This window comes from Cupriavidus sp. BIC8F (genome assembly GCF_032465815.1).
Classification (GTDB): domain Bacteria; phylum Pseudomonadota; class Gammaproteobacteria; order Burkholderiales; family Burkholderiaceae; genus Cupriavidus; species Cupriavidus necator.
The window spans coordinates 3070240-3127753 of the sequence record NZ_CP136095.1; the positions used below are offsets into that span (position 1 = coordinate 3070240).

Here is a 57514-nt window from a genome sequence, read left to right on the forward strand (position 1 = left end):
TCGGTGGCACCGGTGTTCGGGATCATGCCGCCCTGCGCAATCTGGCCTTGTGATTGTGCCCAGACGATCGAATTGACTTTCGCCTTGATGATCTCGCCCGGATTCGTCGGCAGATAGATCTCGGCGAGATCGCCCTCCTTGACGTTGTAAAGCTCGTTCTGGTTGTAGAAGGCAACAACCTCCTGAGAATCCTCGACAAAACTGAACGCCGGCGAGAACGGGAACGGCACGAGCATGGTGCCCACGCGCACCTGCAGGTTCACGACCTTGCCATCGGAGGGCGCCCGGTAGACGGTCTGCTCAAGCTCCCATCTGGCGTTCTCGAGCATGACTTCGGTCTCCGCCCGCTTCGCGCGTGCCGTTGCAATGGCGGCAAACTCCCCCTGGCTTCTGGCCGACAGCTTCTGCCGGGCCTCATCCTCGGTGGCCTGCGCGCTGACCAGCTCGCCTTCCAGTTCACGCTGGCGGGTCAATGCATCTTCCCGGTCGAACTTTGACCCGGCCCCCGCCGCAAGCAGTGCGTCATGCTCCTTGGCCCGCTGGCGGGCAAGCGACAGCCTGGCCTGCACAGTGCTGACCCGTCCGGCCGCGCCGCGCACCGATTCGCTGAGCTGGCGCGCCGATGCCTCGGCTTCAGCCAGCGCGGCATCGTCGGCCATCAGCCTGCCTTCGAGCTGCCTGACCGAGGCCTGATAGGGGGTCGGATCGATCCGCAGCAGCACATCGCCCTTCTTGTAGCGCCGGTTGCCTTCGGCCGGCAGTTCGACGATGCGGCCGCGGACCTGTGGCACCACCTGCAGGACCTTGCCCACCACCCGCACGTCATGGGAAGACGGGGCCACCACGTTGAGCGTAAGGACCAGCATCGTCATCGCAACCACGGGAATCGTGAACACGATGACCATGGACGTCGTGTTCCAAGGCAGCCATCTGAACTTGAAGAAAATCAGCCAGACGGCGAGCGCGTAGACACCAAGCAGCAGCGCATCCATTCAGATCCGCTCCTTTCCGGCGAGCATGCCGCTGGCGATGTCCATCGTCGTGGATGCCCGCAGGGTGACGATGCTCCTCGGCCCGTAAGAGACTCCATGTCCCGCTACCTGCGTCGACGGCACCTTGTCATGGCCTGGCGCGTCATCGTCTTCCGGTGCCTTGTCGGTGCCGTACGCGGCCCGGTAGAACACGGGCTTCGTGTGCGCCCAGAGCCAGGCCAGCGGCCACAGCAAGCCCCCAAAGAAGAGCGATAACAGGCATAGCGAATGGATGGCCTCCTTTTGCGGATGGCGCTTGCGATGTGCGATTTTCTCGGGCCAGATATGCAGCATCCAGAACAGGTAGACCCCTGCCACCGGCACGAAGAACAGAACCACCCAGGAGATGGCATTGGCCGCGGTCTCCAGGGCCTTGCCACTGAGTGCGGATGCGAAAGCAGGTTCGCTCGATGCCAGCAGGCCGATGGCCGCCAACAGATAGGGGCGCAGTTTCATCGAATTGTTTTGAGATGGAGCGTTGGCGCTCGATTGCACAATGCACCGGCCGGTCAGGCGCCGGTTGCCTCGTTGCGCGGGCCGCCCCGGTAGGCGTCATCGCGCGCGTGTCCCGCGTGCCGGTGGGATGGTGATTCGTCCTCGCCTTCGTCCGCTGGCGCAGCGTCGGCGTACAGAAGGTTGTACTTGCTGCTGGCGGGCTCGCTGGCAGCGCGGCAGACCGCGGGCTTCGAGGCAAGTCCGGCTTGCGCGCACGCATCGGGCCGATCTCGCAGACCTTTTGACTCCAGTCCGCGCGGGAGCTGCCCATACGCTTGCCCGGCGCCCGCGATCAGCAGCGCAATGCCAAAGGCCCGGACGGCCGAGCGGCAGTTGTTGATCATGTCTGCAGGTTCCTTCGATTGGATTCGGATGCCGACGACGTGCACCGGCGCCGCCGGTCACGTCTCGATGAGGCCCACACCTTATGGCAGCGGGCCGGTCGCGGCTATCAAAGAACTTCGAAAGTGCGGGCGCGCGGCATTGATCCGCTCTCGGTACGGCGGCGCTTTTCGAATTCCTTTGATAGCCCCCACAGCGTGACCGACCTACCCTGTTCCCCGTCGTACATCGTTCGGGTGTAGTCCAGGCTCGCCCGACCCGCAGAGCCCAATGAATGCTGTTTCCCCTATCGTTGCGGGCCTCGTCGCCGTCGCAGCCGCCAGCGCCCTGTCCGGGTGCGCAATCCCAACCGCCGAAACCTTGAGCCCGTTCCAGGAGCCGTGGCCATGGACGAAGCTCGTCGCCGTCAATCGCACCGATCACGATGTGCTGGCGGTGCGCGCCGGCCATTGCGAGACCGGGCCCGCGTTGCGGCAATCGCAATCCACGCCTTCGTTCTGCTTCCTCGGCAAGAAGCCCGAGCGACCCATTGCAATCACCTGGAACGATGCCGGCGCCGGTGCGCAACACACCTCCACGGTGCCGCTTCCGCCCCTGTGGCCGAAGGATCCCCGCCCCGACGACTTGACGGGCGGCTACCTGTGCGTGCTGTTGCGCGAGGATGCGCGAGTGAGCGTGACCGTCACCGCCACCGCGCAAGCCTGTGCTGTTCTGTAGTGGATCGCGATTGCAGGATTGCAGGGCTCCACAGGCTGGCGCATTGAGCCACCGTGGACCGGCCATCTCAGCACGGTCCGCCTGACAACAGCGCTTACTGCACCGAGTAGCCGCGGCCCGTCATGCAGGCCCGCCAGGCTTGCCAGTACGACGTCATGGCCCAGTCATTGCTGGCTTGCACCTGAGCACTGGCGGCAACGGCCTGGCGGCGTTGCTGGCGATGCGCCACGCCACCCGCGATGGTTCCGACTGCCGCGCCCGCCGCGGCGCCCTTGCCCGCGTCGCCGCCGATCGCGCCCGCCACGGCGCCAGCGGCAGCCCCGCCCGCCGCGCCGCGTACACGCTCACCACCGGGCACGATGACCGGAACCGGCGTGCTTGCCACCCGGTACGGATCGATGCCGGTCTGCTGTCTGGCCCAGCCGTAGCAGGCGCCATCGTCATTGGTCTGCTGATACGCCGATTGCCCTCGCGCCGGATAGGCGTAGGGCTTCTGCAGCATGGTCTGAGCCCGCGCCGTTGCGGCCGTGCCGGGTACCGCGCCCGACACCAGAACGAATGCCGTACACGCGGCAAGCGCAAAGTCTGGACGATTGCTCATGAACTCTCCTGATGAGGTGCCAGGTCCGGGGCGCCCACGGGCGTCGGTCCGTCATGCCCCGGTGATACCGGCGCACGCCCAGGCGTGACGACATCCGGCGGTGGCAGCCGACGCTGCGCCGCTTGTCCCTGGCCAAGGAAGAAATGCCCGCCGGGGAGGCGGGCAAACTGCGAGGTCTTGCCTGGGGAAATACCCAAGACGGGTGCCTGCAAGACGGCCAGTACCCGTCCCCTCAATGCTGATTGCGCAGCGGCGCGTTCGCAATCATAGGAATTAGAAAGAACCAGGCCGGCGTGCCGGCAATGCTGCTAGTCCACTGAATCATTGAAATGGGAGGTGAAGGACATGTCGTGCGGGATACAGCGCTAGGCGCAAAGCGCAGCAATAGCACGGCTATTGCGAGCATTTGCAACGACGCGATGTGCCCGCATGACATGGCAGGCACCGACCGATTTCAGTGATTCAGTGGACTAGGCAGCGGACAGGCATTGGCACAACTGCCTGAGGCTTTGTGCGATATACGCGGACTGAAGCTCGATCTCGTCGTCCCAGCCGTCCGCATCGGCGGCGTAGTCGCGCAGGTCTTCGCACAGCGCGGCCAGTTCTGACGGCCCGACGACCGCCAGGCCGCCCGCGATGCGGTGCAGCAGTTGCGCCAGCCCAGTCACGTCCCGCCCAGCCCGAATCGCGTCGTACTTGTCGAGATCCGCTCCGGTCTGGGCGAGGAATGCTTCGACATATCCGGCAGGAATCCGTGGCAACTCGGGGAGATCATCGTCACCGGGCGATGCGGCTGTCTGCTCCACGTCCTCATGGCCCACGCCATCGTCACCGTGTGCAAGAACCGACGCCAGCGCGGCGAGAGACACCGGCTTGGTCAGATAGCCAGTGAATCCCCTCGCCCGCCCTTCGGCGACATCCTCGGGCCGCGCGCTTGCGCTCACGGCGTAGACGGGGATGTCGATGCCGGCGTGCCTCATTTCCCGAAGCAGGTCGAAGCCGTTCATGACGGGCATGTCGATATCGGTCAGGACCGCGTTCATGCGGTTCTCCCTCAGTGCCGCCATGGCCTCGATGCCATTGCCCGCGACGATTACGCTCGCGCCCAGTGCACGAAGCTGGTCGCGCAGCAGATTCCGGTTCAGCAAGTTGTCTTCCGCGATCAGCACGGAGTGGCCCGCAAGCGGCGATGTGAGGCGCCCGACAACGCCTTCCTCGCTCCGCTTCGGTGGCTGTGCTCCGGTGATGACGGCCAGCACTGCTGCATGGATGCCTGCGAGGCTATAGCTGGAGACCTCGCGGCCGCCATCCGGCCGTGTCGTCGCAACCAGCGGCCCCAACTGCTTCAGCCAGACGACCGAGGCCGGCTTCGGCCACCAGGCCATGACGTGCCCAGGATCAAATGCCTCGGTCACCAGCAGGCAGTCATAACTGTCTGCATCCACGGGCTCATCCAGGTTTGCGCGCGCCGACGGCTGGCGCGCGCCCCAGTCGAAATGGTTCAGCAATCCCTCGATGCACTCGGGTTCGCGGCACAGCACCAGCGTCCGGTTCGGCGGCAAGCCTGGGCGCACCGGGGGCGGCACCGCGTCGGACACGCCCAGCGGCAGACGGACCGTGACGCGCGTTCCCACGCCCAGGGTGCTGTCCAGCTTGATGCGGCCACCCATCCGTTCCACCAGCCGCATGCAGATCGACAGGCCCAGCCCGGTTCCCCGCGCCTGGGCGATCCGATTGTCGGCGACCTGGGAGAACGGCTGGAAGAGCCGGTCCTGGTACTCATCCGGTATGCCGATGCCGGTATCGGCGATGACGATCTCCAGATTCCCTTCCAGCCATTGCGCGCGCAGGACGATCTTGCCCGCCTGGGTGAACTTGAACGCGTTGCCAAGCAGGTTGTTGACGATCTGGGTCAGGCGCACGGGATCGAGATCGAGCTGCGAGGGAATGCGGCTGCTGTACACCGCCAGGAAGCTCAGTCCGCGCTGCGCGGCAAGCGGGGCATGGGCGATCGCGATGCGGCCGAGCAGCTCCGTGACGGATACGGGCTGTACCTCGATGCTCAATGCGCCCACGTCGATCTTCGAGAAATCGAGCACGTCGTTGACGATCTGCAGCAGCCCCTCGGCCGACACCTGCATCGCGCCCACCCTCATCCTCTGCTCCGGCTCCAGAGCCCCCATCGCGACGAGCTCCATGTTCCCCAGCAGCGAGGCAAGCGGCGTGCGAATCTCGTGGCTCATCGACGCGAAGAATGCCACCCTGGCCCCGGCGGCCGCTTCGGTCGCGAGCCGGGCTTCATGCAGGAGCCGCTGCGCACGCGCCGCTTCCGCATAAGTGCCGGTCAGGAAGCGATAGTTCCAGTAGCGGTAGATCGCGAACAGCAATGCAACCAGCACGGCTGTGATTGCGCCGATGACAATCAGTTCCTCCGCCATCTCCCGAATCTGATGCCCGATCGGGAGCGCGAAGATCAGGTGCCCGAAATCCGCCACGAGCGGCGGGCGGCGCACTGCCCAGCCATAGTCCGGGACCCAGTGGAATATTCCGTCCGGCCGCGCTTCCAGCCTGGCATCCAGGTGCTGCGCGTTGGCCCGTGCGCCGGCCGCGACCAGCGGCGTGCCAAGACTGTCGAACACGATCGGTTCGGGGATCGACAGGTTGGGTCCGGCAGGCCGCAGTAGCTCGTGCAGCGGGATGCGTGTCAGCACGACCGCGTAGAGCGTGTCGCCCTTCGCGACCAGCGATGCGCCAACCATCTCCGGATCGGTGCCTGCCGCACTGGCCGGGACGCCCAGCCATTCGACGCGTTTTTCCCTCGCGGCCTGCAGAACATCGATATCGCGGCTCCGGAAGCGATCGAGGATCGTCCTGGTGATGAGTGCCGGCGGCATCGGCGGCGGTGTCGGCCGCGCTGCCGATCCCGGTGCATCGGGCAATTCATAACGATACGTCGCACCGCTGGCGATCGAGATCATTTCGATCGACGGCCTCCGGCTGGCGGCAATCAGCGTGCCGACCGACTGGTCGCAGCTCTGCTGCAGCACGTCGTCTGCCGGCGCGGACGGAAAAACCTGCGTGCAGAGGCCGCCCTGACTGCCTGGTGAGAGCGCAAGCGTGCCGTTGGCACGCAGCTCCAGGATCAGGTTGCTCGCGGCCAGTGTGCTCCGGCGTTCGAGGACGGCATCGACGACACCCTGCTCATACAGGCGGGCCACCTGCTCCTGGGCGCGCAGCGAGCCATTGAGCCGAACGAACACGCCCGTGGCGGCGATTGCGACGGCCAGCAGCCCCAGCAGCACAATCACCAGCGAGAAGACCCGCCGTTCCGCTGCAGATTCCGCTCAACCGCGCGGAGGTCGGGCGACGGCTCGAACGTGCCCTGCATCAAGTCAGACCGTTGTCGCGCGCGTACGCGACGAGGTCCGCGTTGCTGGTGATGTTCAGCTTGCGCATGGCCGAGCGCTTCTGTGTCGCCACGGTTGCCAGCGTGCGGTGGAGGTATCCGGCGATTGCGGTGACGGTGCTTCCCGCGGCGAACATCCGCACGACTTCGATCTCCTTCGGAGACAGCGCGCTGGCGCTTGCCCCTGCCAGCGCGCCGGCGCTCGACATCCTGGCCGATACCCCCGGCGACAAGCGCAGGCCCTTACCGGAGATCGCATCAATGCAGATCTGCCGCAGGATGCCTGGGTCCTCGTTCTTCCCCACGATGCCGGCGATACCGGTCTCCTGGATGCGCGTGAGCAGACCGCCGTTGGTCAGCATCGTGAAGACGACAATCGGCGTATCGGGGCTGGACTGCCTGAGTCGCTGGATCAGGCGAAGTCCGTCATCGCTCTCTTCGGAACGTCCCATTGTGAAATCCGTAACAATGAGATCGGGCCGGTGCGCCTCCAGGGCAGCGAACAGCTCCCTGCCGGAAGCGCACATCGCGGAAACCTGGACATTCGGGATCTCGCTCAGGGTGGTCTTGACGGCGAGTTGAATCACCGGGTGATCGTCCGCGATCACGGCGGAGATGGTACGTGGTGGCATGCGCGTTAATTCTCCACACCCCGGATCGGCTCCGGGAGGGTATCTGCTACTACAGCCTGCAATGGATGGTCCGGCCTTGAGGCGAGGCACAATGAATGAATCGGGGTGGCGCGACCAGCCGGGGGACCAGCCTGCATAGGGCTCGCGATTGTATCAACTGGCCCACACGCCCATTTGACGAATCGGGTCAGTTGCTTGACTGATCGTCCCACGGGGGCGCATAGGCCACAAACCACTGACGGTGCCGTCGGCGTCTTGGGTGACGCCCCGGTCCAGGTAAGCCGTGCCACAGCGGCCTGCAGGATTGATGGACAGCGGGGACCTGGCACGCCATGTGCCGCCAGGTTCCGTCGCCGGAGGCGTGCTAGTCATAGCAACGCAGTAGTGGGCCGCCCTTGGAGTTCAAGGCGGCAACATCGGCGGCAGTTTCGCGGCCGCGGGGGGCATCCGGCAAACAACGCAGGTTTCATGCGCCGACACGTGGCGTGGGCTGAACCGCTAGCCGGCGCTCGTCTATCATTGACCAGCCGCTGCGGTGGAGCCTCGCCCTGCATTTACCATCGACCGCAAGCTGTGTGGCGGTTCGCCAGCAATCACGAGATAGCCATGTCCCGATATGTTGCCTTTCTTCGCGGCGTCAGCCCGATGAACGCCCGGATGTCCGAACTCAAGCGCTGCTTCGAGGCGGCGGGCTTCTCCGAAGTGAGAACCCTGCTCTCCAGCGGCAATGTCGTGTTCGACGCGCGATCGTCGTCACTGGCCAGCCTGGAGCGGCGTGCCGAGAAGGCGATGCAGTCTGAACTGGGCCGCAGCTTCGACACCTTCGTCCGGCCGGCCCGCTATCTCCAGGACCTCATCGACTCGGACCCCTTCGCCGAGCTCAGCCTTGCGCCGTCGGCCAAGCGGGTTGTCACCTTTCTCCGCAGCCCGGTGCCGCCAGACGTGAAGCTGCCCATCGAGCGCGACGGCGCAAGCATCGTCAAGGCCAGTGCCACGGAGGTCTTCAGCGCCTACGTGCCCGACCCGAAGAAGGGCCCGGTGTTCATGAGCCTGCTCGAACGCTCGTTCGGGAAGGACATCACCACTCGTACGCTCGATACGGTCATCAAGTGTGCCAGGGCATAGGCCTCATGCGTAAGGCGGTCGCCCGAACACTCGCACCGACTGGTTGAATCCGCAGTCGAAAAACCTCATTCATCCACCCGCTGCCCGGGAGTTGTTTCGAGGCTACTCCAGCGGCGGCTCGTTCCGTACCACCAACTCCATGAATCCTGAACTCTGGTCGTACTCGCGGGCGAAACGATGTTCGGGAAGCAGCGCCAGCAATATCTCCGCGGTTGTACGGACCGTGCAACCGCGTGCCACATGACCACCGAACACCCGACCGCGCGAGTCCGCAACCGACATGTGCAGGTGCGCTCCATCCGGCGACAGGGATCCGGCGAGCGTCAGGATTTCCAGGTTGCCACGCAGTTCGGTAGGGTCTTCGGCCCCGGCAAATCGCAATTGGGCAACGCTGAGGCTCCCGATGCCCTGGATGACAAAGGCCGCATGCAGCTTGAGCTGACTCAGCACGTCTTCAAGTGCGGCACGCAGATCGTTGCCGGGAGAGAGGCGTAAGGGATGTGCTTGCATCACGCGGCTCCAGGTTGGGGCTACGTGACAGGTTAAGGCGAATTGAGACCAATCGCAATTGAGCACCAGCTTTCGCTCATTGGCGTCGTGCTCTGCGCGGCACGAGGGTTTCGACAGCCGCCAGCTTCCGGCCGGGGTCGGTCACGTAACACGTTACGTTACACGTAACACCTCCCCGCGGCTGCCAGTCGTCCGCAAAGGCCGGCAGGTCTGCGTCGACCTCCCGGAAACCCGCAGCGGGCCTGGCTCCCGCGCTTGCGCGCGATGGCATGAGGCTGCCTTGCCAGAGTTGGCATTGCCCTTGCTGGTTCTGGTGCAGGGCGCTGGCCACGAAGCCAACGCCGGGAAACCGGAGGAGACAAGGATGCGCTGGACGAACCGTGGAGCGGCCGCCTGGGAGCAAGTCCTGGGACGCAGCCGCGAGGCACATGCCGTGGTGATCGACGACATGCCGGTGTACCGGCACGGAGTCATGCGCCTGCTCGGAGAAATGCCGGGCATTGGCCGGGTGGAAACCGTGGAAACGAACGCCCTGGCGGCACGCAATGCGCGCCTGCCGGCTCCGGCATTGCTTGTGTTCGGCATGCCGCCGGATCTTGCCGACGGCTGGCACCTGCTGCGCCTGGCCAGCCTGGTGCTGAAGCCAAGGCGCCTGCTGCTGGTCTCGGACAATATGTGGCTGCGTCTGCCGCCAGGCCTCGACGGCCGGTTTGCCCGCTCCCTGTCCAGGTCCGCTTCGCTCGCAACGGTCGAACGGGACGTGCGCGTGCTGCTGCAGCTTCCGTCCTCTGCCGAAGCCCCGCCCGGGCAAGACGCGGGGCCCGTAATCTCCCAACGTCCGTTCCACGTGCTCGCCTAAGCCGTTCACACGGCGACGGGCTGCCGGCAACGACGGCACACTTATAGCGGGATCCGCGGCGCGATTTGGTCCAGCGGGCACCCGCAGGAGCACTTGTTGCCTGCCAAGACCACATCAGCGACCTGGACGTGGCTCGGAGCGAGTTCTACCAGGACTTCCAGCTCCCGACTTCCGGACACCGTTATCTGATGGGAACACGGCTTACGCGGCCCGGAGGAAGCGAAACCCTCCTGGGGCTACTTCGCAACAAAGGAAGAAAACCCTATACCGACGCGGAGAGAAACACGGCAGCCAGTCTGATCCCGCATCTCCATCGCGCCATCAACCTTTGGCAGGACGCCAGGGTTCTGCACCAGGACGCCGCGCTGGGGACCGAAGTGATGGAGCAACTTGGCCTTGCGGTCTTCGCTCTGGACAAGGAGGGACGAGTCGTCTTTTCCAATACGGCCGCAACCGCCTCATCCCTGGCGCTGAGGCGCAGCGACTCTTTCGAGAAGTGGATCGGTTCTATCAGGGTATGGAACAGATCGAGCAGGTCGCACAGGACCTCAAGTCCGTACGCATTGGCACACTGCGCATCGTTTCCATAAGGACGCTGGGGTCGAGCTTCCTCAGCGAAAGCATTCGGCGGTTCTCACTGGCTCGTCCTGGCGTGATCGTCTCGCTAGACGTCCATTCCTCACTTGATGTCCTTCAGCTAGCAGCCGCTAATCAGATGGATATCGGTTTCGCCGGGTATATGGATACCGAGTATCTCGACTTGCTTCTGAACGATCGAGGGAGGGCCACGGCGCCAGAAGCAATAGCGAGGCTGGCTCAGGGTTGGCGTGATCAGACAGGCACTGGCCACACTCGCCTGAGGAAGCGCTCGCCTGCAACCAGTTCGGGCGCGCAAGCGATGTGGAAGGCGTCGACCGCCGCGCCGGTGTGCTTGGATTCACGTGCCGTCACGCTGAAGTCGAATATGCGAGCGTCAGCCACGCCACAGGGCTGCTGGCATCCCCGGAGATTGCACATTAGCAATGGCCGGTATCGATGTTCGCATCGATCTAATTGGCAATATCTTAGGCACCCTGCTCTCGGACACCGATGATGGCCATTGGGCGCCGCTGATGCCGATATGCGAACCCAGCCGACATAAAATGGAAAAAAGCGGCGACGTTGTTCGTCGCCGCCCTCTTCTCACGTACGTAGCTAGACAGGGTATGTCGGGATACGTGCTTACCAGGCTTTGGAGAAGAAGAAGCTTTGGACTATCGAAGGCCCCTGACGCTAGTTTGGATTGCTCGCAGCAAAATTCACTTGGCTCTCCAGTGTCTGCTTCGCGACCTCGTAGAAGTACTCGGCACCGGTTATCAAGACATCGTCGTTGAAATCATAGGCACTGTTGTGCAGCGGAACTGAGCCCGATTCACCGGATGCGCCATTGCCGATAAACACGAACGCTCCAGGGACCCTGGTGAGGAAGGCCCCAAAGTCCTCCGAGATCATCATGGGCTCAATGTCGTCTGTAACGCGCGTGGCACCGACCACACTTTTTGCCGCAGAAACAGCCACGGGCACGCATGCCGCCCAATTCACGGTGGGCGCGAATTCATGCGTGTATTCGAACTCGCATCCGGCACCATACGCGCTGCAGATTCCTTCACAGATGGCTCGCATCCGCTCTTCCAGCAGTCGCTGCACTTCCGGGCGGTAACTGCGTGTGTCTCCCTTGATCACGACATTAGACGGAATCGCGTTGCGAATACCGTCGGTAATGAACTCCGTGCACGACACCACAGCCGACTGGCTCGGATCAACATTGCGCGAGACGACCGTTTGCAGGGCAAGCACGATTTCGGCACCGATGACTAGAGGATCAACCCCCATGTGCGGCCTGGCCGCATGTGCACCACGCCCTGTGATCTTGATAACGAAGTTGTCCTCGCTCGCCATAATTCCACCGACACGCGTGGCGATGGAACCTGCAGGAATACCAGGCATGTTGTGGGCGCCAAAAATCGCATCGACAGGGAACCGCTCGAAGAGGCCATCGGCCATCATTGCCTTGGCACCGCGCCCGTGTTCCTCGGCCGGCTGGAACACGAAGCGGACCGTCCCATTGAAGTCCCGCCGTTCGGACAGCAGCCGCGCTGCGCCAAGCACCATCGCCATGTGGCCGTCGTGCCCGCATGCGTGCATCTTTCCCGGAATGCTGGAAGCATGTGCCCGGGAGCTCGCGCTCTCCGTTATGTTTAACGCGTCCATGTCAGCACGAATGGCGACTATACGATTTCCATTGCCGACCGTAAGGTTGGCAATGAGCCCCGTCCCGCCGATCCCGCGATGCACGTCAAGACCCAAGTCTTGGAGGACATTCGCCACGTAGTCAGAGGTCAGCCTCTCCTCGAAACCCGTCTCCGGGTGTTTGTGCAGATGATGGCGCCATTGGGCCATCTGGGACTGCAGTTCGGAATGGTTGCTCATAGCGTTATCGCCTGTGTTGATGCATGCCCCTTTGGCTTGCAGTGCCATAGCTACCGCCAAACGGCGTTCGCCATTTATCTCACGACATCTAGGTCTTTCCAAGCACCACCATCAAACTGCCGAACTGTGATCGCCCCATTCATCATGTCGCCCTTGTCGTCGAATTGAATAGGCCCGGTCACCCCCGTCATCCGAAGCTTGCGCAGGCTGGTGAGGTAGATTTTTGGATCGACGGAGTTTGCTTCCCGCATGGCCTGCACCATCGCCATCGCAGCATCGTAGGCATAGGGTGCATAGAGCTGGACAGGGGTTCCAAACCGAGCCTCGAAGCGTTTGAAGAACGCCGGACCTTGTGGCATGCGGGATGGGGGAACGCCGGCGAGCGTGCAGTACATCTGCCCAGTCATGGCGGCTCCGACAAGCTTGATGAACTGGGGCGTACATGCCTCGTCCCCGACAATGAACTTCGCTTTAAGTCCAAGCCGCTGAGCTTGTTGCGCGAGGGCGGCTCCTTGTGTATCGCCACCAGCAAACACCATTCCATCCGGGTTCTGGCCACGAACGCTGGTCAATACAGCCATCCAGTTCGTGGTCTTGTCTGTTCCATATTCACGCCGCACAACTTTCCCGCCGGCGGCCAGCACGGCCTTCTCCACCTCGTCTGCAAGACCTTGGCCGTAGGCCGTTCGGTCGTCAACTATGGCCACGCTTGACGCCTTGAGATTTTTGACGAGGAATGTGCCAATCACCGTGCCCTGGCGAACATCATTCGCGACCATGCGGAAGACGTTGTTGAATCCCTGCGCCGTCAGCTTGGGGTTCGTCGCCGACTCCGTAACCATGGGAATGCCGGCATCGGCGTACACCTTGGAGGCGGGAATCGAAGTGCCCGAGTTTGCGTGGCCCACTACGCCAGCCACTCGCTCGTCCACCAGCTTTTGCGCCACTAACACTGCGGTCTTCGGGTCTGCCCCGTCGTCCTGTGAAGCAAGCGCGAACGTTACCTTTTGACCGCCGATCGATAGCTTCTGCGCGTTCAAATCCTCGATCGCCAGCCGTACGCCATTCTCGTCGTCCTTGCCGATATGGGAGAGCTCACCCGAGAGGGGAGACACTTGCCCGATTTTGACCATGACGTCAGCAAATGCGGTGGGCGGCGTAGTGGTAAGAATCACACCGGCAATCAGGCCAGCAGGCAGGGTTGCGTGGTTCCCCATGATAGTGTCTCCTCCAAGTTCGAACGCTCTTGATACGGCGGAACTGTGTGGTTTGCTGTTGTGTTCCGCATCCAATGCATTGATAAGAGTCTATTCAGGTGCCACGCATGTCTGTCTCAATTTGAGGTCTCTTTTTGCAAGAGTGACGCGTTTTGCGTTTTGCTTTGGCCTCTTTGTTCACTTTGACTGGTTGCAGGGTCTGGTTGCACTCCGGAGGGGCGAGATGTTGCGCCTGGAGGGTCGCCAACATGTTAGGCAGCGGCGTGTCGTTCTTGCATTTCAGGATCGAAAATCGCGCAGAAATACACAGACCGGCGCAATAGGATTGGATGAAGTTGGCGTTGCTGCAACGTGCGGCCGTCAGCCGCCTCACACATTCTCGGAGATTCAGATGCTAATTGCGAACCAGCGCGCTTCTCGCTCGATCTATCCCGCACAACTCAAGGCAGTCATGTGTGTGGAGAAAGCAGAGGACAGCCGGAAGCGGCTGTCGAGGCGGGAAGGTATCAACCGCGGCGCCGCCCCTCTTCCTCATCTGCCGGACCTTGCGGAGAGATTTGGCGTTGCTCAAGTTCTTATCAAGGATGAGGCTATTCGCTCCGCTTGGTAGCTTTAAGGCGCTCGACGCTCCCATCGCGCTTGTGCGACTGATCTTGCGACTCTGGCCGGAAGAAAAGATGGACACTGTTGCGCTCTTTGCCGGAGCCTACAAGCATGTGTTCCCGCGAGGTGGCGCCAGTGGCATGGCTGCCGGTATCGCCAGCTACCTTTGGGAAATCTATGGAGAGCAGCGGCCGACTGCTTGTCACAGGCGATAGACCGTTACAGATCTATCCCTGTTCGACGGAACATCTCACCACGGGAGCAATCCGTTTGCGTTTGAAAACGTGCCCGTCGGCTCATTCGCATCAAGAAGCGCCAACCGGACCGGCTCTCGTGCCGCGTCTTCAACCGATCCAGCGCCAGGCGCATAGTTGCTCAGATCAGTGGCAGTGAAGCCCGGACAGGCCGCGTTGACCTTGATTTTTGTTCCCTCCAACTCGATGGCCAACGCTTGCGTAATCGCATTGAGTGCGGTTTTTGAAGTCTGATAAACCCCGACGTACTGCCGCGAGTAATCCGCAGGGTTGTCCTTCAGCGCGAGTGAACCACCTGCGCTCGAAATATTGACGATGCGTCCAGCCGGTGCTTTGCGCAGGAGCGGCAGCATCGCCTGCGTGACCGCTACAACCCCGAACACATTTGTCTCAAACACGGCGCGCATATCGTCGACTGGTACGCGGCTCACCTTATCCCCGTCCCTCATTTCTTCGATAGAGGTGCCCGGCTTGATCGGTCGCGAGATCCCCGCGTTGTTGACGAGCACATCCAGGCGCCCCAGCGTTTCCTCGATCTGCCTGGCCGCTTTTGCAATTGACGTCTGATTCGTTACATCGAGGTGGATGGCCTGAGCCCCTTCTCCGACGCTTCTTGCCGCTGCCAGGCCCAAATCCAGGTTGCGTGCTCCAATCAATACTTTGAAGCCTTTCCACGCCAGCTCCTTGGCGATCTGAAGGCCAATTCCTTTGTTTGCACCGGTAACCAGTGCGACAGGTGTGCCATGCATGTTTGCTCCGTTCGGAATGAGGTAGTACCGACGCTCATACAGTAGAATTAACCGGAACGCCGATCCGGTTACAAACTATATGGAACATTGTTCCGATTAGCAAGGGGGGGTCATGATTTGAGTAGCAACACCAATAAGTCCACCAACGAAAGTGCACCGCGCGCCGTTCGTGCAGACGCGCAACGGAACTTCGAGACGCTCCTGCGGACGGCGCTAGAAGTGTTCGAGTCCTCCGGTATCGATGCTCCCGTGCGTGAGATCGCCAAAAAGGCAGGGGTAGGAGTCGGCACGATCTACCGGCACTTTCCTCGGCGCTCAGACCTTGTCGTGGCGGCGCTGTGCAGCGAAGTGGATGCCTGCGCGAGCGCTGGAGCCGCGCTCGCCGCACAGCTGCCAGCCGGCGAAGCGCTGGTCGCATGGATCGACCGCTATGTCGACTTCGTGACAACGAGGCGTGGCCTCGCGGCTGCTCTGAATTCGGGGGACCCCGCGTTCCAGGCTGTGCCAACGTATTTCCTGGAGAGACTCCGCCCAGTCGTTCAAAATCTCCTCGATGCGACGGTCGCTTCGGGCGTTACCCGCAAAGGAGTGCAGCCAGATGAGCTCCTTTGCGCGATCGGAGCCCTCTGCGCTCCACTCGAATGTCCCAATCCGCCCGACGCCCGGAGGTTGGTGGCGCTGTTTGTCGACGGATTGCGCTATGGCACGAGTCCACAGGCATCTAAAGCGAAATGAGGCTGTGCGCGGAATGATGGGAGTTGGGGCCAGAAATCAACTCGCTTGCGCAGCGAGCGTGACCGGCCGGTAAATATTCATTGGCTATTTCGCCACTCGCACGAGCCCACTGCTGAGGACACGGAAGATCTCGTCACAGCAACCATGCCCACTACGGGTCGGTCGATTTTCCGTAACCCCAGGGCAGCAACGAACGCGACCAAGCCGCCAGCGGCGAGAGGCATGTACGCCCACCCCCACTGGTGGGAGGTAATCGTGCCTTCGCCCGCATCCACGATGCGGCGCACTGCAAGATCCGGTCGTTCCTCGAACAAGAGGAAACATTGTTGCGTTGATGCCGCTAAAATTCGGCGAAATGCCCGCCCTATTTTGGTTCAAACTTGCGCGCAGCTAAATTCTCGAGGGCGAGACCATGCCATTGCAACTGGATGCATACGACAGAAAGCTTCTGCACCTGCTTCAGGGCAACAACAAGCTTTCCCAGCGAGAGCTGGCTGATGCGGTAAATTTGTCCCCCTCAGCCGTGAATCGTCGGATCGCCGCGCTCGAGGCCGATGGTGTCATCACAGTGAACACATCCGTGGTCGACCCCGCCAAGGTCGGCAAGCCCATTACCGTACTGGTGGAGGTGACGCTGGAGAACGAGCGACTGGACCTTCTTGATGAGATCAAGAAGCGCTTTGTCGATTGCCCTCAGGTGCAACAGGTCTACTACGTCACCGGCGATTACGACTTCCTGCTGGTCCTCACCGTTTCGGACATGACCGAGTATGAGCGCCTGACACGAGAACTGTTCTTCGTTTCCGGCAACGTGAAGAACTTCAAGACGCACGTGGCCATGCAGCGGTCGAAGGTGAGCTTGGGCGTCTCCATCGACCTATGATGGCCACGAAGGCGGTCGCCACTTGGGGAACCGCCCTGCCCTTCCTCAAGCAAACTCCCTTAGTCCGCTTTCGCTGCTCTCCGCTAAGTATGCGGTACGGCGGCCGCTTCGCACACCCCACCAGTAGAAGACGAAACCTACAACGGCAACCGACGCCATGTCCCAACCAGGCGGAATGACGCCAATGCCGCCAAACTCTTCGCCTCCCAGCCACGACAGCATTGCGATGGCAGGCAGATACAGAATGAGCCACCAGGCAGACCGAAGCTCTTCGCCAAAGCCACGCCATCCTGCCTTTGCCTGGTAGTACAGATACAGCGGCAACGCAGCGACCATCAGCACGATGACCTGTCCGGTCAGGGGCCACCTTGCCCAGTAGAGCACTAGCGTGGCACAAACGAAAGCGAACGGCGCAATCAACGACATTCCGCGGATGTGTAGTGGTCTTTGGATATCGCTAGCGTGTTCACGCAACGCCATCAGGCTCACGGGTCCGGAGAGGAACGAGATAACAACTGCTACCGAAATCACTGCAGCCAGGGCTCCCCAGCCGCGGAAAAAGAACAGGAAAATGAACGAGACGGCCAGGTTGAACCACATGGCTTCACGCGGCACACCGTAGATGGGATGGGTATTACCGAAGAGCCGGGGCATCGTGTCATTACGCTCCATGGCGTGAATCATGCGAGCTGTAGTTGCCGTGTAGATGGCGCCGGTCCCTGACGGACTGATGAAGGCGTCCACGTACAGCATCATGGCCAGCCAATTCAGGTTCAAGGCCAAGGCCAGTTCGGCAAAAGGCGACGTGAAATCGAGATGCGACCATCCCTCGCGGATGCTTGCCGGGCTTACAGCGCCAATGAAGGCGACCTGCAGCAGTGCGTAGATGACCAGCGCCACAAGAATGGAGCCCACGACCGCAAACGGAATGCTGCGCGCCGGGTTGCGAGCCTCCCCAGCCAGACTCACCGGGCTCTGGAAGCCATTGAAACTGAAGACAATACCGCTGGTAGCTACAGCTGTCAGGACTGCGGACCATCCATAGGGTGCAAACGCTGCGCTGGTGCCAATCGCCAAGTTCTCGGTATGGAAGCCACCCCAGGTCAACCCGACGACCGTCAGCGCGGGAACGGCGATCTTGAAGACCGTGATGGCCGAGTTGGTCTTCACGAAGAGTTTGACACCCCAGTAGTTCAGCAAGAAGTACACGATGACAAGTGCGGCGCTAGCAACCAGACCGGGCGTCGTCAGCTCACCATCCGCCATGAGTGCTTGCGCCCATGGGTATGGCCAGGACGCCATGTATTGCACCGACGCAATGGCCTCAATCGGGATGACGGAAACAATCGATATCCAGTTTGCCCATGCGCTGATGAACCCAACCAGCGAACCGTGTGAGTAGCGCGCATACCGGACCATGCCGCCCGACTCCGGGAACATTGCCCCGAGCTCCACGTAGGTCAATGCAATGGCGAGGATGACCACGGCGCCGATGATCCACGCCAGGATTGCGGCGGGCCCTGCAATCTTTGCCGTGTGCCACGCCCCAAACAACCACCCGGAACCAATGATGGAACCGAGCCCTGTGAACATCAGGGCGATTGGCCCGATACTGCGCTTCTGTGTCGAACTCATTGCTGTCTCCATTTCGTCTGGACGCACGTCTCCCCGACGATGAGGAAAGCCTCATCGCCGCGGTGTGCGCTTCTTAGTGAGTTATCTGCGTGGTGTCGCCGGAATCAACGCGCCAGCCACGCCGTCTGGCGTGCGAGCACCGATTCATGCGATTCGCCTACCAGTTGCTGATAGACGGAAGGCGCCGTAGCACCTTCAGTGTTGATGACCAAGACGCGTGACGTTGCGTCGAGACCTGCTTCTTCGGAAAGCGCTGCATTCGCACGAAGTACGGCCAGGCCAGCCAGGCCCGCTGCACCGGATTCACCAGCAACGACCGGCAGGTCGCCAGTCTCCCTTCCAGCGAGCTGGTGCATTGCCGTCACCGCGTCATCGTCCGAAATCGTCATGAAGACGTCCACGCTGTTCTCCAGGAAACGCCAGGCGAGGGGCGACGTCTCGCCGCAAGCCAGTCCCGCCATCACGGAGTCAACCGAGCCAGTTGCGTTAGCCGCCCTGCCTTGCAGCGCGCTTTGGTAGAGGCAATCCGCTTGCACGGGCTCAACAACGATGAACTTGGGACGATTCGCACCGAAGAACTCCCAGAAATAGCTGGAAATGCCGGCGGCAAGTCCGCCTACGCCACCTTGAAGAAACACGTGGGTATATGGGGACTGCTGGCCTGGTGCAACGTTTGCCTGCGCCACGATTTCTGCGGCAATGGCGCCGTATCCCTGCATCACGTCGCGCGGGATGTCCTCATAGCCTTCGTAAGAGGTATCCGAGACGACAGTCCAGTGGTTGGCGGCTGCGAGACGAGCCGCTTCCTCCACAGATTCATCGTAGTTCCCAGCAATTCTCAAGATGGTAGCGCCATATGCCGCGATGGCATCTTCGCGCTCCTGGCTTACGTTAGCGTGCAGCACAATCACGCATTGGCAGCCGAAAGACCTAGCCGCAGAGGCCAGTGCGCGACCGTGGTTGCCGTCAGTCGCGCTGATGACCGTGAAGTCCCTGAGCAGATCCGCATACTTCCCGTCGATTAGCGCCAGCGCGTCCAGGTTGCGCTCCGGGAAGGTGCGGAGGATCAAACGAACTAGGGCAATCGGAGCACCGAGAGCCTTGAAACTGCCCAGCGGCGAGCGAACCGATTCGTCCTTCACGCTCAGTTCAGCGATATTCAGGCTGGCGGCAAGCTTGGGAAGATCGCGCAGCGGCGTGGGGCCGGCGTTCAGTTGATCCCAGTGGGAAAGCCACGTGCGGCTGCGCTCGGCTTGCTCGATGCTCATGACGGCTTTGAGCTCGGCGGGATAGGCGGCCCGACGGGCACGAGAATTCTTAATCAGCATAGGTACTCCGATAAAATTGAAATTCAGGCCTGAGCTTGGCCGAGGCGATTGAGCACGACGTTGAGCAGAACCTCCGCACCCATTACGAGTTGGACATCGTCGGTGTGCTCCCGCGGGTTGTGGCTAATGCCGCCCTTGCTCGGCACGAAAATCATGGCCGAAGGCGCAATGCGGGCAATCATCTGCGCGTCGTGGCCGGCGCCAGAGGTCATGCGTCGGTTGGTAAAACCATAGCCATTCGCCGATGCCTCGATGCAATCCACAAGGCAGGAATCGAAGACGACAGGCTCGAACCGTGCCAGTCGCTCGGTGGAGATATTTACGCCCTCCCGCTGGGCCACCTTTTCGAGGAATTCAGCGAAACGCTGTTCGGCCAGTGTCAGGCGCTCCTCGTCCGGATCGCGAAGATCTACCGTGAGTGTCGCGCGGCGCGGGATGACGTTGATGACGTTCGGCTGAACGCTCAAGCAGCCCACGGTCGCCAGTGTTGTGCCACCGGAGTCGCGGGCCAGTTCGCGCAGGAAGGTCACGATGGATGCCGCCACGAATCCGGCGTCGTGCCGCAGGTGCGTTGGGGTCGTACCGGCGTGATTGGCATTGCCCTGGATGGTCACCTGCTGCCATGAGATGCCTTGCAGGTTCTTCACCACTCCGAGCTGGATACCTTCCGCTTCCAGAATCGGGCCCTGCTCGATGTGAAGCTCGAGGTATTCATGCGGGACAATTGCACCCGGCTCCAGGTCTCCCGCATAGCCAATGCGCGCCAGTTCGTCGCCAAGGCGCGTGCCGTCCGTGCCAATGGTATTCAGCGCTTCGTCGACAGAGAGACCACCCGCGTAGACGAGCGACCCCATCATGTCCGGCTGATAACGGATGCCTTCCTCGTTGGTGAAGGCTCCAACCATGATGCTGCGGGACGGTGCAATGCCGGCTTCTCGATAGGCCCGCGCCACAGCCAGTCCGGCCAACACCCCATAGCAGCCATCCAGCGCGCCGGCATTTGTTACGCTGTCAATGTGCGAGCCCATCATCAGCGGAGCCTCGGTGCCGTCGTCCGCCTCGGAGCGGAGGATGCCGAACAGATTTCCGATACGGTCTACAACGACCTCCAGTTCCAGTTCGCGCATCCAGCTAGCAACAAGGTCCCGCCCCGCCTTCTCGTCGTCGGTAAGGGCAATGCGAGTACGACCACCAACCTCGCTGTCGGCGCCGATTTCCCCGAGTTCCTTAAGCTGACGCAGCAATGTGGCGCCATCTAGATGAAGCCGGCGCGCTTCGGGTGCGCTGTTTGACATTCAAGTCTCCAATACCATGACATTCATTGTCCAGCAGACCACTGGTCGCGCTGGAATGCCTGCAATGTTAGAGCGTTGAGGTGCAACAGCGTCCCACTTTGCCTAGCCCCTACGCAACAACCTTGCGAAATTGGAAGCCCAGTTGCACCAACGAACCAGTGAGAAGCTCAGAGAAAGCCACAGGCTACAACTTGATCGGCGCAACTGAGCTCTCCCATTTGGCCGCCTCCTCCAAAAGCCATTCTCGAAAGGCAATCACTCTTGGAAAATGGGAAGTCTCAGCTCTGTACACGACAAAGTAGGCAAGTGCCGACGGAAAACTGATATCCGGGAACAACTTCACCAGGCGGCCGCTTGCGAGGTCGTCCCGCGCCATAACACTTCGCGCAAGTGCAATGCCCTGCCCTTCGGCAGCCGCCTGCAAAACTGCCGCAGAGTTATTGATCTTCAATCCGCGCGTGGTAATCGCTCGCGTGACGCCAACCCTGCGAAGCCACGCATCCCATGAGGGAAAACCGGCATGCCCCTCCATCGACATGTCATGGATCAACACTTCCTCCGCGAGATCCTCCGCCCGGCTCAAGGTCCCCTGGCCTAACAACTTGGGCGAGCAAACGGGATAGACCTCCTCGTCCATGAGCTTGTCCGCCGTCAATCCCGCCCATGATCCCGTGCCGTACCGTACGCCGATGTCAATGTCTTGCACCGAAAAGTCGACCGGCTTAAGACTGGTCTCTAGGCGGACATCCATGTCTGGCCATGCCGCCTGGAACCGATCCACGCGCGGCAACAGCCATTTGACTGCAAAGGCCGGGCTGACGGTCACGGTCAGAACGCCTCTGGTCGCCCCCTCCTGCAGACGCTCCAAGCCCAAAACAAGCCGGTCAAAGCCCGCGCGGATGTCGGGTAACGCTCGCTCTGCCGCTTCAGTCGGGGTCAGTCGTACTCGTCCGCTGGACGCTCGATGGAATAGCGGTACGCCAAGCCACTCCTCCAATGTACGGACGAGCTGGCCAACTGCAGCTGGCGTGACGTTAAGTTCGACCGCCGCAGCGGAAAAACTCTGATGCCGAGCGCTAGCTTCGAACGCACGCAGCGCATTGAGGTGAACAGGCGTCTTCATCACTAAATTTTTTCTTTCTATACGAGAGAGTTTATCTCGTTTGTCAGCTTGACATGGATACCCAAGAATGATCTTCATTGCGGGGGCATTGCAAAAGCCCAAGCTATGCGAGTAGGCCGAAAGGTGGGCAGTTCCATTCGTAGTTTATCTATCCCATCCCTCGCCCATCAATACACGGAATAGACAATGAACAACCAATTCGAAGGCCAAAAGCTGCTGGTAGTAGGCGGCACCAGCGGAATGGGCCTGCAGATCGCCCGCGACGTGCTGACCCGGGGCGGTAGCGCGGTGATCGTGGGAAACCGGGCCGACAAGGCAGAACAAGCCCGCAAGGACCTGGCCGCACTAGGCCCGACCACCGCGCTGGTCGCAGACCTGTCCAGAAGTGAAGGACTTTCGAGCCTGCTCCAGGCCATTGACAGCCAGCACACGGACATTGACCTGCTGGTCAATGCAGCTGGCATCTTCTTCCCAAAGCCGTTCCTCGAGCATCAGGAATCTGACTACGACCTGTACATGGCGCTAAACAAGGCGCAGTTCTTCGTCACGCAACGCGTCGCCGCCAACCTCATCAAGGCAGAGCGTCCGGGCGCGATCGTAAACATCGGCTCGATGTGGGCCAAGCAGGCCATCGCCGCAACGCCGTCGTCGGCCTATTCGATGGCAAAGGCCGGCCTGCATTCACTTACCCAGCATCTGGCCATGGAGTTGGCGGGGAAGCACATCCGCGTCAACGCAGTCTCCCCTGCCGTGGTGCAAACGCCAATTTACGAGGGATTTATCCCGAAAGCCGAAGTCGCAAGCGCGCTGCAGCGCTTCAACGGTTTTCATCCCATCGGCCGCGTTGGCACGCCAAACGATGTGGCAGAAGCGGTCACCTTCCTGCTGTCCGACAAGGCGAGTTGGGTTACCGGTGCGATATGGGACGTCGACGGCGGCGTCATGGCCGGCCGCAACTGAATGCCACACCTATCCATTCCCCAAGCACCTACTGGAGATTCAAACCATGGTCTATCTGCAAATCACGCTCCGGATTCACCAGGAAAACCGAGCTGCCGCCATTGGCATCTACAAGCAATACAAAACATCTTTCCTCAGCACAATTAGGGGAGCCGCATCGAAGGAACTACAGGTGCGCGACGAGGATGTGCAAGTGCTGCACGGTTTTGATACGGTAGAGAACGCAAACAGCTACCTGCAGAGTGCATTGTTCACTGCCAATGTGATTAGTGGCCTCAAGCCGTTACTCGAAGGCGCACCTGACATCAGGATCTACCAAGTCCAGTAACTCCAAATGGCTAACTGCCAGTATTGGCTGTCGGCCTACTCGGCCTTGCAACTCTGCAAACTCGGCAAGATTGGACCCCCTGGCGCAATTCTGCTGACGTGTTGCAAGGCTTGGTCAGTGCCTCCTCGTTCATTATCGGGGCCAGCCACATTCCCCTTACGCCCCCAAGGTGCGCCCCAATGTTTAGCCCGCTCTGGGCCGCCTCGTCATGAAGGCGAAGGAATTCCATGCTCGTCAACGCGGACTTTTCGCAACGTGCCATTGTTATGCCGCATCAGTACCAGTGGATCGCCTCGCCAAACGGCGAGGTCGATCGCGCCATGCTAGACCGATTGGGAGGCGAAAATACGCGTGCGACCAGCATCGTGCGATACGGGCCGGGCGCGAGCTTTCCTCGCCATCAACACCCCGGTGGCGAGGAGATCCTTGTACTTTCCGGCACTTTTTCCGAGGGAGGCAAACACTATCCAGCAGGATGGTATTTGCGCAATCCCCCGGGTTCGTCGCATGCGCCGTCAAGCGCGGATGGCGCTACGATCTTCGTGAAGCTTCGACAAATGGCGCCATTCGATAGCCAGAGCGTACGCATCGATACGCGCGACATGAATCAATGGCAGTCCGAACCCAACGGCGACATCTGCTTGCTCTATGTAAATGAAGTGGAGCGGGTCCGGCTACATCGGTTGCGGCCAAGCAGCATGCTTCCTGTCGACGGAGCAATGGAGTTGCTGATACTAGACGGTGACACCAGTTTCGAAGGCGTTCGCTATTCCCATGGCACCTGGATGCGCCTCCCGGTCGGCGACCAAGGCAAGATACTGGCGGGAACTGCAGGCGCTAAGCTATACGTAAAGAGCGGTCTATTCGAGCGTTCGGATGCGGAGCCAAATAATGCGTAGCGTCCGATGCGTTATCGTTGGTGGCGGCCTGAGCGGACTCTATGCTGCGACACTGTTGAAACAGCATGGCGTAGGCGACTACTTGCTGATCGAAGAACGCGATAGGCTCGGTGGTCGGATCCATTCCGTGGCGGCCTCAGGTCGTCGTCAGGAAACACCACTGGCGACGGAATCCAACGCAATTGATCGGGTAGACCTAGGGCCGACGTGGTTCTGGCCCGCCTACCAGCATCAGTTCGACAAGCTGATCCATGCACTGGGAGTGGAACGATTCCCGCAGCATGACAGAGGTTGGATGATGGCGGAGCGCACCGCCACCGGTGCGCCGATGCGCATTCATGGGTTTCCCAACTCCCCCACAGCGATGCGACTGATGGGCGGCATGGGAGCTTTGATCGACGCGCTGACTCGGCGTGTCAGCCGGTCGCGGGTCCTCACCGGCGAATCCGTAAGGCATATTCGCATAGCCGGCCATAGCATCGAAGTCGAAAGCCATGATGCTTCGGACCGACTTACCATCACCCAGGCCGCCCATCTCCTGCTGGCCGTGCCCCCTCGTCTCTCGAGCCAGTCCATCGAATTTTCGCCAGCCCTACCACCCCGGCTGCTTCAGCCATGGCTGGACACACCCACATGGATGGCGGGCCATGCCAAGTATGCCGCCGTCTATGAAACTCCCTTCTGGCGAGCAGAGGGTCTGTCCGGCGAAGCCCGAAGCGCGGTCGGGCCGCTGGCCGAAATCCACGATGCGACCATGCCAGGCGGCTCTGCCGCACTGTTTGGATTCTTTGGCATGCCCGCGCACACGCGCCGTGGCGTTCCCACCGACACACTGAAAACCCACTGCCGAGCCCAACTCGCCAGATTGTTCGGCCCCAAAGCTGCAGTTCCGAGCCATGACTTCATCAAGGATTGGGCAACTGACTCATTAACGTCTACCCCTCCTGATCTGGAACTAGCGCTGAGCCGCCACTCCATAGCTCCCCCGGCCACCGCCCTGACCGATCCGTGGAAGGGCCGCGTAATTGGCATCGCGAGTGAATGGTCCCCCAACTTCCCCGGATATGTCGCAGGTGCTATCGATGCTGCAACACGGGGTATTGAATCCATCTTCGGAAAATCCCCGAACACATCCTGCAACGACCAATGACAATCAAACCAACTTACCGTGCCGTGCAAATCAGCCGCCCAGGCCATCTTGAACTGGTCGAGCGTCCGACCCCTACACCCGGTCCAGGAGAGGTACTGATTGCGGTGGAGGCCTGCGGCATGTGCGGCGCTGACATTGGCGACATCGAACAGGCTGCTTCCTTACTTAATCCACCACGCGTTCCAGGCCACGAGATCGTGGGGCGAATCGCGGCACTTGGAGCCGGCACGCAGGAAGTCTGGAAGATCGGCCAACGCGTCGGGATTGGCCGTCTCGGGGGGCATTGCAACACGTGTACGCAATGCCGCCGCGGTGAGTTTCAGCTTTGTCAGAACCAGACGTTTGTCGGCGCCACATGCGACGGGGGCTATGCGGAGATGGTGCTAGCCAGGGCCACAGGTCTTGTGTCAATTCCAGATGCGCTCAGTTCGGAAGAGGCTGCACCGATCCTATGTGCAGGCATAGCAACGTTCAATGCATTGAGGCGCTCCGACGCGCAACCCGGCGACACGGTGGCAATTCTTGGCATCCGTGGCCTAGGCCACATGGCATTGCAGTACGCGAAGAAGATGGGCTTCAGGGTCGTCGCCATCGGACGGGGTAGCGATATCGCAGAGGATGCCGCTGCGCTCGGCGCCCATCTATACCTGGACACAGAGCGTGTAGATGCAGTGAGCACGCTGAAAAAAATGGGGGGCGCGCGGGCGATCGTCGCCACAATAGGCAACGCCGATTCAGTTTCCACACTATTTCACGCGCTGGCGCCTCATGGACGCCTCATCATCCTTGGAGCCGGCAAGGACCCTTTATCCATCCCCGCGGGAATGTTGGTTACAGGAGAGCGCCACGTCATCGGCTCCTTGACGGGCACACCGTCCGAATGCGAACGTTTACTGGATTTCAGCCTCTTGGTCGACGCACGCCCTCGATTCGAGACAATGCCTCTGGAGCGAGCGGCTGACGCCTACCAGCGCCTCAAGAATGGCGCCCCCAAGTTCCGGATGGTGCTGACCATACCCCCTCACTCTCGCTGAACTCCCCCCAGTCATCCGATGTTCTCCAACTCGTCAGTCACGCGACTCGCAATCGCCCAAGCCCTTTCAGGCGCCAACTCTACAGTGGTCTATGCCACCGGCGCCATCATCGGAAACATGCTTTCGCCGAGGCCTGAGCTTGCCACCCTGCCAATCTCGCTTTTTGTTGTTGGAATGGCCCTGTCGACGCTTCCGGCCGGTTTGCTCGCCCGCCGCTTTGGCAGGCCCGTGGCGTTCCTGGCCGGAAGCGCCTGCGGCGTTCTCGTCGGCCTCCTGGCCGCAGTAGCTCTGGCGGCGCATTCCTTCACGCTGTACTGCATCTCAATGCTGTTCGGCGGTGCCTATGCCGCAGTGGTGCTGACCTTTCGCTTCGCCGCCGCTGAATGCGTCAGCCCGCAAGACAAGCCCCGTGCGCTATCTCTAGTGCTGGCAGGTGGTGTCGCAGCAGGAGTTCTTGGACCACAACTGGTTTCGGCCACGATGAATCTATGGCCACCGCATGCGTACGCAGTGACATACCTCGCTTCCGCAGCCATTGCCGTTCTGTCCGGGCTCGTACTGAGAGGCATCCGGTTCCAGGCCGCGCCGACAGGGCTGCGTAACACGGGAGGCCGACCAATCCGGGAGATCCTGAAGCAACCGCGGCTGTTGGTCGCCATGCTGTGCGGGGTGGTCAGCTATATGATGATGAACTTCATGATGACCTCGGCTCCCCTCGCCATGGAGCTATGTGGCATTCCTCGGCTTGACTCAAACGTCGGCATCGAGATGCACGTCATCGCAATGTACGCACCGAGCTTCTTCACAGGACGGCTGATCGCCCGCTTTGGGGAGTCGGCAATTATTCTGGCGGGCTTGGTGCTGACAGCCCTGGCTGCCCTAACCGGAATGAACGGCCTGTCGGTCAGCCATTTCTGGGTAGCATTGGTGCTTCTAGGACTAGGCTGGAACTTCGCGTTCCTTGGGGCATCAGCAATGGTGCTGACCTGCCATACCACTGAAGAAGGCCCCCGTGTGCAGTCCATCAACGATTTCGTCGTCTTTGGCGCAATGGTCGTAGGCTCGTTCGTCTCTGGAGGACTGCTCACAACGTTCGGCTGGGGAACAGTGACTTCGCTTATTCTTCCGCCGGTCGCCGTCTCGACCGTTGCCCTCCTCTGGCTGCAATGGCGCCCTGCCGCGGCATCCCGCCAGCATTGATCAGGGCCAAGCCGGGTTCGACTGCCGACGCGCTTCTGGCTCGACAGCCGCAGGAACCCGGCAATGTGTGCTCAAGGTAAGCCGCCAACGGCTTCTTTCCCTCTCCGACCATGTAGCTCTCATCGGCTTTGAAGCGATGCAGAGCGAGTCGGTCCTCTTTCGAATAGATACCAACCGTTCGGACGTCGAGATCTGGCGCCTCTCGCATCACATGGATGGCGATCTCGGATCGATTGGCGACCAGGATGGATTGGATGGAATTTCATGCTCGTATCTGAACAGGCAGGCGCAGCAGCTGACCCCAGCACATATCTCGGGATGTAAGCATCCTTGTCTGCTTCTGGATACAGCTAGCGACGGGGGTATGGGCAAGCGAGACGAGAGAGCCAAGTCAATCGTTGGCTTGCTTGTCGAGTCGCTGGGGACGCCCCGGCGCCGTGTCGACGCCGATGCTCTTAGGGTTTCGAACGAGTATGAACGGCAGATTCATCCTCGATGACCGAATTTCCCGGACTGAACAATTGATAAAGCTGATCAGTCATGACATCCAGCGCATTACCTCGCCCCCCGACAGGCCGTGTGGATTGACCGGTTTTTCGGGTCTGACCGAAAGGAAATTCGCGTTTCCATTCCGATTCGGTGCCGCACTACCATGCACTCCAGAAAGACACCCACTGCAATAGACAGGGGATCAATCAACATAGCGGAGACAACAACATGAAATTTGTCGTACGGACTGTGGGATGCATCCTACTCAGCGGCACTCTCCTCACATCCGCCGCCAGCGCTGCCCCAGCGTGGCCCTCGGCGAAGCCAATTACCTTGGTCGTACCGTACCCGCCCGGCGGCAATGCAGACATCCTCGGGAGACTGTTCGCCCAGCAGCTCAGCCAGAAGACTGGGCAGACAGTAGTCGTAGACAACAAGCCGGGGGCTGGAAGCATGGTGGGCTCCTACCAGGTGGTCCGCGCTGGCTCTGACGGCTACACCTTCCTTCTCGGAAGCATTGCAAACGTCCTGAACCAGTACTTCTACAAGAAGCCGCTCTACGACATGAACAAAGACTTGGTTCCCGTGTCGCAGCTCGTAAACGTTCCCAACTATGTGGCAGTGGGTCCGACCGAGAAATTCCGTACGATGGGTGAAATCATTACGTTCGCCAAGGCCAATCCGAAGAAACTGAGTTGTGCGAACACCGGTGTTGGGACAAGCACCTATCTTTCGTGCGAGATGATCAAGACGATGACCGGCGCGGAGCTCGTCAACGTTCCCTATAAAGGTGGCGCCGCTGCGATGCAGGATGTCATGGGCGGCCAGGCCAACATGGTCATCGCCAATGAAGCGCTGGTACCTATCAACGATAAACGCCTGATTGGCATTGCGGTGACGTCCGCTAAACGCAGTCCGCTCGCTCCGCAGTTGCCGCCGCTTTCTGACACCCTTCCCGGCTTCGATGTCAACTCGTGGTACGGCGTGTTTGCTCCGGTCGGCGTAGCCAAGGAGATTTTGGATCAAGTTGTCGAAGCCGCCGCGGCTATGGCCAAAGAAGAAGCAACTCTGAGCCGGCTGAAGGTAATCGGTGCAACGCCCGTCGGAAGTTCACAGAAGGACTTCGCCGCATTCTTCAAGGACGAGATGGCGAAGTGGGGTGAAGTAACCAAAAAGATGAACGTCCAACTTGATTGAATTAGCACGTCTCCGACGACTTCTGTCGAACGAAAGCGTAATGGCCCCACAAGGATTGAACCATGACCACGACTGTTTCCTCTTCCCGCTTTCTGCGTTTTGTCGAAGCGTTCGACAAGCTTGTTGACCGCGCAGGTGGCGACGAACCGACGATTCTCGCAGAGGGGAAAACCCTGCTGCACGAACTCATCGCAAACGACGACTGGCTGCCGGACTGCTGTGCGCAGCCTCACCATCAGTATTACCAGCAGTATTTGCTGCACGCCGACCCGAATGACCGCTACTCCGTCGTGAGCTTTGTATGGGGGCCCGGGCAGAAGACACCTGTTCACAATCATACCGTCTGGGCGTTGATCGGCATGATGCGTGGTGCCGAGCGCGGCGAGCGCTTTTCGGTTCCTGAAGGTGACCAGCCAATGCAGCTTCTTGGCGAGGACACCCTCGAGCCAGGCGATATCGATATGGTTTCGCCCAGACTTGGAGACATTCATCGCGTCTCCAACGCCTTCGACGACCGTGTGTCGATCAGTATCCACGTCTATGGCGGGAACATTGGACGAATTTCTCGGCATGTCTTTGATGTCGCTACCGGGTCCACCAAACCGTTCATCTCCGGATATTCGAACGAACCGTCCAAGGCTGCAAGCTAACCCGCCTCGCGCCAGGATTGGATACGTTATGAAAGTCACCGAAATTGAAACCATCCTTTGTGATGCAGGATGGCGCAATTACTTCTTCGTCAAACTGAGCACCGACAAAGGCATTGTCGGATGGAGCGAGTATGACGAGGGCTTCGGATCCCCCGGCGTCGGCGCGATCATAGAGCAGCTCGGCAAACGCTTGATTGGCCAGGACGTGCGTTCCCACGAGCGATCCTTTCAGGAAGCCGGCTGCCTCACTCGCCCGGCGCCCGGGAGCGTAATCGCACAAGCCATCGGCGCCTTGGAGAATGCCCTGTTGGACGCGAAAGCAAAGCTCCTGAATGTTCCATGCTACGAGCTGCTAGGCGGCAAGGTGCGCGACAGCGTGCCAGTCTACTGGTCACACTGCGCGACATGGCGCATTAACCATCCCGCCTACTACCATCCGGCCATCACGAATCTCGACGGGGTGTACCAGGCGGGAGCGGAGGCACGGGAGCGCGGCTATTCCGCGCTTAAGACCAACTTGTTCATTCACGAAGATGGCTCGCCGTATGCCTGGCGACCGGGCTTCGGCGTGCCTTTCCAGCCGGAACTCAACGTCGACCGGAAGCTGATCCGCAATACGCATATGCATCTGGAAGCGCTGCGCGACGGAGCCGGCCCCGACATGGACATCCTTGTCGACTTCAATTTCAATGCTAAGCCGGAAGGCATGTTGAAGCTGCTTCGCGAACTGAAAGATATGGACCTGTTCTGGGTGGAGACAGACAGCTTCAATCCGAAGGCATTGGCTTACGTCCGCGACCACAGCCCCTTCCCTATCGCTTCTTGCGAAACCCTGATTGGTGTGCGGGGCTTCCTACCGTTCCTTGAAGCACAAGCCATGGACGTCGCCATTATTGACACCGTCTGGAACGGGGTCTGGCAATCCATAAAGATCGCCGCTGCATGTGAGGCGCACGACGTGAACATCGCGCCGCACAACTTCTATGGCGATCTCTGCACGATGATGAACGCACATTTCGCGGCGGCTGTCCCCAATCTCCGGCTCATGGAAACCGATGTCGATCGGCTCCCGTGGGAAGGCGAACTGTTTACTCATCAGCCGGAATACCGGGACGGCCACTTGGTGATCCCCGACCGTCCGGGCTGGGGAACTGAGCCCATCGAGGAAGCGCTGCGTGCTCGTCCTCCCAAGGGCACGGGCGGCCTTTTGCAGTACAAGCGAAACAACTGACTCAACGATTTTTTCAACAGCATCTACTAACCAAAGGAATCACCATGCTGAATAACTGGATCGACCAACTGAAGAATCTGCGTTCCGCCGCTGGCGCCCTGGCCAAGGCTAACCCCAAACTGGTCAGCGGCTTCCAGGCCCTGAATGCCGCTCAAAATGGCGCGGGTGCACTCGATCCGAAGACGCGCGAGCTCATCGCGCTGGCCGTCGCAGTCACCACCCGTTGCGATGGTTGCATCTCGTCCCACGCGAGCGCCGCACGCGCCGCTGGCGCGACCGAGGCCGAGCTCAGCGACGCCCTGGGCACGGCCATTGCGTTGAATGCCGGCGCAGCCTATGTCTACTCGGTGCGCGCAATGGAAGCGTTCGGCCAGTTCGAGAACACCTGATACCGACGCCACCCCGGAGAGCTTGGGATGAAAATCCTAGTGCCCGAAGCGATGCACCCAATCTCGCTTCAACGCCTTCGCATTGAGCACGACGTGAAGCACGATCCCACGTTGTTCACACGCGGGCCTGAATTGGTTGAAGCGGCGCGTGATGCAGACGTCCTCATCATCCGCAATCGCACACAGGTCCGAGATGATCTGTTGGCGGCTCTGATGCGATGCCGTGCCGTGGGAAGACTGGGTGTCGGCCTGGACAACATTGACGTTGAGGGCTGCCGAGCCAAGGGCATTAAGATCATCCCTGCCTTCGGGGTAAATGCGCGCTCCGTCGCCGAGTATGTTGTGACCACGGCCATGATGCTGCTGCGCAGAAGCCACTATGGTGTCAGCGCTGGGATGGCTGCGGGGGAGTGGCCACGCCCAGCGTCACCCGAAGGATTTGAAATCGAAGGGCGCACGTTAGGTGTGGTCGGGTTCGGCTCAATCGGGCAACTCACCGGACATCTGGCAGACCGGCTCGGCATGAGAGTTGTCGCATACGGACACACCTCGGGTTCGCGGGCTCCTGGAGATTTCGAATGCAAGATGCTGCCGCTGGAAGAGCTCCTTGCATGCAGCGACGTCGTTAGCTTGCACCTCCCCCTCACACCTGAGACGCGCGGCTTGATCGACGAAAGGCGTCTGTCGAAGATGCGCCCAGGGGCGATCCTGATCAATGCCGCCCGCGGTGGGATTGTCGACGAAGTTGCACTCGCACAGGCACTGCACAAGGGACATCTACACGGCGCAGCGCTGGACGTATTCGACACAGAACCGTTGCCAAGTGGTTCAGCGCTGGCGGACGCCCCCAATCTTTTACTTACACCGCACATTGCTGGCGTGACGGCCGACTCCGAGTTCCGCGTGTGCGAGTACGTCGCCGATCGCATCATGGAGATGTAGGCCATCTGCCATTGCAATACGGCCTGTCGACACTTGGCAACATTCCAAGGAGTTGCTGATGTTCAAAGGTTTGCTGCTGGAAAAAGGAGAAGAAGGTCTGTCCGTATCGCTGACAGACCTTGAGGAAAGCTCGCTGCCGGATGGCAACGTCACGGTTCGCGTTGGGTACTCTACGCTGAACTACAAAGATGGCCTCGCCATCACAGGCAAAGGACCGGTCGTCCGCAAGTTCCCGATGATTCCCGGAATTGACTTTGCGGGCACCGTCGACTCAAGCGACCACCCCGACTTCAAGCCGGGGGACAAGGTCCTACTGAATGGACACGGGGTAGGGGAAGCCCATTGGGGCGGCTTGGCTCAGAAGGCTCGCGTTTCCGGAAACTGGCTGCAGCCTCTGCCAGCGGGTCTCAGTGAGCGCGAGGCAATGGCAATAGGCACGGCAGGCTACACGGCCATGCTCTGTGTCCTGGCACTCGAGCGGCATGGCCTAATGCCAAATCAGGGCGAAGTGCTCGTGACCGGCGCCAATGGCGGTGTTGGCAGCTTTTCCCTTGGCATCCTCGCAGCGAGAGGCTACCGAGTGATTGCGTCAACCGGGCGCCCCGAGGCGGAAGCGCGCCTGATAGCCCTCGGTGCGTCGGCAATTGTCGACCGAACGACGCTTGCCACTCCTGGCAAGCCCTTACAAAAGGAACGGTGGGCGGCGGTCGTCGACAGTGTGGGCAGCCACACCCTCGTCAACGCTTGCGCACAGACGCGTTACGGCGGTGCTGTGGCAGCGTGCGGCATGGCACAGGGGTTGGAGTTTCCGGCGAGCGTCGCGCCATTCATCCTCCGTGGTGTCGCACTTTTGGGAATTGACAGCGTCTACGCCCCACGGGCACTGCGCGATGAAGCATGGTCGAACTTGGCAAAGATCGCGCCCAAACTCCTGGAACACATCGGCACCGAGATCTCCCTTAGCGAGGCCGCGTCGACTGCCGCGAGACTGCTGGAAGGAAAAGTCGAGGGGCGCATCATTGTTAACGTGAACGCTACGTGAGGACTGAGACATGGATGCGAAATCTCAACCGCGCGTCGCATTACTCAACACCGCGCCCCTTCCAGACACGCCCCTTCCTCAATGGCCTGGGCAGCTTGATACTCCAGCACGATTTGCCCACGCGGCGTTGGCCCACTCAGCGAAGAATCCCCATCGCCCCGCCATCAGCGCCAGAGGAAAGGACTGGACGTACGGCGAACTGGCCGCCGCGGTCGATGCCGCTACCGCAATGCTCCGCGATTACGGCGTCCGACGTGGCGACCGAATCATGCTAGTTGGCGAGAACGGCCTGGGGCTTGCGGCGTTCATACTGGCGGCCGGCCTTCTAGACTGTTGCGCAGTCCTGGAAAATGCGCGCCGCGCGCAATTCGAGGTCAACGCCATCAGAGCCCACGCGCAGCCCCAATTAACGCTCTATTTCTCGGAGGAATCTTCCGACGCGGCCGAACATGGGCGCCGGAATGACGCAGCACCGGTAGAACTCCCGTATATCGGGGCGTTCATGGTAAAGCGGGAGTTGGGCGATTCTACCCCTGACGCCATCGACGGAACATCCAACGATATTGCAGCGCTGATTTACACGACTGGCACGACCGGCACGCCCAAAGGGGTCATGCTGACGCACGCTAATCTACTCTATCTCGGCGCCATGATGATCCGGCTGCGCAAGCTTGATGCTTGCGACCGAATCTATGGCGTCTTGCCTATCACCCACGTTATGGGGTTGGTTGCTGTTTTTGGTGCGACCTTGCGTGCCGGCGCGCATGTCCATCTCGTCGCGCGCTTCTCGCCAGCCCATTGCCTTCACGCTCTTGAGACCGAGAACATCAGCGTTCTACAGGGTGCCCCGGCGATGTTCTCAAAGCTGGCTGACCAAGCCCACAAGCGTCGCGTCAATGCACCGGCCCTGCGCTTCATCGCCGCTGGCGGCGCCCCGATTGATCCGACCGTCATGGCAGATGCAGATGCGTTGTTTGGACTGCCTTTGCACAATGGCTATGGGTTGACCGAAGGATCCGGGCTGTGTTGGACACGACTGGACGCTGCGCGGACTGATTGTTCGGTGGGGCTGCCCCTGCCTGGCGTAGAGATACGTCTGTTAAGCCCCGATGGCATCCCAGTTGCTGACGGCGAGGTCGGCGAACTCTGGGCCCGCGGGCCCAACGTGATGAAGGGCTACTACCGCAATCCTGCGCTCACCGCGCACATCATGCGACCAGGCGGCTGGTTCAACACCCAGGATCTAGCACGGGTGGATCAAAGCGGACATGTGTTCATTGAAGGCCGCACCAAGGACCTCATTATCAGCAGTGGCTTTAACGTCTACCCGCTCGAAGTCGAGAACGCTCTGAACAGCCATCCAGGAATAGTGCAGTCCGCAGTCGTTCCACGCAACCTTGGTGGCAATGAGGAAGTCATCGCATTCATCGAGCGTGCGGAAGATTTTGTGTTGACTGCCCACGAGCTTCGTCAACACCTCGCAGAGCGACTTTCGCCGTACAAACGCCCCCGCGAGGTGTACGTGGTATCTCAGCTCCCTTCCTCACCCAATGGAAAAGTCCTGAAGCACCAGTTGAAAGGACTAGCCCAGACGCCAGACCCTGAAGGCGTTGTCCGCCTGCTCTGACACTTATAACTCGGAGACCACTATGAGCCTCAACCAAGACGATGCAGTTACGTATTCATCGAGCGAAGGCGTGGCGACCATCACAATCAACCGCCCAGACAAGCTCAACGCAATCAACACAGAGGTCGAGCAGGGCCTGCGCGAGGCGTGGCTTCGCTTCAATGCCAGCGATGAGGATCGCGTGGCTGTGCTGACGGGTGCCGGTGATCGCGCGTTCTCCGCTGGACGCGATCGCGCCACCGTCGAACCGCCGGACTATCGCCGCTTTACGCCGGGTGTTGTCATCGATGTGGACAAGCCAGTCATCGCGGCCGTCGCCGGATGGTGTGTTGGCGGAGCAGTGGTACTTGTGCAAATGTGCGATCTTTGCATTGCAGCGGACAATACGAAGTTCAGCTATCCCGAATCAAAGATGGGATTCGCTGGTGGCTTGCTGAGCGCGCTGCCCGGTCGCATCCCTCACAAGGTCGCAATGGAGATGATGCTTCTCGGCGGCGAGATTGGCGTCGAGCGCGCCTACCAGGTTGGCTTCGTGAATCGCGTCGTTCCTGTTGGGCAACAGCTCATCGAAGCGCAAGCAATGGCTAGGCAGTTGGCCACCCACGCGCCATTGGTTCTCGGTATGCTCAAGCGCTTTGCCAACGACGTCCTTCCCAAGAGCCCTGTGGAAAAGGGCGCATTTGCTCTGAAGGAGACCGAAGCGGTCTTTGGAAGTGCAGACTTTCAGGAAGGGCTCGCTAGCCTGAAGGAAAAACGCCCGCCCAAATTCATTGGCCGGTAAGGCCAAAGGAATACATAATGTCAAACAGGAATCCACTCGAAGGTGTTCGAGTAATTGAGGTCTGCAATGTCGCGGCCGGCCCTTTCTGTGGCATGTTGCTCGCTGACATGGGGGCAGATGTCATCAAAGTCGAGAACCCTGATGGTGGCGACACCCTTAGAAGCTGGCCTCCCGTCAACGACGGGTACAGCGAAAATTTTGCGTCTCTGAATCGCAATAAGCGATCCGTCACTCTGGACCTGAAGCAATCGGGCGATGTCCAGTTGCTGCGCGAACTTGCAAAGACGGTTCACGTGCTTATCGAGAACAATCGGCCTGGCGTGATGGACCGTTTGGGAGTCGGTTACGAGCACCTTCGCCAACTGAATCCTTCCCTGGTCTACTGTTCCATCTCTGCCTATGGCCAGGCCGGCCCCCGATCGCAGGAGGGTGGTTTCGACCTAACCATTCAGGCAATGAGCGGCATTATGAGCATCACAGGCGAGTCTAGCGGCCCCCCAGTAAAGTGCGGAGTTCCGCTCGCTGACTTCTCCGCAGGTCTGTATGGAGCCTTCAGCGTCGTATCCGCCTTACGACTTGCAGAAGCTACCGGGCAAGGCTGCCACCTGGATGTGCCGATGTTGGGTGCTACGCTTGGAATTGCGGCCCTGCAGACGTCGGAGTACTTCGGCTCCGGACGAGATCCCCTCCCTCTCGGCTCAGCGCATCCAAGAAACGCACCATACCGTGTGTTCCGGAGCCGAGATGGGTACTTCGGGATGGCAGCTGGCAACAACTCTCTCTGGCGCGCAGTTTGCGTCGCCCTAAAACGGGAAGACTTGTTGCTCGACCCGCGCTTTCAAACACCAACGAGCCGCGCTCAGCATCAGGATGACCTCCTGGTGCTGCTGGAAAGGGAATTTATCAAGGCTGATACGGACACATGGCTCAGCATATTCCGGGACACTGGCGTTCCATGCTCCCCGATCAATCGATACTCCGAAGTTCTTGCCGACGAGCAGGTAACACATATGGAATGGGTGCAACCTCTGGATTTGCCCAACGGACGCCAGACCCAGACCTTTGTGTCCCCTATCCGCATGTCAGGCAAGGGCTTCCCGGTCCGGCGTCGGCCACCGGCCCTAGGGGAACACAACGACGAAGTCATGGGTGAGCTGCGTCGAGCCGGGGAGAAGGCCGCATGAGTTCACCACTGCATGTCGAGAGAACGCAGGACGTCTGGACGCTGAAGTTGCAACGTCCGGAGAAGCGCAATGCACTGTCCTATGACATGGTCGAGGCGCTTCTGGACGCCGTCCAGGATGCGCGCGACCGTCGCGTGCCAGTCCTCGTTCTTCAGGGCGCAGGAAAGAACTTCAGTGCGGGCTTCGATTTTTCGGATCTCTCATTTCTAAGTGATGGCGATCTTCTGCTCCGCTTCGTGCGAATTGAACTACTGCTGCAGGCATTCGCCACATCTCCCTGCCTCACCCTAGGCCTTGCCCACGGCAAAAACTTCGGCGCAGGCGTCGATCTCCTGGCCGTATGCCGGCATCGCGTGGCGACAGAGGAAGCTACTTTTCGCATGCCTGGGCTCAAGTTCGGCCTTGTTCTAGGGACTCGTCGCTTCGCCTCTATCGTCGGCAAGGAAAAAGCAACGGACATTCTCTCGAACTCGAAGACATTCTCCGCATCGGAGGCTAAATCGATCGGGTTCATTCACGAAGTTTCTGAACAGGACCGTTGGGCCGAAGCGATTCATGCCGCCTCCGCGACAGGAAGCATCCTTTCGCCGGCAAGCCGGGCCGACCTCTACGCGGCCGTATCCGACCTCCAGGCAAACGCCGACCTTGCCTGCCTTGTTAGATCAGCAGCGCTGCCCGGCATCAAGGAACGTGTCGCTAGCCATCTCGCACGGTCGGAATAGACTGCTGATTAACCTGCGCGTGCGCAACTCTTCCCCAAGAAATGCGATGCCAGCTCCTTGGTTCCCCGATTACACAGCTACGGCATCGGCATGTGCCGGATCCGAAGTATGCGATCCGGCATCTACCGCCAGCAAGCAATGCTGAATGAACGCGCCGCACGTTGGACCGGGGCGCTTGGCAGAATGAGTGACGATAGTCAGGCGTCGCTGCGCTTGGGGCATTTCATGTTTCAGCACCACGAGGTCGCCCGCGGCCACGGACCGCTCGACCGCGTGCCGTGGCAAGCAGCCTACGGCAAGGCCGGTCATGACGAGTGCCGTGACGGCCTGAGGGGTTCCTAGCTCATAGTCGATCTGAACGGTGCCCAGATTTTCGGTTAGCCAGCGTTCTGCTGCCTCTCTGGTACCCGACCCCACTTCCCGCATTGCCCAGCTCACGGCGCGCAGATCTGAATGCGACGCCGTACGTTGTGCCAGTCGATGAGTCGGCGCCGCGACAATCACCATCTCATCGCTGAACCAAGGCTGCAAAGAAAGGCCACTACGTGTTTGCGGCCCTTCGATAAAGCCGACGCTCGCCTCAAGCTCAGCCACCGCGTCCAACACCCCAACGGTATTCGTCACCAGCATCCGGACAGAATTTCGCGGATGAGTGACGCGCCATCGGGCAATCAGGTTGGGTAGAATATGCTCGCCAATAGTCATGCTCGCCGCGATTACAAGAGGAGATCCGGCGACCTTGGTATGCAGGATCTCTTCTAAATCGGCAATTTGCTCTAGCAGCGATGCCGCGACCGGTAGCAGGTTACGTCCATACTCATTGAGCACCAAGCGGCGCCCAATTCGATCAAACAAGTCGCACCCCAGTGCTCCCTCAAGATCCGCTAGTGCACTGCTTGCTGCCGACTGCGACCTAGCAACGACGTCGCCAGCAGCGCGCGTCGAGCGTTCCTTGGCCACGGCAACAAATACCTCTAATTGCCTTAGTGTAATTCGAAGTCGCTTTGGCGTGGTGCTCATCTTGCCTCCTTCATCTTGAACGCCTTCAACAACGCCCGTCTTGCCATTTTGCAGTCAAGTCTTCGGCGCGTGTGCCAGTCAACGAAGGCGTCGGAGGCCGAGTATCCGATTGGCATATCGGCCTCCTATTGGTACGGCTAATCAATCCGGATCTTCGCTTCGCGGGCCACAACGCTCCAGCGGTCCACCTCGCTCAGCAGCAGCTTCCGGAGCACGTCTGGATTGCCGCCACCAGGCTCGGCCCCCTGGTTGCGCCATTGCTCGACAAAGCTGCTATTGGCGAATGCGCGAGTAGTAGCCGCGTTCAACGCCGAGACTACCGAGGCTGGGGTACCGCTCGGCGCGAAAAGGCCGTACCAGCTTGCAGCGTCATAGTTGGAGACGCCAGATTCCGCGATGGTCGGAAGGTCCGGGAGACTGCGTGAGCGTTGCTTGGACGTTACCGCCAACGCGCGCACGCTTCCGTTTCGTACATATTGGAGCGCCGAGGGCATCGTCTCGAAGTAGACCTGGATCGTTCCCGAAATCAGGTCCACTAGCGCCGGACTGGAGCCTTTGTAGGGGACATGCATCATCCTTGTTCCAGTCACGGCTTTGAACTGCTCAGCCATGAGGTGATGGAGCGTGCCAGTGCCCGGTGAACCATACGCAAGCTTATCTGGGTTCGCCTTGAGGTAGGCGACAAGTTCACCCACTGTCTTCACTGGTAGCTTGTTTGTGACAAGCAACACGTGATCCACGCGACCAAGAAAACTGATGGCCGTCATACTACGGATATCATAGGGCAGCGAAGGATATACGGTCTGTGCAATGGCATGATGGGCCGCGCCAAACAAGATCGTGTATCCATCGGGCTTAGCACGTGCTACAGCATCTGCGCCAATTGTCCCGCCTGCGCCGGCGCGATTATCCACAATAAAGGCTTGCGACGTTTCCTTAGTTAGCTGAGCACCAACCACGCGTGCCAGGATGTCTACAGTGCCGCCAGGCGGAAAAGGGGCAACCAGGCGGACCGGCGAGGCCGGGTAACTTGCGTTAGCCGCCGCGTGCGCGAGAATCGGAGCCATGGACCCTGCCCCCATACACGATATGGCTTTGATAAAGTTCCTGCGTTTCATCTTTGTCTCCTCCATATATTTTTCTGGAGTGAAAATCTATCGCCCCGCGGCTACTTTGGAACGTAACCGGTCCGGGTCTGCGGAAGCTTCATCTCCAGAATATTGCCGGCCACTTGGGTCCGCAGAATCTGTGCTGTGCCGCCAGCGATGGTGAACATTCGCGCATCGCGAACATGCCGCTCCATGGGGTTGTGACGGCCGTAGCCCGACGATCCGTAGAGTTGCAGCGAGTCATTCGTGACCTTGTTAGCCGTTTCCGCCGAAAAAATCTTGGCGCGTGCCGCTTTGGCGATGTCCGGAAACTCCTGTCCGCTGCATGCTGCCGAGTGCAGCAGAAGCCGAGCCGCTTCGAGCTGGATGGACATGTCGCTAATCATCCATTGGAGCCCCTGAAACTCCGCAATCGGTCTGCCAAACTGCTCTCGGGACTTAGCGTATTGGACCCCTTCTTCAAAGGCACCCTGGGCGATGCCCAGCGCAACAGTTCCCGCGCCGACTCGCTGAGCGTTGTAGGCACTCATCAGGGATGCGAATCCGCGCTTCAATCCGCCAGGGGGGACTACCAACATGGATTTGTGGATCTTCAGGTCGTGGAATTCGATATGCGTTTCAGGAATGCCGCGCACACCCATCGCGTAAAGCCGGCGACCGATGACCAGCCCTTCCGGGGAATTTCCGTCACGCATGCAGATGAACGCGCCGATCCCCTGGTCCACCCCGTCGTCGAAGACGCGCGCGAAGATCAGGTGCAGACGCGATACACCGCCACCCGTAATCCAGTACTTCTCCCCATTGAGAATGTAGTGGTCGCCGACCTTGTCCGCGCGCGTGGTCATTTCACTGGCCGCGCTGCCGGCGTTGGGCTCGGAGATACAGATGGCCGGCTTGTCGCCACTGAGAACTGCTTCGGCGGCGATCTTGCGCTGTTCATCTGTTCCATAGCGCATGATTGCCCCGATGGCCCCCATGTTCGCCTCCACCGTGATACGACCCATCGTCGCACAGGCCTTCGCCATTTCCTCGATGACGATAACGGTGTCGTGATAGCTGCGCCCTTGTCCGCCAAACTCCTTAGGAACCGTCATCCCCATGAAGCCCTCGGACAACAAGCGGTCAATGTTCGCCCACGGATAGGCCTCTGTCACATCGGTGTTCGCCGCCGTTGGCGCGAAGACGTTCTGTGCAAGATCGCGTGCCGCCAACTGCAGTTCTTTTTGCTCAGCGCTCAGTTCAAACATACTCATCTCCTGTACATCCTTAGTTGTTCAGCCAGTCTTTCAGAATCGCATCGCGATGCTCATCCAGCCGTGGTGGCGGGCTGCGATAGCTCGCCGGCGTGGTCGAGAGCTTCAGCGGGTTCGCAAGAAGCCGGAGGTGTCCATCCTTCGCCCACTCACAAGGCATCCTGATTTCCGCTCCGCGGGCCTTCACATGCGGATCGTTGAAGACATCTTCGAGATTGTTGACGGGACCACATGGCACCCCGGCGCCTTCCAGCGCTTCCAGCCATTCGGCGCGGCTTCGCCGTTTCAGTGCTTCCGCCACTAGCTCACACACTTCCTTGCGATGGGCGACGCGCGCAGGGTTAGACTTGAAACGATCATCCGCAGCAAGGTGCATAACGCCCGCAACCCTGCAGAAGCGCTCAAATTGCCCGTCGTTGCCGATCGCGAGAATCATGGGCGAATCGGCAGTGTCAAAGACTTGATACGGAACGATGTTGGGATGCCCGTTTCCGAGTCTCTTGGGCAGCACGCCATCCGCCAAGAAATTTGTTGCGCCGTTGACGAGCCATGCAATCTGCGAGTCAAGGAGCGAAACATCGATGTGCTGCCCTTCTCCAGAGGTCGCGCGATGGTGAAGCGCGGCCAGGATTCCGACCGCGGCATACATGCCCGTCATCACATCGGCGATACCAACGCCTACCTTCATGGGCTGACCATCAGGCTCGCCGGTCAAGCTCATGATGCCGCCCATGCCCTGGATCAAGAAGTCATAGCCCGGGCGCTCCGCGTAAGGTCCGGTTTGGCCGAAACCCGTGATGGAGCAGTAGATCAACTTCGGGTACCGGTCTTTGAGTTGCTCGTAGGAGAGGCCATATCGGGCAAGTCCGCCTACCTTGTAGTTCTCAACGAGCACGTCGGCGTGCTCAAGGAGTTGGTGAATCAGCGCGCACCCCTTCTCGGTAGCCATATCAATGGCAATCGAACGCTTATTGCGATTGGCACTCAGGTAGTACGCGCTTTCGCTGGTCGGATTGCCGGCCGTATCGCTGATATAAGGCGGGCCCCACTTTCGGGTGTCATCCCCTTCGTTCGGACGCTCAACCTTGACGACGTCGGCGCCGAGGTCACCCAGCAGTTGGGTGGCGCTGGGGCCGGCCAGAATACGCGACAAATCCAGGACTTTTACGCCTGCTAGCGCTCTTGCTTCCAAGGCGCCCGTCATCGCGCACCTCGCTGGAAGCCCGAGTTCACAACTCTCGCGGCGCTCTGGTTCAGGTGTTGGAAATAGACAGTGATACGTCGCATGAAGAAATCTCCCGTTCTTGCATGCGTAAATTCTAGAAATCAGTGAGAAGCAAGCTCAATTGAATTGTTCCGCAAGACTGATCGCGAGGTTTGTAGCCAATGTCGAATCACGAAGGGTTGAGTCCCCGAACGCAATCCTGCACGTCTGCAAAAAGTACCGCGCAAGGACTTTCGAAAATTGAATGAAGGAGTGCCAACCAGCCCGCAGCGCTAGCCGCGGGACATCGCTTAATTGGTGATTTTCCGGCGCATATGCGCCTCAACGCCGCAGGGCGATGGCCAACATTTCGGCATTGGCACGAACTAGCCCCTCAGCTTCGAGGGTCATTTCGACCCTTACCTTTCTGCCCTCAATCGATTTCAAGACCCCACGAATCGTAAGTTCCTGAAACTGCGGCGTGGGTGCAATGAAGTTGACAACGAGCGAGGCTGTAACGAAGCGAGCCAAAGTTGGCTGTTCGTCGCTGGAATCTTGTCGATGGAACGCAGCTGCGGATGCTGTACCGTGACAATCGAACAGTGACGCGATCATGCCGCCGTAGACGTTGCCTGGTACTCCACCGCTGTATTTCGCGTCCGGGGTGAAGCGCGACAGCGTCTCTGCGCCAATGAGATAGGTCTTCAGATGGTGACCATCGGCATTGTCTCTCCCGCAACCATAGCAATGGCTGTAGTCAGCCGCATACTCGTCTTGAATGGGAGTCTCGCAAATTCTGCTGGCACACATGGGCTGACCCGGTTGAGTTGATATCGACACACCCGATCTTCCCAGGTTGCGTTTGCAGGAGGCTAAGGTGGCATGCTACTCATCCGCAATTGAGAAAATTCTCAAGTGAGAGCCGTCGGGATGTTCTGCCGCGTGGACAAACGCGCTTCCGGTGTCAGTGCTTGACCGCGCTAATGCGCTTAGGAACGCGCACGAAATAACTTCCCGCTATGCGGCGCTCCTTGAGCGGATGCTGTAGTTCCACGAAGGCAGGGTTGAGTCGTACTCGATGTTGAGTGAAGCGCGAGCGTGGCGGGTGACCGTCCGTCCGGCTTCATAAACTCCGTCAAGGATGTCAGCGGTAACTTTCAGACCGGTTTTTGTACAGGCCTTTTCGATCAGTTCCCGGACCAGACTGACGCTGCTGAAGACTACGCCAGCACAGGCCCGCGTAATGTGTGGAAACACGCGGTGCTCGATAGGATTATGTTTCGAGCAGTATGGAGCATAGTGGGCCACCCGGATTTCCAGTCCGAGCCGGTCTGCCAGATTTTGCAGATCGGCTTTGAAAAGCCACGAATTACTCGGGTTGCTGCCTCCGCCATCGCACAACAGCAGTAACCGTGTGGCGTGGGGATAATCGGCGCGAGCCTGTTTTTCCCACCAGTGCGCCACGCTGTCACAGGCAAACTGCGTCGTGTCACGGCTCACGCCGATGTTCACATGTGCCTTGTTCAGGCCGATGTCATACAGTCCATGCGGAATGACCCTGCCTTTGCTGTAACTCGGAAAATCGTGGTCGAGGACTTCAAGCTGTTCGCGCGTGTAGAGCTTGCCGTCGCGATAGAAGTTACCCAGCATCTCCTTTTTCTTCGTATCGATGCTGATGACAGGCTGGCCGTCTTCGAGATATTCCGCCTTGAGTTGCGTAATACGCTGAAACTGCGCGTCGCGTTGCGCGTGGGATTTGAACGACTTCTTTTTCTGTGATTGCCGCCGGGAAAAACCGTTGCGTTTTAACAGCTGCCGGACCGTTCGCACGCTCACCCGTCCGTCGACCTGCTGCGTCATCGCCTGGGCGATTTCGCGTGGCTTCAGATCTGTCCAGATGACGCCGTGTTGTGGATTACCCGCCGTATGCTCTCGCACCACGTCCAGAAATATCGCGCTCCACTCCGGATGGTCCGTTAACCTGGATTTACGCCCCTTTTTTTCGGATCCGCTCTCCAGCCGGATCCAGCTCTTCTTCCAGGTCCTTCAACCCTTGCCTGATTGTTTTCGGGTCAATTTCAAACAGTTTCGCAATATATTCGAAACCGCCATGGCCCAGCTTGTCCGCCTCCACAGCCGCATACCGACGTCGGTCCTTCTCCGACAACCGCACGTACAGCCGCTTCATCCGCGTTTCAACCTCAGCCCGGTAACCAGCCTGCATCGTCTGTCCTCCAGAAGGACCGCATCTTACCAGCGTCGCTTTGCACCCGCCACGTCCACTTCGGGAAGTTATTTCTCACCCGTTCCTTAGCTTCTAGCCACAATGCCTTGGCTGCGGGAGAAAGGCGACTTTCATCAAGGCAAGCCAGCCCGATACTCCGGCGCGTCTGCGGCAGCAAGGGCCTGAAAACAACGCCGGGATACGCGGCGGGAACCGCAAGCCGCGCGAGGATAGACACACCTTCGCCTCGCGATACGTACTCGAGGATCGACATGATTTGCAGCAACTCGTGAACAATCGTGGGTGTACAGTTGTGCCGGGCGAAGAGGCGGCGGATCAAATTTTGAGATCCGGCGCGAGTGAGCAGAAACGGGTGTAACGTGATTTCTGCAAGCTGGACCTCGCGCTTTTCGGCGAGTGCGTGGCCTTCTGGCAGCACGGCAACCAACTCGTCAACAGCCAACGTTATCGTTTCAAAGTCACTTTTCGGTAGAGTGACAGCCGCAAGCTCGATCCGTCGCTCTATGAGGTCCCGACTCGTTTCTTCGTCCGGGCGTTCTGTGATGGATACACTCACACCAGGATACTTCTTCCTGAAGTGCTCAAGGAGCATCGGTAGCGCGTGCAGCGTTGCGCTGGCCCCAAAAGACCCGACCTTGATCAATCCTGTCTTTAGCTCCGCCCCCGCCCTCGCCGTGGCCGTGACCAGTTGCATTGACGCAAATACATCCCGAACATGAGGAAGGACCTGCTCGCCAGCAAACGTCAACGATAGACCAGTTGGATTGCGCTCTACGAGCTGAACTCCAAGTGCATCCTCAAGCGCCCGGAGAGAGTGACTCGTTGCTGACGGCGTCATGCCTAGCTTCGCACCCGCGCCAGCAATGCCGTCTGACGAGACAAGCGCCAAGAGAAGTTCGAGCTGCCGGAGCGTCGGGATTTGGGATCTCGCTGATTTTGGCATGCCATTTTGGGAGCCAGGAGTTGAAGCATGGCTCACGCTACTTTCAATGGCATTGAAAATAAGCTCACGAACGTCGCGTGTCAATCAGGGCTCGCACTTTGCCGGTGGCCAAGCGGTAGCCGTCAAGTCCGCTAGGCCGTCACCGGGCCGAGTGTGTCTTGACTGGCGCTACACCATCTATGCACAACACAATGCGCCGAAACCAATCAGGAACACAAACAGGAAGCCTGCCAGGGCCAACGGTCGCTTGCCTGCACTTACCAGATCACTGATGCGGGTGGATTTGCCCCCGTGTCCCCGGACACGGTCACACCCTTAGGTTGATAAGGCCATCGCACGCCTGAACTCGCGCGGAGAGCGGTAATTCAGGGCGCTATGGGGGTGCTGCTCGTTGTAGTGCTCAAAGGCAATGGCCAGATTGCGAACTGCCGTCTCGGCATCAGGCTTGGGCATGAAGGCGACATAGTCGCGCTTCATGGTCTTCACAAAGCTCTCGGCCATCCCGTTGCTCTGCGGGCTGCAGACCGGCGTGGTCAGTGGCTTCAAGCCGATTGCCGACGCAAACGCCTTGGTCTTGTCTGCCGTGTAGCCCGAGCCATTATCGGTCAGCCATTCAATTTCCGTCGGCGTCTTCAGCGCGTTTCCAAAGCGATTCTCGACGGCGGCCAACATCACGTCGCGGACCACGTCACCGCTATGCCCACCAGTGGTCGCCGCCCAACTCATCGCCTCGCGGTCGCAGCAGTCCAGGGCGAACGTCACGCGCAGCGGCTCGCCGTTGTCGCAGCGGAACTCAAAGCCGTCAGAGCACCACCGCTGGTTCGTCTTTGCTACCGCGACCTTACCCTCATGCCTGCGCTGCGGGCGTGGCGGGGCCACTCTGCGTTGCAGCAGCAAGCCGTACACTCGCATGACCCGATAGACCCGCTTCGCGTTGACGGGAGGCGCGCCACGATGCTCTCGTTCCCGGCGCAGTACGCCCCATACCCGGCGATAGCCGTAGCTGGGCAGATGCGCGACCGCATTGCGAATCTCCTCGACCAACCCTGCATCGTCGGTTTGTCGGGCGCTGCGCCCGTCCCGCCAGTCTGCAGGACGAGTCAGCTTCTCTGCCACATTCGAGCGCGCTACACCGAGAACTTCGCAGACCCGCTTCACAGGTCGTCCCCCGGCAATGAGGGTGAGCGCGCAATCCATTTTCGCGACTTCATCACCTCCACTGCCTCACGGAGAATCTCGTTCTCCATGGTCTTCTTGCCCAGCAGGCGCTGTAGCTCACGGACTTGCTTGAGCGCGTCGCTCAGCTCCGATGCCGGCACGACTTCTTCACCGGCACTGACCGCCGATAGGCTGCCGTCCTGGTACAGCTTGCGCCAATGAAAGAGCTGATTCGGATTTACGCCATGCTGGCGCGCCACCATCGACACCGTCTTGCCCGGTTCGCAGCTCTCGCGCACCATCGCGAGCTTCTCGTCCGGCGACCACCGCCGCCGGCGCTCCGGCCCCGTCAACACTTCCACCAATTCCTGCTTCGTTTTAGTCATAAACACAGTCGTATGCCTACCCGCTATTGTAAGTGAGGGACTGTGTCCGGCGATTCAGGGGGCCGCTCCAGCGGGTATGCAAGCCGATCGCGAGCGTCGCGCAAGCCAGCATCCAGTTGTCCAGCTCGATGAGCGCGGGCTTCCATCCAAGCGGAACTAGACCGCCCGAGTTCACTGCCATGACCACTACAAAGTCGATGCGAACCAAGGGATTGCCTTTCGCAGGCTGCTCAGGCTGGCAGATCGCTCCCCCTTCTGCGACCAGTTCGCACCTGGCCAAAGCGCGATAACCAGCAACAGCAGCGCCAACGCCAGCACCCGCACCATCTTTGCGACCACCGCAGCGTCGGCCGCGGTATCGCTCACCATTTTTCCCGGGGCGATGACCTGAGCAACCTCGTGTAGCGTCGCGCCCGTGTAGATACCGAAGACCTTCTGACTAATCGCAAGATGCAAGTCACTCGCGGCCAGTTCGAACAACCATGGATACAGAAACATTCCGACCGTACCGAACAGTACGACAGTTGCCAGCACCCGTGCGTCCCATGCGATGACGCCGAGTGGAAGCAGCGTGAGCAGCCGTTAACACCATAGCTTCCACGCGCTGGGAATGGAAGCGGGTACGGAGCGGGTTGACACAGCAGGCGGCATGGTCGTCCAGGATTCGAGATTGAATGGATGCAGAGCGTATTCATCTGTCACGAACAATGGAAATGGCAAGTTCCAGTCAAGCTCACCCGGAAAACCGCTCAACGATGCCGAAGAGTCACTAACCGGTGGTTGAAGACGATTTCAATTGCGCATGCGGTTGCACAGTGATCAGAATCCGCAACGGTGTCTTGCTAAGGCGCCTGACCTGCCCTCCGATGCCCGCCCGCGTTCCTATGAAGAATATCGCCTCGCTTGCGCAACTCAGCATATTCGTCCGCATTGCCGAACTTCGGAGTCTTTCGGCCGCGGCGCGGGAACTGGGAATATCACCGTCGGCCGTGAGCAAGAGTTTGGCCCAACTTGAAGAGCATCTCGGTCTCCTTCTGGTAAAGCGGACGACGCGAAGCCTGACGCTGACAGACGGCGGCAGAATCATCTTCGAGCGGGCAAACAACATCCTCGCAGATCTCGAGTTCACCCTTGACGCTGCGCGTCAGTCTCAGGCACCTCAAGGCCATCTCCGTCTCACGTGCTCAATGGCATTTGGTTCGACGCAACTTACTCCGCTTGTCGGCCGCTATCTCGATTGCCATCCCAAGGCAAGTGCTTCAGTCGCGCTGGAAGACAAGCTGACCAACCTAGTCGAGGACAACTTCGACCTCGCCATTCGCATCACGGCTAGCACTGATGCCAACTATGCAGCACGCAAGTTGGCATTGATCCGATGGGTCTACTGCGCCGCCCCCGCATACCTCGGTGCGAGCGCAGCAATACGGTCACCGAGAGACCTGACAAGGCACAGATGCCTGATATACCCGATGATGATGGCCGACGGCTCGTGGACATTCTTGGGCAACGAAGACTTCCAGCGGGTTCCTGTGACGCCAACATTGGAATGCAATTCCAGCCTCGGTCTGCGTGAAGCCGCAATCAGTGGGCATGGCATAGCATGCTTGCCGACCTATCTGGTTGCCGACGATATTGTGCGCGGACGCCTTTGTATCGTCCTACCCCAGTACCGGTCCGCCATTGCACACACGCTGTACGCGATGTACTACAGATCCAAATACGCGAACAGCCTGGTCCGAAGCTTTATTGACTACCTTGTCAATGAAATTGGTGAAACGCCGCCCTGGGATGCGGCGCTTAAAGAATCCGTTGGACTGGAATGGGCAGAGGAGCACACGCCGAATGCATCCCCCACCCAACCAGAGCTCAGAGACGTTGCCTAGCGCTCCGTTTTAACCACACGGCACGGGTAGACACCGTGCCGTGCGTTAGAAATTACCGGAATGCGGCCTTCAGACGCGCCAACGCTTCGTCTATGGTGCTTCGCGGGCAGGCTAGATTGATCCGCGCGAAACCCTGTCCCGCGGGCCCGAACTTCTGACCGGGGTCGAGCCAAAGCCGAGCCTTCCGCAATAGATAATCATGAAGCTCGAGCGACGTCATCCCTAGCTCTCGAAAATCCAGCCATGCCAAGTACAACGCGTCCATTTGCATCATCTTGAAGGGAAGCCCCAATTCCGCCGCGCGCGAGCGCAAGTGCTCATGGTTGGCGCGGACGTACGACAGCATTGCTTTCACCCAAGGCTCGCCAAACGAGTAGGCAGCTTCGCATGCAGCAATCCCCATGGTGTTGATCAGAGTGACCCCGCTTTTTTCACACTGCGCACGAAAATCGCGCCTCAGATACGGGTCCGAAATGAAGACGTTTGCGCAAGTCAATCCAGCCAAGTTGAAGGTTTTGCTTGGTGCATTGCACACCACGCTCCTCATCGCCCAATCGTGATCCAGCGATGCAAATGGAATGTGACGCTTGTGCTCAGACATGACAAAGTCCTCATGAACTTCGTCTGAAACGATCAAGATGTTATGTCGTTCGCAGATGTCCGCCATCAACAGCAGTTCATCCTTTGTCCAAACGTTACCCGTCGGATTGTGAGGGTTGCAGAGGATAAAGATTTTCGTCCCTGGCAGAAGTGCCGCTTCAAATGATTCAGGATCGAATCGGTACTTGTCCCCCTCTAGCCTTAAGGGGGCCTGAATAACGCGGCGACCATTCACGGCCGCATCGTTCAGGAAATGCGCGTACACCGGGGTCTGCACGACAACATGGTCGCCAGGCTGCGAGAACGCCTGAATGGTCATGCTCATCGCGTGCACCACGCCAGATGCTTGCGTCAGCCAATCTGCCTGAGGTTTCCATCCAAATCGTCTCGCGTGCCAGTCGATGACCGCCTCCGCACAGGACGCCGTGGTGCCACCATAGCCAAGCACCCCCATGTCGACCATTTTGTGCAACGCCTGCGAAATTGCAGGTGCGATTCGAAAATCCATGTCGGCCACCCACATTGGCAACGGGTCGGCCTGGTGTTGTTCTCGTGTCAGGCGTTGGGCACCCTGGTCCCACTTCATCGAATTGGTTCCGCGCCTGTCAATGACCTCGTCGAAGTTGAATGTCATGTAGATACTGCCTTTTTCCTTGTATGAGGTTGCGAGTCATCGGACGCCGTTCTCCCAAGAAATCATCGCGAACGGCGCGACTGTGAAATTGGATGAAGCCGTCAGGCGCGCTATCAGCGTTCGAACAGCTTGAATAGCGGAGCCGCGATTACAAGGATGCCGGTAAGCGCGACGAACCAGAGGCTCACCGAGCGGAACTGCTTCAAGGCCGGCACACGTATCACGAGATAGCACGGGATAAGACAGGACACGATGCCGAATGTCGGAGCCGTCCATTGAATTAGCGCCATAGAGGAGACGTTTGCGATCACCCATGCTGACAGGATGACCACTGACACCATTGCCATAGCTGCAGGGAAAATACGATCAAAGGTAGTTCCTCGCGACATGAAGCGATCGGCGACATTGATAACAATACCTTTCAGCGCATCGCTAAATCCAAGGTAAAGACCTAGGAAAGCTGACATAATCGCCACGATGTTCAATACCATCGAAAGCACCTTGACAGAGCTACCTGGCATCACACGCGCAGCCAGCGCCAACGCCGAGATATTCTGAGCCACCGCAGTGCGCGCCTCTTCCGCAGTAATTGAAAAAAGAAAGGAGAAAGCAAAAAACAGAACACTGACAACCAGAATCATGTAGGCGTACCGACCCGCTCGCAGCGCACGATAGGTCGCTATGGCAGGGTCGGATTCAACCTTTCTGAAGGCGACATTCATCGGGTTAAGAATCTGAGTGTAAACAATCGAAAACACTGCAAAAGGCAATGACAAAGTGACGTCCTGAATGAAGCGGATTGCACTTTGGGGACGGATGAATTCGATATTCCCGAAGTTCCAGTATGGAATCATGGATACGCCGAGGAAAATCACGACGGAAAGCTTTACGATAATCAGTGGACCGGAAACCTTAAATAGGAGTCGCTCCCCACGCGATGCGATCGCAACCAAGAATGTGATGATGGCGATAGGAAACCAGTAAGTCGACGCAAGGGATTGCTGAGTTACCCCAAAAACCTGGAGATAAGATCCAGCATCGTGGGTTATCGTCGCGGAGTATGCAAACATACTCTTTGTGAGATTAACGAAATATACTACACTCAGCAAAATCCCCCAATTTTTCCCCAGATATTCCGTAATAATCCCGGTGTAGTTGCTGCATTGCCCACTGGCGGAGAGCGATCGAATGAATAGCTTGGAAAGAAAATATACAGCAGGATAAGCGATAAGAATGGCTGCAACGGATGTCCAAATCCCCTTAATTCCCATTTGTAACGGCATAAATACGATGCCAGATCCAATCGCCATGCCGATACACAGGACAACCCATCCGGCATCGTATGCTGTAAATGGGATACGTTCGCTTAGCGCACCCTCTAGTCGGACCGTGCCGCCGCCAATATTAGTCATCTATCACCACCCATCTTTTGATCAACTCTTGATCGGGAACGCAAACGCTAGATGCACTCTCCGTCTCCTTGCAATGGTTTTGCATTTTTTGCTAAATTAATCAGCGTTTTTATAGAAAACTTGCGGCACCTAATCGGCACCCATCGCAGACACAAGTCTACGTAGTCGCCTCCCGGCTAAGCATGAGGAAAAGCCCTCGAATTCGTTTCGATTTTGTGCAAGCATTTTCAACCCGGCCTCACAAATGACGCACGGGCGTTGGATCGGTAAGCAGCTGGGTCATTAATGGGATGACCGTGCAAGACGCCGGTTGGGTTCGCTCAATTTCGCCACGTTTTGCGCGAGCGCAACCCTCCGCCCGCGAACCTGCGTCTGCGCGGCACCGCCGGCCAGACAATTCAAAGATGAGCCTCGCGCACAAATTCTGCGGGCGGGGGTAAGGTCATGCGGTTTTACACATCTCTGACCTTCCAAAGCGACCAGAGCGCCCGGGAAAAGCGTTTACTTTCAACGAGTTGAAGCGCCCCTTGTAAACTCTCTAAGTCTCGCGTTTACTGTCGCATTTTGGGTGACGCGTTGACGATTGAATCGACACACTGGGCAGCGACTGAGTTTGCCCACCTGGATCTCGGTGATGCGCGCCTCGACAAGCGAGCGAGGATGTTGATGGAGCGATTTGCGGCCGATCCGATGGCCAGCGTACCGAAGGCTTGCCACGGCTGGAGCGAGACCATGGGAGCGTATCGCTTCTTTGGCAACGACAGCGTTGACTGGCGCGATATTCTGGCGCCGCACTGGCAGCAGACCCGGCAGAGAATGGGGGCTGAACCCGTCGTGCTGTGTCTTCAGGATACGACGGAACTTGATTTTAACGGTCAAGGGGCTATCGGTCTGGGGCCGCTGAGCTATGAGGCGCAGCGGGGTATGTATCTCCATCCGACCTACGCCGTCACGCCGCAACGCGAACCGCTTGGTGTGCTGGACGCGTGGATGTGGGCGCGTGAGAAGCGGGATAAATTCGGCAAACGCGGTGGGCCAAAGGAAAGCTTGCGTTGGATTGAAGGTTACGAGCGCATCGCTGAAATGGCCCTGGAGCTCCCCAGCACGCGCTTGGTCTATGTCGCAGACCGCGAAGCCGACTTGATGGCGTTGATGCTGCATGCTCAAGAACTCGGTACGCCCGCCGACTGGCTCATACGTGCGGCCCACAATCGCTGCCTGCCGGATGGCGAGAAGCTGTGGCAGCGCACCATCAGCGGCAAGCCTATTGGCGAGATCGCTTTCACGATGGGATCGCGCCATGGCGTCAAGGCCCGCACCGTGCGTCAGCAACTCTGGGTGCAACGGGTTGATCTGCCAGCAGGTAAGGGCAAGACGGTCGCGGCGACGAGCATCGTCGCACGCGAGTTTGATGCGCCTGCCGGCGTCAAGCCAATCGAGTGGCGCCTCCTGACAAATCGCAGCGCAGCTAGTCTGGACGATGCGATTGAGCTTATTGACTGGTACCGCGCGCGCTGGGAGATAAGCGGTTCACAAGAAATACCTCTATAATATCGAATCAAATAAGAACTGCGACATAGACGATGTCCGTATTGAAGCCGCTGAAACTGACGAAGGAACAACGTACTGAGCTTGAAGCACTGGCGAGAAGCCGCCGTGATGGAAGAACACGAGACAGGTCGCGGACAATTCTGATGTTTAGCGATGGCGTGCCTGCCAAGGAGATAGCCAAGCGACAGGAGTTGACGTTGGAGGCGGTATACGAGAGGCGCTATCGTTGGTTGGAAAAAGGCATGGCAGCGCTGTCAGACGCGCCGCGCAGCGGTGCCCCATCCAAGCTGTCGACGGAGCACGTTGAACAGTTGAAGGCATGGGCGACGCAGGAAGCGCTGACAGTTCCGGAACTGCTCTCACGACTCGAAGAGAAGTTCGGGGTTCGGGTTCATCGCAATACGCTGACAGCAGCTCTCAAGCGAGCGGGGCTGGTATGGAAGCGAACCCGGCATAGTTTAAAAAAAAGCGGGATGAGCAGCGATTCCGACAAGCCCAATCTGAAATCGGGGAGTTGGTCGAGCAAGCTAAGCGTGGCGAAATCGAGCTCGCCTACGTAGACGAAGCTGGCTTCGCGCAAGCGCAGCCGAATCGAAGTGCTTGGACACCAGTCGGGCAGCAGCACATGATTGAAGCCCGGCGCGGTAAGCGCCTGAACGTGGTCGGAGCACTGCTTTCCTCAGGAGGACTGTTTGCAGTGAAGTTGTGGGAGACGATGACCTCGATGCTGTTCGTTGGATTCCTCGGCCTACTGGTCGAACACGTCGGCAAGCCGCTGACCGTGATTCTCGACAATGCCTCGGTCCACACGGCACGCGCACTTCGGCCTTATCTCTGGCTGCTACGAAGGAAAGGTTTGACGTTGTACTTCCTGCCACCGTACAGCCCGGAGCTCAATCGCATTGAGAAGCTTTGGCACAAGATGAAATACGAGTGGCTGGCCTTCAAGGCCCGCGACGCCAAAACCCTAGAAGCTGATGTCGACGTAATCCTTCAGGGATTCGGTACAGACTACAGATTGACTTTTTGTTGAACGCTTAGAGACGCTGTTCAACATCCTGAAGAACGCCTGTCGCGTTGAAGCGCTCCAGTTGTCGGCGATAGAACGCCTTGAGCGCGCTTTGGCACTGTTCATGGTCGTCGCTTGGCGCATAGCGCATCTGATGCGGCTCGGACGCACTTGCCCGGACCTGGACGCTGACTTGTTCTTCGACCCGGATGAAATACGCGGCGCCTATCTGCTGACCCGTGTCAAACAGCCTGCTAAGCCAACGCTGAATGAAGTGCTTCGCCTGATTGCACGCCTTGGCGGCTTCCTCGGCCGGAAGAGCGATGGGGAGCCCGGCGTGAAGACGATTTGGCTTGGCCTGAAAGAAGTTCATGTCGCTGCGAAGACTTTGCGAGGATTACGAGTCGTCGATGATGGGGACAATTGTGTATAACCGCATGGGGTAAGGTAGGCAGGATGGACGACGTTCTTTGGATACGCGAAGTCAAAGGAGTATCCAAAAAGTGACTCCCCGACATTTAAATGATGCTCAATGAGCATCCGTTTTGAAGAGCGCAGCGCGCGAGGAACTTCCGGCCGCGACGAATCTGAGGGTGATAGCCGAAATCAGGGCAATACCGCCACCGAATGCAAGGACGCTATATGCCCATTCCCACTTCTGCGTCGAGTCAAATATTGCGCCAAAGCTAATCGGCGCTAGTGCACCAGCGCCAAATCCCAATAGCGAGCGGATTCCCATGACCCGGCCAAGTCGACCAAGGGGGACTTCCTCCGTCATCGCTGCGGTGAGTACACCCGAATCGCCGAAGATGAAAAAGCTGCCGATCGCTGCTACCGCGACAGTCCAGGCAGGCCCCCACTGAATCGACATTCCGGTCAACAGGGAGCACAAAGCGCCGGCGGCGGCAACAAGGATCAGCACCCTAGTGCGCGGCCAAGCGTCAGAAAGAACACCAAACACAAAGGTCGCAACCATCCCTGAAAGGTGGATGGAGGCGCCTATGATCAAACCGGTCGTTATGGCGCCGAGTTGGAGCGGCTTCAGAGCGGTCGCCAGTAAGGAAGGCGTCCATGCGAAATTGCCGAGAAGCTCCCAGCAATGTGCAACATACCCGATGAGGAGGCAAAATGACGCGGGCCCAAGGGCGGAATACCAACTATCCAAACGGACGTTGGACGACGCCAGCACTCCCAGCGTCGGCGGAAGAGAGTCCACTTTGCGACCCGCCAGGCTGATATGGCCCACAATGGCGCCGATCAATCCACCGACGGCACAAATGGCAAGCCCTGCCATCGCTCCAAATTTAGTCGCCCCCCAAAGCGCAAAGACAATGGACAGCATGTAACCCAGTGACCCGGAAGCGAGTACCATCCCCATCGTGCGTCCGCGCGCCGAGGTGGAACTCAAATCGGTGGCCAACATCAGTGCCGGTGCATAGGCCCCGCCCTGTGTCAGCCCCACCAATGTGATCAACGGCAACGCGCTGACAGCTGAATGGGCGAAGAGCGCAAATAATGCCAACGCCAAAGCACCAGACCAAATGCAAAATAGATAGATCCGGCACGCCCCAAACCGGTCGGATAGATAAGCTGCCACGAACAACGCGAGCGCATTCGCAAGGTTAAATGTGGTCTGTATGGCGCCCGCGGTGGCGGCATCCATTGCCCATTCGCGACTCAAAACGGGTAGCGCTCCAGCAAACGCCATCGTACCCATGCACGTCCCTATGCGACCGACGCACAACAAAATAAGGCGACTCATGACCGAGCATCCGGCGCTAGCTCATTGCGTTCGATAGCATGTATCAAATCTGCGGCATTTCCGTCCGTGCCCGCCGGGCAGCACGGAAGGATTTGCATTTCGTTCGTAGCGGATTTCATCATTTCGATCGGCGTTGATTTGGCCATCGGTTGATGCCACGACGAATGGAGGCCAATAGGATGCCGCAATGCGCAGATACTCTCGCGCGGCATCCTTCGAACCCGTTATCCTCGCTTAGTCCGGCGTGACGCCAGAGTCCCGAATCACCGGACGCCAGGCATCGAACTCCTTATTGATAAATTGTGCAAACTGTTCTGACGGGAGAAAGTCGATGGTTGTCACCATCTTGCCAAGCCGGTTCTTAATATCTGGATCCTTCAGCACCTTCTCAACCGCATTCTGCATTTGAATCACTGTAGTAGTTTGGGTCCTAGCGGGGAACCAAATCCCATACCAAAGCTCCGTGTTGACTCCCTTGATTCCCTGCTCATTGATGGTCGACACCTCTGGTGCTAGAGTCGATCGCTCGCCACTGAATGTGCCCAATACTCGAAGTCGGCCTGCGCGGTGGTGTTCAATGTACTCTGCCAAGCCATCCACTCCTGACTGTACATGCCCCCCCAGCAAATCGCTCACCAGCGGTGCCCCGCCCTTGTAAGGGATATTTGTCCATTCGATTCCCGCCGCTTTAGCGAACCGCTGTCCCGTCAAATGACCAAGGCTACCAGGGCCGTTGCTACCGTAACTGGTATTGCCCTTATGAGACTTCGCGTAGCTAACCAGATCCGTGGCATTCTTCAACGGCGAGTTGACCGGTACTGCAACAGCCACCGGCATTTTGGCGATCTTTGCAACCGGGGAAAAATCACTGACAAGATCATAGTTAATCTTTCCCGAGTAGATGATTGACTGCAGGATCAGAGTATTCGGGGCAATCATCATCACCGAACCGTCTGCTGGCATGGATTTCAACTGGCTAGCCGCAATACGGCCGCTGGCTCCCGGCTTGTTGTCGACGATGACCGGCCTGCCTAACGGATCTTTCAATTTATCGGCCAAGAGCCGTGCAATGTGGTCGACACTACCGCCGGCGGGGAAGCCTACAATGATAGTTAGCGGCTTCACCGATTGCGCATTTGCACTGAATATCGAGAACGTCAACATCGCGCCCACTGCAAGGCGCTTCCCGATCAGTTTCTTCTCAAAAAATTCCACCACCTTGTCTCCTTTACATTTTTGATATAGTGACTACCTGTCCACGCCGGCAAATCTCCTATCCCAGACCACCTTCCGCCTCCATCAATGGTATGCGCTTGAATTCATATTAATGGCGCTATCATCCAAAGCTGCGTAAAGGTCCGTCTGGCTTGCACTTTAAATCCAATTTTCCATTTTCAATTATGAAATTCGCTCAAATCACCTTTGAGTGAAAGTAGACATTCGGATGGCTATGGCGTTGCAACTTTACTGTTAGGCGCATGTACCGATCTTGGACGGATATTCACCCAGAC

Annotated in this window: 52 protein-coding genes and 5 pseudogenes (1 of these 57 cut by a window edge); 27 read left to right on the forward strand and 30 right to left on the reverse strand. The window is 59.2% G+C overall.

The window, feature by feature from the left end; translation table 11 throughout:
* The 3 genes in view from RS901_RS34385 to RS901_RS34395 are tightly spaced (at most 53 nt apart) and all read right to left on the reverse strand, a layout consistent with a single transcriptional unit that may run on beyond the window.
* Positions 1 to 992 carry the 5' portion of an HlyD family secretion protein gene (locus RS901_RS34385; protein WP_316155080.1) on the reverse strand. The gene continues 187 nt to the left of window position 1, outside the view, so only the first 992 of its 1179 coding nucleotides appear in the window; the start codon lies at positions 990 to 992; its stop codon lies off the left edge, out of view.
* Positions 993 to 1487 (reverse strand): DUF3302 domain-containing protein, encoded by a 495-nt coding sequence (locus RS901_RS34390; RefSeq protein ID WP_316155081.1) that lies wholly within the window; start codon positions 1485 to 1487, stop codon positions 993 to 995. It lies immediately after the preceding gene.
* A 53-nt stretch (positions 1488 to 1540) separates the two neighbouring features.
* Entirely contained in the window at positions 1541 to 1870 is a 330-nt protein-coding gene (locus tag RS901_RS34395; RefSeq protein ID WP_316155083.1) for a hypothetical protein, read from the reverse strand.
* Between the two features lie 268 nt (positions 1871 to 2138).
* Here RS901_RS34395 and RS901_RS34400 point away from each other — a divergent pair, with 268 nt between their 5' ends.
* A complete protein-coding gene (locus tag RS901_RS34400) occupies positions 2139 to 2585 on the forward strand; it encodes a hypothetical protein (RefSeq protein ID WP_316155084.1) in 447 nt (148 codons plus the stop codon).
* 94 nt (positions 2586 to 2679) lie between these two features.
* On the opposite strand, the gene RS901_RS34405 is transcribed toward RS901_RS34400, so the two are convergent.
* From RS901_RS34405 to RS901_RS34415, 3 genes and pseudogenes are all read right to left on the reverse strand, one after another.
* Positions 2680 to 3186 (reverse strand): YMGG-like glycine zipper-containing protein, encoded by a 507-nt coding sequence (locus RS901_RS34405; protein WP_316155085.1) that lies wholly within the window; start codon positions 3184 to 3186, stop codon positions 2680 to 2682.
* 470 nt (positions 3187 to 3656) lie between these two features.
* A pseudogene (locus tag RS901_RS34410) lies at positions 3657 to 6577 on the reverse strand (ATP-binding protein).
* The gene (locus RS901_RS34415) at positions 6574 to 7224 is read right to left on the reverse strand and encodes a response regulator transcription factor (protein WP_316155087.1); all 651 of its coding nucleotides are present in this window, start codon (positions 7222 to 7224) and stop codon (positions 6574 to 6576) included. The pseudogene RS901_RS34410 and the gene RS901_RS34415 overlap by 4 nt, the downstream one beginning before the upstream one ends.
* Positions 7225 to 7830: 606 nt before the next feature.
* Between RS901_RS34415 and RS901_RS34420 the strand changes: the two genes are divergently transcribed.
* Positions 7831 to 8349, forward strand: coding sequence for a DUF1697 domain-containing protein (locus tag RS901_RS34420; RefSeq protein WP_316155089.1), 519 nt, complete (start codon positions 7831 to 7833; stop codon positions 8347 to 8349).
* A gap of 102 nt (positions 8350 to 8451) precedes the next feature.
* Here the strand turns inward: RS901_RS34420 and RS901_RS34425 are convergent, their stop codons facing one another.
* Positions 8452 to 8859: a DNA-binding protein gene (locus tag RS901_RS34425; protein ID WP_316155090.1), complete on the reverse strand. Its 408-nt coding sequence runs from the start codon at positions 8857 to 8859 to the stop codon at positions 8452 to 8454.
* 364 nt (positions 8860 to 9223) lie between these two features.
* On the opposite strand from RS901_RS34425, the gene RS901_RS34430 reads away from it, so the two are divergent.
* Both RS901_RS34430 and RS901_RS38970 read left to right on the forward strand, forming a co-directional pair.
* Positions 9224 to 9718, forward strand: coding sequence for a DNA-binding response regulator (locus RS901_RS34430; RefSeq protein ID WP_316155091.1), 495 nt, complete (start codon positions 9224 to 9226; stop codon positions 9716 to 9718).
* A gap of 517 nt (positions 9719 to 10235) precedes the next feature.
* Positions 10236 to 10394, forward strand: a pseudogene (locus RS901_RS38970) (LysR substrate-binding domain-containing protein); the annotation flags it as partial.
* 155 nt (positions 10395 to 10549) lie between these two features.
* On the opposite strand, the gene RS901_RS34435 reads toward RS901_RS38970, so the two are convergent.
* The 4 genes from RS901_RS34435 to RS901_RS34450 all read right to left on the reverse strand — a co-directional run bounded on the left by RS901_RS34435 (position 10550) and on the right by RS901_RS34450 (position 15010).
* Positions 10550 to 10699 (reverse strand): hypothetical protein, encoded by a 150-nt coding sequence (locus RS901_RS34435; RefSeq protein WP_316155092.1) that lies wholly within the window; start codon positions 10697 to 10699, stop codon positions 10550 to 10552.
* Between the two features lie 291 nt (positions 10700 to 10990).
* Complete coding sequence (locus tag RS901_RS34440) at positions 10991 to 12187, reverse strand: M20 aminoacylase family protein (RefSeq protein ID WP_316155093.1); 1197 nt, start codon at positions 12185 to 12187, stop codon at positions 10991 to 10993.
* Positions 12188 to 12261: 74 nt separating this feature from the next.
* Positions 12262 to 13320, reverse strand: coding sequence for a branched-chain amino acid ABC transporter substrate-binding protein (locus RS901_RS34445; RefSeq protein ID WP_410054251.1), 1059 nt, complete (start codon positions 13318 to 13320; stop codon positions 12262 to 12264).
* Between the two features lie 937 nt (positions 13321 to 14257).
* Entirely contained in the window at positions 14258 to 15010 is a 753-nt protein-coding gene (locus RS901_RS34450) for an SDR family NAD(P)-dependent oxidoreductase (protein ID WP_316155096.1), read from the reverse strand.
* 117 nt (positions 15011 to 15127) lie between these two features.
* Here RS901_RS34450 and RS901_RS34455 point away from each other — a divergent pair, with 117 nt between their 5' ends.
* Both RS901_RS34455 and RS901_RS34460 read left to right on the forward strand, forming a co-directional pair.
* The gene (locus RS901_RS34455) at positions 15128 to 15745 is read left to right on the forward strand and encodes a TetR/AcrR family transcriptional regulator (RefSeq protein ID WP_316155097.1); all 618 of its coding nucleotides are present in this window, start codon (positions 15128 to 15130) and stop codon (positions 15743 to 15745) included.
* Positions 15746 to 16157: 412 nt separating this feature from the next.
* Positions 16158 to 16628, forward strand: coding sequence for an Lrp/AsnC family transcriptional regulator (locus RS901_RS34460; protein WP_316155098.1), 471 nt, complete (start codon positions 16158 to 16160; stop codon positions 16626 to 16628).
* A gap of 45 nt (positions 16629 to 16673) precedes the next feature.
* On the opposite strand, the gene RS901_RS34465 is transcribed toward RS901_RS34460, so the two are convergent.
* The 4 genes from RS901_RS34465 to gcvA form a co-directional block, all read right to left on the reverse strand.
* Positions 16674 to 18263: an APC family permease gene (locus RS901_RS34465; protein ID WP_316155099.1), complete on the reverse strand. Its 1590-nt coding sequence runs from the start codon at positions 18261 to 18263 to the stop codon at positions 16674 to 16676.
* A 104-nt stretch (positions 18264 to 18367) separates the two neighbouring features.
* Positions 18368 to 19591 (reverse strand): diaminopropionate ammonia-lyase, encoded by a 1224-nt coding sequence (locus RS901_RS34470; protein ID WP_316155100.1) that lies wholly within the window; start codon positions 19589 to 19591, stop codon positions 18368 to 18370.
* Between the two features lie 23 nt (positions 19592 to 19614).
* A complete protein-coding gene (locus RS901_RS34475) occupies positions 19615 to 20886 on the reverse strand; it encodes a Zn-dependent hydrolase (protein WP_316155101.1) in 1272 nt (423 codons plus the stop codon).
* Between the two features lie 184 nt (positions 20887 to 21070).
* Entirely contained in the window at positions 21071 to 22009 is a 939-nt protein-coding gene (gcvA, locus tag RS901_RS34480; RefSeq protein ID WP_316157362.1) for a transcriptional regulator GcvA, read from the reverse strand.
* 186 nt (positions 22010 to 22195) lie between these two features.
* Here gcvA and RS901_RS34485 point away from each other — a divergent pair, with 186 nt between their 5' ends.
* The 6 genes from RS901_RS34485 to RS901_RS34510 all read left to right on the forward strand — a co-directional run bounded on the left by RS901_RS34485 (position 22196) and on the right by RS901_RS34510 (position 27580).
* Complete coding sequence (locus tag RS901_RS34485) at positions 22196 to 22969, forward strand: SDR family oxidoreductase (RefSeq protein WP_316155102.1); 774 nt, start codon at positions 22196 to 22198, stop codon at positions 22967 to 22969.
* A gap of 46 nt (positions 22970 to 23015) precedes the next feature.
* Entirely contained in the window at positions 23016 to 23297 is a 282-nt protein-coding gene (locus RS901_RS34490) for a hypothetical protein (RefSeq protein ID WP_316155103.1), read from the forward strand.
* 227 nt (positions 23298 to 23524) lie between these two features.
* Positions 23525 to 24196 (forward strand): cupin domain-containing protein, encoded by a 672-nt coding sequence (locus RS901_RS34495; protein ID WP_316155104.1) that lies wholly within the window; start codon positions 23525 to 23527, stop codon positions 24194 to 24196.
* Positions 24189 to 25346, forward strand: coding sequence for a flavin monoamine oxidase family protein (locus tag RS901_RS34500; RefSeq protein WP_316155105.1), 1158 nt, complete (start codon positions 24189 to 24191; stop codon positions 25344 to 25346). Before RS901_RS34495 ends, RS901_RS34500 begins: the two co-directional genes overlap by 8 nt.
* A complete protein-coding gene (locus RS901_RS34505; protein ID WP_425476458.1) occupies positions 25343 to 26380 on the forward strand; it encodes a zinc-binding dehydrogenase in 1038 nt (345 codons plus the stop codon). Before RS901_RS34500 ends, RS901_RS34505 begins: the two co-directional genes overlap by 4 nt.
* Before the next feature lie 18 nt (positions 26381 to 26398).
* Positions 26399 to 27580, forward strand: a complete 1182-nt coding sequence (locus RS901_RS34510) for an MFS transporter (protein ID WP_316155106.1) — start codon at positions 26399 to 26401, stop codon at positions 27578 to 27580.
* Here the strand turns inward: RS901_RS34510 and RS901_RS38975 are convergent.
* Positions 27498 to 27788, reverse strand: coding sequence for a biotin carboxylase N-terminal domain-containing protein (locus RS901_RS38975; RefSeq protein WP_410054209.1), 291 nt, complete (start codon positions 27786 to 27788; stop codon positions 27498 to 27500). The genes RS901_RS34510 and RS901_RS38975 overlap by 83 nt on opposite strands.
* 509 nt (positions 27789 to 28297) lie before the next feature.
* Between RS901_RS38975 and RS901_RS34520 the strand changes: the two genes are divergently transcribed.
* From RS901_RS34520 to RS901_RS34565, 10 genes are all read left to right on the forward strand, one after another.
* Positions 28298 to 29266 carry a tripartite tricarboxylate transporter substrate-binding protein gene (locus RS901_RS34520; RefSeq protein ID WP_316155107.1) on the forward strand — a complete coding sequence of 323 codons (969 nt, stop codon included), beginning with the start codon at positions 28298 to 28300 and terminating at the stop codon, positions 29264 to 29266.
* 62 nt (positions 29267 to 29328) lie between these two features.
* The gene (locus tag RS901_RS34525) at positions 29329 to 29916 is read left to right on the forward strand and encodes a cysteine dioxygenase (RefSeq protein ID WP_316155108.1); all 588 of its coding nucleotides are present in this window, start codon (positions 29329 to 29331) and stop codon (positions 29914 to 29916) included.
* A 28-nt stretch (positions 29917 to 29944) separates the two neighbouring features.
* Positions 29945 to 31147, forward strand: a complete 1203-nt coding sequence (locus tag RS901_RS34530; RefSeq protein ID WP_316155109.1) for a mandelate racemase/muconate lactonizing enzyme family protein — start codon at positions 29945 to 29947, stop codon at positions 31145 to 31147.
* Between the two features lie 44 nt (positions 31148 to 31191).
* Entirely contained in the window at positions 31192 to 31536 is a 345-nt protein-coding gene (locus RS901_RS34535; protein WP_316155110.1) for a carboxymuconolactone decarboxylase family protein, read from the forward strand.
* Between the two features lie 27 nt (positions 31537 to 31563).
* Positions 31564 to 32478 (forward strand): hydroxyacid dehydrogenase, encoded by a 915-nt coding sequence (locus RS901_RS34540; RefSeq protein WP_316155111.1) that lies wholly within the window; start codon positions 31564 to 31566, stop codon positions 32476 to 32478.
* 58 nt (positions 32479 to 32536) lie between these two features.
* Entirely contained in the window at positions 32537 to 33520 is a 984-nt protein-coding gene (locus RS901_RS34545) for an MDR family oxidoreductase (RefSeq protein ID WP_316155112.1), read from the forward strand.
* Positions 33521 to 33530: 10 nt separating this feature from the next.
* The gene (locus RS901_RS34550; protein ID WP_316155113.1) at positions 33531 to 35147 is read left to right on the forward strand and encodes a class I adenylate-forming enzyme family protein; all 1617 of its coding nucleotides are present in this window, start codon (positions 33531 to 33533) and stop codon (positions 35145 to 35147) included.
* A 22-nt stretch (positions 35148 to 35169) separates the two neighbouring features.
* Positions 35170 to 35928, forward strand: coding sequence for an enoyl-CoA hydratase/isomerase family protein (locus RS901_RS34555; protein WP_316155114.1), 759 nt, complete (start codon positions 35170 to 35172; stop codon positions 35926 to 35928).
* Positions 35929 to 35945: 17 nt separating this feature from the next.
* A complete protein-coding gene (locus RS901_RS34560) occupies positions 35946 to 37112 on the forward strand; it encodes a CaiB/BaiF CoA-transferase family protein (RefSeq protein WP_316155115.1) in 1167 nt (388 codons plus the stop codon).
* Positions 37109 to 37834, forward strand: coding sequence for an enoyl-CoA hydratase/isomerase family protein (locus RS901_RS34565; RefSeq protein WP_316155116.1), 726 nt, complete (start codon positions 37109 to 37111; stop codon positions 37832 to 37834). The genes RS901_RS34560 and RS901_RS34565 overlap by 4 nt, the downstream gene beginning before the upstream one ends.
* 69 nt (positions 37835 to 37903) lie before the next feature.
* Here RS901_RS34565 and RS901_RS34570 read toward each other — a convergent pair whose 3' ends face one another.
* The 10 genes and pseudogenes from RS901_RS34570 to RS901_RS34615 all read right to left on the reverse strand — a co-directional run.
* On the reverse strand, positions 37904 to 38854 hold the full coding sequence (locus RS901_RS34570) for a LysR substrate-binding domain-containing protein (RefSeq protein WP_316155117.1): 951 nt from the start codon (positions 38852 to 38854) through the stop codon (positions 37904 to 37906).
* A gap of 137 nt (positions 38855 to 38991) precedes the next feature.
* Positions 38992 to 39972: a tripartite tricarboxylate transporter substrate binding protein gene (locus tag RS901_RS34575; protein ID WP_316155118.1), complete on the reverse strand. Its 981-nt coding sequence runs from the start codon at positions 39970 to 39972 to the stop codon at positions 38992 to 38994.
* Positions 39973 to 40022: 50 nt separating this feature from the next.
* Positions 40023 to 41210 (reverse strand): 3-sulfinopropanoyl-CoA desulfinase, encoded by a 1188-nt coding sequence (gene acdA, locus RS901_RS34580; RefSeq protein ID WP_316155119.1) that lies wholly within the window; start codon positions 41208 to 41210, stop codon positions 40023 to 40025.
* A gap of 19 nt (positions 41211 to 41229) precedes the next feature.
* Positions 41230 to 42420, reverse strand: a complete 1191-nt coding sequence (locus tag RS901_RS34585) for a CaiB/BaiF CoA-transferase family protein (RefSeq protein ID WP_316155120.1) — start codon at positions 42418 to 42420, stop codon at positions 41230 to 41232.
* Positions 42421 to 42762: 342 nt separating this feature from the next.
* Positions 42763 to 43230: a PaaI family thioesterase gene (locus RS901_RS34590; RefSeq protein ID WP_316155121.1), complete on the reverse strand. Its 468-nt coding sequence runs from the start codon at positions 43228 to 43230 to the stop codon at positions 42763 to 42765.
* A 207-nt stretch (positions 43231 to 43437) separates the two neighbouring features.
* Positions 43438 to 44445 carry an ISAzo13 family transposase gene (locus RS901_RS34595; protein ID WP_316157364.1) on the reverse strand — a complete coding sequence of 336 codons (1008 nt, stop codon included), beginning with the start codon at positions 44443 to 44445 and terminating at the stop codon, positions 43438 to 43440.
* Positions 44408 to 44644, reverse strand: a complete 237-nt coding sequence (locus RS901_RS34600) for a hypothetical protein (protein ID WP_316155122.1) — start codon at positions 44642 to 44644, stop codon at positions 44408 to 44410. Before RS901_RS34600 ends, RS901_RS34595 begins: the two co-directional genes overlap by 38 nt.
* A complete protein-coding gene (locus RS901_RS34605; RefSeq protein WP_316155123.1) occupies positions 44622 to 45692 on the reverse strand; it encodes a LysR family transcriptional regulator in 1071 nt (356 codons plus the stop codon). Before RS901_RS34605 ends, RS901_RS34600 begins: the two co-directional genes overlap by 23 nt.
* Positions 45693 to 45923: 231 nt before the next feature.
* Positions 45924 to 47128 (reverse strand): IS3 family transposase gene (locus RS901_RS34610; RefSeq protein ID WP_316157365.1). Its coding sequence is split into 2 segments (ribosomal slippage): positions 45924 to 46810 and positions 46810 to 47128, totalling 1206 coding nucleotides; the frame shifts between segments, so codons are not numbered across the junction.
* Positions 47129 to 47222: 94 nt separating this feature from the next.
* A pseudogene (locus tag RS901_RS34615) lies at positions 47223 to 47692 on the reverse strand (putative sulfate exporter family transporter); the annotation flags it as partial.
* Between the two features lie 344 nt (positions 47693 to 48036).
* Between RS901_RS34615 and RS901_RS34620 the strand changes: the two are divergent.
* Positions 48037 to 49035 (forward strand): LysR family transcriptional regulator, encoded by a 999-nt coding sequence (locus RS901_RS34620; protein WP_316155125.1) that lies wholly within the window; start codon positions 48037 to 48039, stop codon positions 49033 to 49035.
* 52 nt (positions 49036 to 49087) lie between these two features.
* On the opposite strand, the gene RS901_RS34625 is transcribed toward RS901_RS34620, so the two are convergent.
* Positions 49088 to 50269: a MalY/PatB family protein gene (locus tag RS901_RS34625; protein ID WP_316155126.1), complete on the reverse strand. Its 1182-nt coding sequence runs from the start codon at positions 50267 to 50269 to the stop codon at positions 49088 to 49090.
* A gap of 113 nt (positions 50270 to 50382) precedes the next feature.
* Positions 50383 to 51681 (reverse strand): amino acid permease, encoded by a 1299-nt coding sequence (locus tag RS901_RS34630; protein ID WP_316155127.1) that lies wholly within the window; start codon positions 51679 to 51681, stop codon positions 50383 to 50385.
* A 564-nt stretch (positions 51682 to 52245) separates the two neighbouring features.
* Between RS901_RS34630 and RS901_RS34635 the strand changes: the two are divergent.
* From RS901_RS34635 to RS901_RS34650, 4 genes and pseudogenes are all read left to right on the forward strand, one after another.
* Positions 52246 to 53205 (forward strand): annotated as a pseudogene (locus RS901_RS34635) (IS4 family transposase); the annotation flags it as partial.
* Between the two features lie 59 nt (positions 53206 to 53264).
* Positions 53265 to 53792 (forward strand): helix-turn-helix domain-containing protein, encoded by a 528-nt coding sequence (locus tag RS901_RS34640; protein ID WP_316155128.1) that lies wholly within the window; start codon positions 53265 to 53267, stop codon positions 53790 to 53792.
* Positions 53747 to 54265: an IS630 family transposase gene (locus RS901_RS34645; RefSeq protein WP_316155129.1), complete on the forward strand. Its 519-nt coding sequence runs from the start codon at positions 53747 to 53749 to the stop codon at positions 54263 to 54265. The genes RS901_RS34640 and RS901_RS34645 overlap by 46 nt, the downstream gene beginning before the upstream one ends.
* A 4-nt stretch (positions 54266 to 54269) precedes the next feature.
* Positions 54270 to 54674, forward strand: a pseudogene (locus tag RS901_RS34650) (IS4 family transposase); the annotation flags it as partial.
* A gap of 96 nt (positions 54675 to 54770) precedes the next feature.
* Here RS901_RS34650 and RS901_RS34655 read toward each other — a convergent pair.
* Entirely contained in the window at positions 54771 to 56003 is a 1233-nt protein-coding gene (locus RS901_RS34655) for an MFS transporter (protein ID WP_316155131.1), read from the reverse strand.
* 234 nt (positions 56004 to 56237) lie between these two features.
* Positions 56238 to 57218 (reverse strand): Bug family tripartite tricarboxylate transporter substrate binding protein, encoded by a 981-nt coding sequence (locus RS901_RS34660; RefSeq protein WP_316155132.1) that lies wholly within the window; start codon positions 57216 to 57218, stop codon positions 56238 to 56240.
* Positions 57219 to 57514: the final 296 nt, after the last annotated feature.

Excerpts from the sequence above, each read along its gene's own strand:
- RS901_RS34440 (WP_316155093.1), bottom strand. The coding sequence starts at position 12,187 with ATGAGCAACCATTCCGAACTGCAGTCCCAGATGGCCCAATGGCGCCAT.
- RS901_RS34535 (WP_316155110.1), top strand. The coding sequence starts at position 31,192 with ATGCTGAATAACTGGATCGACCAACTGAAGAATCTGCGTTCCGCCGCT.
- RS901_RS34525 (WP_316155108.1), top strand. The coding sequence starts at position 29,329 with ATGACCACGACTGTTTCCTCTTCCCGCTTTCTGCGTTTTGTCGAAGCG.
- RS901_RS34575 (WP_316155118.1), bottom strand. The coding sequence starts at position 39,972 with ATGAAACGCAGGAACTTTATCAAAGCCATATCGTGTATGGGGGCAGGG.
- gcvA (WP_316157362.1), bottom strand. The coding sequence starts at position 22,009 with ATGAAGACGCCTGTTCACCTCAATGCGCTGCGTGCGTTCGAAGCTAGC.
- RS901_RS34485 (WP_316155102.1), top strand. The coding sequence starts at position 22,196 with ATGAACAACCAATTCGAAGGCCAAAAGCTGCTGGTAGTAGGCGGCACC.
- RS901_RS34545 (WP_316155112.1), top strand. The coding sequence starts at position 32,537 with ATGTTCAAAGGTTTGCTGCTGGAAAAAGGAGAAGAAGGTCTGTCCGTA.
- acdA (WP_316155119.1), bottom strand. The coding sequence starts at position 41,210 with ATGTTTGAACTGAGCGCTGAGCAAAAAGAACTGCAGTTGGCGGCACGC.
- RS901_RS34550 (WP_316155113.1), top strand. The coding sequence starts at position 33,531 with ATGGATGCGAAATCTCAACCGCGCGTCGCATTACTCAACACCGCGCCC.
- RS901_RS34500 (WP_316155105.1), top strand. The coding sequence starts at position 24,189 with ATGCGTAGCGTCCGATGCGTTATCGTTGGTGGCGGCCTGAGCGGACTC.
- RS901_RS34445 (WP_410054251.1), bottom strand. The coding sequence starts at position 13,320 with ATGGTCAAAATCGGGCAAGTGTCTCCCCTCTCGGGTGAGCTCTCCCAT.
- RS901_RS34565 (WP_316155116.1), top strand. The coding sequence starts at position 37,109 with ATGAGTTCACCACTGCATGTCGAGAGAACGCAGGACGTCTGGACGCTG.
- RS901_RS34405 (WP_316155085.1), bottom strand. The coding sequence starts at position 3,186 with ATGAGCAATCGTCCAGACTTTGCGCTTGCCGCGTGTACGGCATTCGTT.
- RS901_RS34540 (WP_316155111.1), top strand. The coding sequence starts at position 31,564 with ATGAAAATCCTAGTGCCCGAAGCGATGCACCCAATCTCGCTTCAACGC.
- RS901_RS34505 (WP_425476458.1), top strand. The coding sequence starts at position 25,343 with ATGACAATCAAACCAACTTACCGTGCCGTGCAAATCAGCCGCCCAGGC.
- RS901_RS34475 (WP_316155101.1), bottom strand. The coding sequence starts at position 20,886 with ATGTCAAACAGCGCACCCGAAGCGCGCCGGCTTCATCTAGATGGCGCC.
- RS901_RS34620 (WP_316155125.1), top strand. The coding sequence starts at position 48,037 with ATGAAGAATATCGCCTCGCTTGCGCAACTCAGCATATTCGTCCGCATT.
- RS901_RS34470 (WP_316155100.1), bottom strand. The coding sequence starts at position 19,591 with ATGCTGATTAAGAATTCTCGTGCCCGTCGGGCCGCCTATCCCGCCGAG.
- RS901_RS34510 (WP_316155106.1), top strand. The coding sequence starts at position 26,399 with ATGTTCTCCAACTCGTCAGTCACGCGACTCGCAATCGCCCAAGCCCTT.
- RS901_RS34395 (WP_316155083.1), bottom strand. The coding sequence starts at position 1,870 with ATGATCAACAACTGCCGCTCGGCCGTCCGGGCCTTTGGCATTGCGCTG.
- RS901_RS34655 (WP_316155131.1), bottom strand. The coding sequence starts at position 56,003 with ATGAGTCGCCTTATTTTGTTGTGCGTCGGTCGCATAGGGACGTGCATG.
- RS901_RS34555 (WP_316155114.1), top strand. The coding sequence starts at position 35,170 with ATGAGCCTCAACCAAGACGATGCAGTTACGTATTCATCGAGCGAAGGC.
- RS901_RS34450 (WP_316155096.1), bottom strand. The coding sequence starts at position 15,010 with ATGCATGGCACACCTGTCGCACTGGTTACCGGTGCAAACAAAGGAATT.
- RS901_RS34465 (WP_316155099.1), bottom strand. The coding sequence starts at position 18,263 with ATGAGTTCGACACAGAAGCGCAGTATCGGGCCAATCGCCCTGATGTTC.
- RS901_RS34630 (WP_316155127.1), bottom strand. The coding sequence starts at position 51,681 with ATGACTAATATTGGCGGCGGCACGGTCCGACTAGAGGGTGCGCTAAGC.
- RS901_RS34390 (WP_316155081.1), bottom strand. The coding sequence starts at position 1,487 with ATGAAACTGCGCCCCTATCTGTTGGCGGCCATCGGCCTGCTGGCATCG.
- RS901_RS34640 (WP_316155128.1), top strand. The coding sequence starts at position 53,265 with ATGTCCGTATTGAAGCCGCTGAAACTGACGAAGGAACAACGTACTGAG.
- RS901_RS34430 (WP_316155091.1), top strand. The coding sequence starts at position 9,224 with ATGCGCTGGACGAACCGTGGAGCGGCCGCCTGGGAGCAAGTCCTGGGA.
- RS901_RS34600 (WP_316155122.1), bottom strand. The coding sequence starts at position 44,644 with ATGCAGGCTGGTTACCGGGCTGAGGTTGAAACGCGGATGAAGCGGCTG.
- RS901_RS34625 (WP_316155126.1), bottom strand. The coding sequence starts at position 50,269 with ATGACATTCAACTTCGACGAGGTCATTGACAGGCGCGGAACCAATTCG.
- RS901_RS34425 (WP_316155090.1), bottom strand. The coding sequence starts at position 8,859 with ATGCAAGCACATCCCTTACGCCTCTCTCCCGGCAACGATCTGCGTGCC.
- RS901_RS34560 (WP_316155115.1), top strand. The coding sequence starts at position 35,946 with ATGTCAAACAGGAATCCACTCGAAGGTGTTCGAGTAATTGAGGTCTGC.
- RS901_RS34495 (WP_316155104.1), top strand. The coding sequence starts at position 23,525 with ATGCTCGTCAACGCGGACTTTTCGCAACGTGCCATTGTTATGCCGCAT.
- RS901_RS34420 (WP_316155089.1), top strand. The coding sequence starts at position 7,831 with ATGTCCCGATATGTTGCCTTTCTTCGCGGCGTCAGCCCGATGAACGCC.
- RS901_RS38975 (WP_410054209.1), bottom strand. The coding sequence starts at position 27,788 with ATGCGAGAGGCGCCAGATCTCGACGTCCGAACGGTTGGTATCTATTCG.
- RS901_RS34520 (WP_316155107.1), top strand. The coding sequence starts at position 28,298 with ATGAAATTTGTCGTACGGACTGTGGGATGCATCCTACTCAGCGGCACT.
- RS901_RS34530 (WP_316155109.1), top strand. The coding sequence starts at position 29,945 with ATGAAAGTCACCGAAATTGAAACCATCCTTTGTGATGCAGGATGGCGC.
- RS901_RS34415 (WP_316155087.1), bottom strand. The coding sequence starts at position 7,224 with ATGCCACCACGTACCATCTCCGCCGTGATCGCGGACGATCACCCGGTG.
- RS901_RS34585 (WP_316155120.1), bottom strand. The coding sequence starts at position 42,420 with ATGACGGGCGCCTTGGAAGCAAGAGCGCTAGCAGGCGTAAAAGTCCTG.
- RS901_RS34590 (WP_316155121.1), bottom strand. The coding sequence starts at position 43,230 with ATGTGTGCCAGCAGAATTTGCGAGACTCCCATTCAAGACGAGTATGCG.
- RS901_RS34400 (WP_316155084.1), top strand. The coding sequence starts at position 2,139 with ATGAATGCTGTTTCCCCTATCGTTGCGGGCCTCGTCGCCGTCGCAGCC.
- RS901_RS34460 (WP_316155098.1), top strand. The coding sequence starts at position 16,158 with ATGCCATTGCAACTGGATGCATACGACAGAAAGCTTCTGCACCTGCTT.
- RS901_RS34570 (WP_316155117.1), bottom strand. The coding sequence starts at position 38,854 with ATGAGCACCACGCCAAAGCGACTTCGAATTACACTAAGGCAATTAGAG.
- RS901_RS34490 (WP_316155103.1), top strand. The coding sequence starts at position 23,016 with ATGGTCTATCTGCAAATCACGCTCCGGATTCACCAGGAAAACCGAGCT.